The organism is Streptomyces sp. NPDC031064, assembly GCF_055570965.1.
Window position 1 is genome coordinate 1,264,180 of the sequence record NZ_JBVIGF010000001.1, and the last position, 52,100, is coordinate 1,316,279.

Annotated in this window: 48 protein-coding genes and 1 pseudogene (1 of these 49 running past the window's edge); 27 read left to right on the forward strand and 22 right to left on the reverse strand. The window is 73.2% G+C overall.

The genetic code is table 11. The features are described 5' to 3' along the window. The 3 genes in view from ACZ46W_RS05350 to ACZ46W_RS05360 are tightly spaced (at most 49 nt apart) and all read left to right on the forward strand, a layout consistent with a single transcriptional unit that may run on beyond the window. Positions 1-147, forward strand: partial view of a glycosyltransferase gene (locus tag ACZ46W_RS05350; protein WP_468331593.1) — the 3' portion only. 1,263 nt of this gene lie to the left of the window's left edge; the window shows 147 of its 1,410 coding nt (coding positions 1,264-1,410); its start codon lies beyond the left edge, outside the window; the stop codon is at positions 145-147. 49 nt (positions 148-196) lie between these two features. After that, positions 197-1,363 carry a non-hydrolyzing UDP-N-acetylglucosamine 2-epimerase gene (gene wecB, locus ACZ46W_RS05355; protein WP_468331596.1) on the forward strand — a complete coding sequence of 389 codons (1,167 nt, stop codon included), beginning with the start codon at positions 197-199 and terminating at the stop codon, positions 1,361-1,363. A 32-nt stretch (positions 1,364-1,395) separates the two neighbouring features. Next, positions 1,396-2,013 carry a 3-keto-alpha-glucoside-1,2-lyase-like domain-containing protein gene (locus ACZ46W_RS05360; RefSeq protein ID WP_468331599.1) on the forward strand — a complete coding sequence of 206 codons (618 nt, stop codon included), beginning with the start codon at positions 1,396-1,398 and terminating at the stop codon, positions 2,011-2,013. On the opposite strand, the gene ACZ46W_RS05365 is transcribed toward ACZ46W_RS05360, so the two are convergent. From ACZ46W_RS05365 to ACZ46W_RS05390, 6 genes and pseudogenes are all read right to left on the reverse strand, one after another. After that, positions 1,991-2,713, reverse strand: a complete 723-nt coding sequence (locus tag ACZ46W_RS05365) for a GntR family transcriptional regulator (RefSeq protein ID WP_468331602.1) — start codon at positions 2,711-2,713, stop codon at positions 1,991-1,993. The genes ACZ46W_RS05360 and ACZ46W_RS05365 overlap by 23 nt on opposite strands. Next, a pseudogene (locus tag ACZ46W_RS05370) lies at positions 2,686-2,874 on the reverse strand (hypothetical protein); the annotation flags it as partial. The gene ACZ46W_RS05365 and the pseudogene ACZ46W_RS05370, both read right to left, overlap by 28 nt. Before the next feature lie 27 nt (positions 2,875-2,901). After that, positions 2,902-3,798 carry a dihydrodipicolinate synthase family protein gene (locus ACZ46W_RS05375; RefSeq protein WP_468331605.1) on the reverse strand — a complete coding sequence of 299 codons (897 nt, stop codon included), beginning with the start codon at positions 3,796-3,798 and terminating at the stop codon, positions 2,902-2,904. Between the two features lie 341 nt (positions 3,799-4,139). Continuing rightward, on the reverse strand, positions 4,140-6,446 hold the full coding sequence (locus ACZ46W_RS05380) for a collagenase (protein ID WP_468331608.1): 2,307 nt from the start codon (positions 6,444-6,446) through the stop codon (positions 4,140-4,142). A gap of 172 nt (positions 6,447-6,618) precedes the next feature. Further along, positions 6,619-7,017, reverse strand: coding sequence for a RidA family protein (locus ACZ46W_RS05385; protein ID WP_468331611.1), 399 nt, complete (start codon positions 7,015-7,017; stop codon positions 6,619-6,621). Then, positions 7,014-8,126, reverse strand: coding sequence for an acyl-CoA dehydrogenase family protein (locus ACZ46W_RS05390; RefSeq protein WP_468331614.1), 1,113 nt, complete (start codon positions 8,124-8,126; stop codon positions 7,014-7,016). The genes ACZ46W_RS05385 and ACZ46W_RS05390 overlap by 4 nt, the downstream gene beginning before the upstream one ends. Positions 8,127-8,222: 96 nt before the next feature. On the opposite strand from ACZ46W_RS05390, the gene ACZ46W_RS05395 reads away from it, so the two are divergent. Then, positions 8,223-9,854 carry an AMP-binding protein gene (locus ACZ46W_RS05395; protein WP_468331617.1) on the forward strand — a complete coding sequence of 544 codons (1,632 nt, stop codon included), beginning with the start codon at positions 8,223-8,225 and terminating at the stop codon, positions 9,852-9,854. 9 nt (positions 9,855-9,863) lie between these two features. Continuing rightward, positions 9,864-10,691, forward strand: coding sequence for a PaaX family transcriptional regulator (locus tag ACZ46W_RS05400; RefSeq protein WP_468331620.1), 828 nt, complete (start codon positions 9,864-9,866; stop codon positions 10,689-10,691). Here the strand turns inward: ACZ46W_RS05400 and ACZ46W_RS05405 are convergent. Beyond that, the gene (locus ACZ46W_RS05405) at positions 10,660-12,996 is read right to left on the reverse strand and encodes a bifunctional salicylyl-CoA 5-hydroxylase/oxidoreductase (protein WP_468331623.1); all 2,337 of its coding nucleotides are present in this window, start codon (positions 12,994-12,996) and stop codon (positions 10,660-10,662) included. The two genes, ACZ46W_RS05400 and ACZ46W_RS05405, sit on opposite strands and share 32 nt — an antisense overlap. Positions 12,997-13,002: 6 nt before the next feature. Then, complete coding sequence (locus tag ACZ46W_RS05410; RefSeq protein WP_468331626.1) at positions 13,003-13,830, reverse strand: enoyl-CoA hydratase family protein; 828 nt, start codon at positions 13,828-13,830, stop codon at positions 13,003-13,005. A 390-nt stretch (positions 13,831-14,220) separates the two neighbouring features. On the opposite strand from ACZ46W_RS05410, the gene ACZ46W_RS05415 reads away from it, so the two are divergent. Then, complete coding sequence (locus tag ACZ46W_RS05415; protein ID WP_468331629.1) at positions 14,221-14,643, forward strand: ATP-binding protein; 423 nt, start codon at positions 14,221-14,223, stop codon at positions 14,641-14,643. 58 nt (positions 14,644-14,701) lie between these two features. Here the strand turns inward: ACZ46W_RS05415 and argF are convergent, their stop codons facing one another. From argF to ACZ46W_RS05440, 5 genes are all read right to left on the reverse strand, one after another. Beyond that, complete coding sequence (gene argF, locus ACZ46W_RS05420) at positions 14,702-15,718, reverse strand: ornithine carbamoyltransferase (RefSeq protein ID WP_468331632.1); 1,017 nt, start codon at positions 15,716-15,718, stop codon at positions 14,702-14,704. Between the two features lie 101 nt (positions 15,719-15,819). After that, a complete protein-coding gene (locus ACZ46W_RS05425) occupies positions 15,820-17,058 on the reverse strand; it encodes an arginine deiminase (protein WP_366129818.1) in 1,239 nt (412 codons plus the stop codon). 155 nt (positions 17,059-17,213) lie between these two features. Next, the gene (locus ACZ46W_RS05430; RefSeq protein ID WP_468331635.1) at positions 17,214-19,787 is read right to left on the reverse strand and encodes a polynucleotide kinase-phosphatase; all 2,574 of its coding nucleotides are present in this window, start codon (positions 19,785-19,787) and stop codon (positions 17,214-17,216) included. After that, positions 19,784-21,247, reverse strand: a complete 1,464-nt coding sequence (locus ACZ46W_RS05435; protein WP_468331638.1) for a 3' terminal RNA ribose 2'-O-methyltransferase Hen1 — start codon at positions 21,245-21,247, stop codon at positions 19,784-19,786. The genes ACZ46W_RS05430 and ACZ46W_RS05435 overlap by 4 nt, the downstream gene beginning before the upstream one ends. A gap of 63 nt (positions 21,248-21,310) precedes the next feature. Then, the gene (locus tag ACZ46W_RS05440) at positions 21,311-22,234 is read right to left on the reverse strand and encodes an LLM class F420-dependent oxidoreductase (RefSeq protein ID WP_468331641.1); all 924 of its coding nucleotides are present in this window, start codon (positions 22,232-22,234) and stop codon (positions 21,311-21,313) included. Between the two features lie 237 nt (positions 22,235-22,471). Here ACZ46W_RS05440 and ACZ46W_RS05445 point away from each other — a divergent pair, with 237 nt between their 5' ends. Continuing rightward, positions 22,472-22,666 carry a hypothetical protein gene (locus ACZ46W_RS05445; RefSeq protein WP_468331644.1) on the forward strand — a complete coding sequence of 65 codons (195 nt, stop codon included), beginning with the start codon at positions 22,472-22,474 and terminating at the stop codon, positions 22,664-22,666. 177 nt (positions 22,667-22,843) lie between these two features. Here the strand turns inward: ACZ46W_RS05445 and ACZ46W_RS05450 are convergent, their stop codons facing one another. From ACZ46W_RS05450 to ACZ46W_RS05465, 4 genes are all read right to left on the reverse strand, one after another. Next, on the reverse strand, positions 22,844-23,314 hold the full coding sequence (locus ACZ46W_RS05450) for a DUF6099 family protein (RefSeq protein WP_468331647.1): 471 nt from the start codon (positions 23,312-23,314) through the stop codon (positions 22,844-22,846). Positions 23,315-23,439: 125 nt separating this feature from the next. After that, entirely contained in the window at positions 23,440-23,820 is a 381-nt protein-coding gene (locus tag ACZ46W_RS05455) for a nucleotide pyrophosphohydrolase (RefSeq protein WP_468331650.1), read from the reverse strand. Beyond that, complete coding sequence (locus tag ACZ46W_RS05460; RefSeq protein ID WP_468331653.1) at positions 23,817-24,983, reverse strand: AAA family ATPase; 1,167 nt, start codon at positions 24,981-24,983, stop codon at positions 23,817-23,819. Before ACZ46W_RS05460 ends, ACZ46W_RS05455 begins: the two co-directional genes overlap by 4 nt. A gap of 75 nt (positions 24,984-25,058) precedes the next feature. Continuing rightward, entirely contained in the window at positions 25,059-25,457 is a 399-nt protein-coding gene (locus tag ACZ46W_RS05465; protein ID WP_366129810.1) for a cell division protein SepF, read from the reverse strand. Positions 25,458-25,695: 238 nt separating this feature from the next. Between ACZ46W_RS05465 and ACZ46W_RS05470 the strand changes: the two genes are divergently transcribed. Genes ACZ46W_RS05470 through ACZ46W_RS05495 form a run of 6 tightly spaced genes read left to right on the forward strand, consistent with a single transcriptional unit; the run spans position 25,696 to position 31,735 of the window. Beyond that, positions 25,696-26,961, forward strand: coding sequence for an ABC transporter substrate-binding protein (locus ACZ46W_RS05470; RefSeq protein ID WP_468331658.1), 1,266 nt, complete (start codon positions 25,696-25,698; stop codon positions 26,959-26,961). After that, complete coding sequence (locus ACZ46W_RS05475) at positions 26,958-28,325, forward strand: carbohydrate ABC transporter permease (RefSeq protein WP_468331661.1); 1,368 nt, start codon at positions 26,958-26,960, stop codon at positions 28,323-28,325. The genes ACZ46W_RS05470 and ACZ46W_RS05475 overlap by 4 nt, the downstream gene beginning before the upstream one ends. Beyond that, positions 28,325-29,128 (forward strand): carbohydrate ABC transporter permease, encoded by an 804-nt coding sequence (locus tag ACZ46W_RS05480; protein WP_468331664.1) that lies wholly within the window; start codon positions 28,325-28,327, stop codon positions 29,126-29,128. Before ACZ46W_RS05475 ends, ACZ46W_RS05480 begins: the two co-directional genes overlap by 1 nt. Next, complete coding sequence (locus ACZ46W_RS05485) at positions 29,125-29,844, forward strand: amidohydrolase family protein (protein WP_468331667.1); 720 nt, start codon at positions 29,125-29,127, stop codon at positions 29,842-29,844. Before ACZ46W_RS05480 ends, ACZ46W_RS05485 begins: the two co-directional genes overlap by 4 nt. Beyond that, on the forward strand, positions 29,841-30,617 hold the full coding sequence (locus ACZ46W_RS05490) for an amidohydrolase family protein (RefSeq protein WP_468331670.1): 777 nt from the start codon (positions 29,841-29,843) through the stop codon (positions 30,615-30,617). The genes ACZ46W_RS05485 and ACZ46W_RS05490 overlap by 4 nt, the downstream gene beginning before the upstream one ends. Continuing rightward, on the forward strand, positions 30,614-31,735 hold the full coding sequence (locus tag ACZ46W_RS05495; RefSeq protein WP_468331673.1) for a DegT/DnrJ/EryC1/StrS family aminotransferase: 1,122 nt from the start codon (positions 30,614-30,616) through the stop codon (positions 31,733-31,735). The genes ACZ46W_RS05490 and ACZ46W_RS05495 overlap by 4 nt, the downstream gene beginning before the upstream one ends. On the opposite strand, the gene ACZ46W_RS05500 is transcribed toward ACZ46W_RS05495, so the two are convergent. Beyond that, positions 31,725-32,693: an LLM class flavin-dependent oxidoreductase gene (locus ACZ46W_RS05500; RefSeq protein WP_468331676.1), complete on the reverse strand. Its 969-nt coding sequence runs from the start codon at positions 32,691-32,693 to the stop codon at positions 31,725-31,727. The two genes, ACZ46W_RS05495 and ACZ46W_RS05500, sit on opposite strands and share 11 nt — an antisense overlap. Positions 32,694-32,787: 94 nt before the next feature. On the opposite strand from ACZ46W_RS05500, the gene ACZ46W_RS05505 reads away from it, so the two are divergent. Then, positions 32,788-33,777 carry a dihydrodipicolinate synthase family protein gene (locus ACZ46W_RS05505; RefSeq protein ID WP_468331679.1) on the forward strand — a complete coding sequence of 330 codons (990 nt, stop codon included), beginning with the start codon at positions 32,788-32,790 and terminating at the stop codon, positions 33,775-33,777. A 7-nt stretch (positions 33,778-33,784) separates the two neighbouring features. Here the strand turns inward: ACZ46W_RS05505 and ACZ46W_RS05510 are convergent, their stop codons facing one another. From ACZ46W_RS05510 to ACZ46W_RS05525, 4 genes are read right to left on the reverse strand one after another with little or no spacing between them, the layout of a single operon-like run. After that, positions 33,785-35,866, reverse strand: a complete 2,082-nt coding sequence (locus tag ACZ46W_RS05510) for an NHL repeat-containing protein (RefSeq protein ID WP_468331682.1) — start codon at positions 35,864-35,866, stop codon at positions 33,785-33,787. Between the two features lie 37 nt (positions 35,867-35,903). Beyond that, the gene (locus tag ACZ46W_RS05515) at positions 35,904-36,662 is read right to left on the reverse strand and encodes an amidohydrolase family protein (RefSeq protein WP_468331685.1); all 759 of its coding nucleotides are present in this window, start codon (positions 36,660-36,662) and stop codon (positions 35,904-35,906) included. Continuing rightward, positions 36,662-37,420, reverse strand: a complete 759-nt coding sequence (locus tag ACZ46W_RS05520; RefSeq protein WP_468331688.1) for a hypothetical protein — start codon at positions 37,418-37,420, stop codon at positions 36,662-36,664. Before ACZ46W_RS05520 ends, ACZ46W_RS05515 begins: the two co-directional genes overlap by 1 nt. Next, entirely contained in the window at positions 37,417-38,541 is a 1,125-nt protein-coding gene (locus ACZ46W_RS05525; RefSeq protein ID WP_468331691.1) for a DegT/DnrJ/EryC1/StrS family aminotransferase, read from the reverse strand. The genes ACZ46W_RS05520 and ACZ46W_RS05525 overlap by 4 nt, the downstream gene beginning before the upstream one ends. Before the next feature lie 169 nt (positions 38,542-38,710). On the opposite strand from ACZ46W_RS05525, the gene ACZ46W_RS05530 reads away from it, so the two are divergent. The 13 genes from ACZ46W_RS05530 (at position 38,711) to ACZ46W_RS05590 (ending at position 51,977) form a co-directional block, all read left to right on the forward strand. Then, the gene (locus ACZ46W_RS05530; RefSeq protein ID WP_468331694.1) at positions 38,711-39,967 is read left to right on the forward strand and encodes a hypothetical protein; all 1,257 of its coding nucleotides are present in this window, start codon (positions 38,711-38,713) and stop codon (positions 39,965-39,967) included. Positions 39,968-40,061: 94 nt separating this feature from the next. Beyond that, a complete protein-coding gene (locus tag ACZ46W_RS05535; RefSeq protein WP_468331697.1) occupies positions 40,062-41,147 on the forward strand; it encodes a mandelate racemase/muconate lactonizing enzyme family protein in 1,086 nt (361 codons plus the stop codon). 98 nt (positions 41,148-41,245) lie between these two features. Beyond that, on the forward strand, positions 41,246-42,478 hold the full coding sequence (locus ACZ46W_RS05540; protein WP_468331700.1) for a heparan-alpha-glucosaminide N-acetyltransferase domain-containing protein: 1,233 nt from the start codon (positions 41,246-41,248) through the stop codon (positions 42,476-42,478). 145 nt (positions 42,479-42,623) lie between these two features. Continuing rightward, complete coding sequence (gene acpS, locus ACZ46W_RS05545; protein WP_468331703.1) at positions 42,624-43,124, forward strand: holo-ACP synthase; 501 nt, start codon at positions 42,624-42,626, stop codon at positions 43,122-43,124. Beyond that, positions 43,121-43,588 carry a hotdog domain-containing protein gene (locus ACZ46W_RS05550; protein WP_468331706.1) on the forward strand — a complete coding sequence of 156 codons (468 nt, stop codon included), beginning with the start codon at positions 43,121-43,123 and terminating at the stop codon, positions 43,586-43,588. The genes acpS and ACZ46W_RS05550 overlap by 4 nt, the downstream gene beginning before the upstream one ends. Then, a complete protein-coding gene (locus tag ACZ46W_RS05555; protein ID WP_468331709.1) occupies positions 43,585-44,898 on the forward strand; it encodes a beta-ketoacyl-[acyl-carrier-protein] synthase family protein in 1,314 nt (437 codons plus the stop codon). Before ACZ46W_RS05550 ends, ACZ46W_RS05555 begins: the two co-directional genes overlap by 4 nt. Then, positions 44,895-45,287 (forward strand): 3-hydroxyacyl-ACP dehydratase FabZ family protein, encoded by a 393-nt coding sequence (locus ACZ46W_RS05560; RefSeq protein WP_468331712.1) that lies wholly within the window; start codon positions 44,895-44,897, stop codon positions 45,285-45,287. The genes ACZ46W_RS05555 and ACZ46W_RS05560 overlap by 4 nt, the downstream gene beginning before the upstream one ends. Continuing rightward, a complete protein-coding gene (locus ACZ46W_RS05565) occupies positions 45,284-46,573 on the forward strand; it encodes a beta-ketoacyl-[acyl-carrier-protein] synthase family protein (protein WP_468331715.1) in 1,290 nt (429 codons plus the stop codon). Before ACZ46W_RS05560 ends, ACZ46W_RS05565 begins: the two co-directional genes overlap by 4 nt. A gap of 14 nt (positions 46,574-46,587) precedes the next feature. Next, positions 46,588-49,005, forward strand: a complete 2,418-nt coding sequence (locus tag ACZ46W_RS05570) for a beta-ketoacyl synthase N-terminal-like domain-containing protein (protein WP_468331718.1) — start codon at positions 46,588-46,590, stop codon at positions 49,003-49,005. Then, positions 49,002-49,769 (forward strand): 3-oxoacyl-ACP reductase family protein, encoded by a 768-nt coding sequence (locus tag ACZ46W_RS05575; protein ID WP_468331721.1) that lies wholly within the window; start codon positions 49,002-49,004, stop codon positions 49,767-49,769. The genes ACZ46W_RS05570 and ACZ46W_RS05575 overlap by 4 nt, the downstream gene beginning before the upstream one ends. A 157-nt stretch (positions 49,770-49,926) precedes the next feature. Further along, positions 49,927-50,349 (forward strand): acyl carrier protein, encoded by a 423-nt coding sequence (locus ACZ46W_RS05580; protein ID WP_468331724.1) that lies wholly within the window; start codon positions 49,927-49,929, stop codon positions 50,347-50,349. A gap of 11 nt (positions 50,350-50,360) precedes the next feature. Next, positions 50,361-51,452: a 3-oxoacyl-ACP synthase III family protein gene (locus ACZ46W_RS05585; protein WP_468331727.1), complete on the forward strand. Its 1,092-nt coding sequence runs from the start codon at positions 50,361-50,363 to the stop codon at positions 51,450-51,452. Positions 51,453-51,464: 12 nt separating this feature from the next. Continuing rightward, the gene (locus ACZ46W_RS05590) at positions 51,465-51,977 is read left to right on the forward strand and encodes a flavin reductase family protein (RefSeq protein WP_468331730.1); all 513 of its coding nucleotides are present in this window, start codon (positions 51,465-51,467) and stop codon (positions 51,975-51,977) included. Positions 51,978-52,100 lie beyond the last annotated feature (123 nt).

Here is a 52,100-nt window from a genome sequence, read left to right on the forward strand (position 1 = left end):
CTGCTCCGCCGCGGCACATGGGCGAAGACCCGGCGCCTCCCGGAGCCGCCACGATCCGAGCCGCGACGGCCGGCCCGGCGACGGCCGGAGCCGCCACGACGCCCCGTGGAACAGCACGTCGAACCCCAGCGCGAGACCGTCTCGTGACGCGCCGACACTTCCCATATGAGCCAGATGTTCCCAATGCGGTGATCGTATGCTCTCAGCACGCTCCACATCAGACGGCAGGCTGCACGTGGCGGTCGTTCTCGGCACCCGGCCCGAGGCCATCAAACTGGCGCCCGTCCTCCGGGCCCTGGAGGATTCGCCACTGTTCTCACCGGTGCTGGTCAATACCGGCCAGCACCGCGAGATGCTCGGACAGATGCTGCGACGACTCGGGCTCACCGTGGGCCACGACCTCGCCGTGATGCGGGAGCGCCAGCAACTGTCCGCGCTCACCGCCCGTCTGATCAGCGGGCTGGGCGAGCTGATCCGTGAGGAACGGCCCGATCTGGTCATGGTGCAAGGCGACACGAGCAGCACACTGTGCGGGGCCCTCGCGGCCTTCTACGAACACGTCCCGGTGGCCCATGTGGAGGCGGGGCTGCGCAGCGGCGTCACCGACGACCCGTTCCCCGAGGAGCTCAACCGGCGGCTGGTGACCCAAATGGCGCGCTGGCACTTCGCGCCCACCCCGCGCGCTGCCGCCGCGCTGACCGCCGAGGCCGTACCCGCCTCGGCCGTCATGGTGACCGGCAACACGGTCATCGACAACCTGCTGTGGGCCCACCACCGGGCGGACGGGCGGTCAGCCTTCCGCAGCGGACGCCGGGGCCTGCTCGTCACACTGCACCGGCGGGAGAACCAGGGGGCCCGGATGCGGGCGCTCGCGGACACACTGCTGCGGCTCGCCGACCGCCCGGACGTCGAGGTGCTGGTACCGCTCCACAAGAGCCCCGCCGTACGGGAGGTACTCCTGCCCGCGCTGGGCGGCAACCCGAGGATCACCTTGACCGAACCGCTGGACTACTTCGACTTCATCGCCACCCTGGCCGCCTGCACCCTCGTCCTCACCGACTCCGGAGGCGTGCAGGAGGAGGCGCCCAGCTTCGACAAGCCGGTGCTGGTGCTGCGCGACACGACCGAACGCCCGGAGGTGGTCCGGGCGGGCGCTGCCGAGTTGGTCGGCACCGACCCCGGTGCGGTGCACGCGGCGGCCACGGCCCTGCTGGACGACCCGGTGCTCTACCAGCACATGGCGGGAGCGCCCAACCCCTTCGGTGACGGCCACGCCTCCGAGCGGATCCTGGGCGCCCTGGCACACGACTTCGGCCGGATCCCGGCTCCGGCACGGTCCCTCGACGTCGTCACGGCCGGATGAGGGCCCCCTGCGCCCGGTGGGCCGGCGCCACGGTGCTGCTTCTTCTCGCGTCCGTGCTGCTGCCCGGCTGCGGCACCGATCCGGAGGCGGCGCAGTGGCAGGAGGGCAGCGAGCACGGGCCCTGGCGGGTCGTCTACAACGGGCACGGCACGGTCACCGGCGAGGGCGGCACGATCACCCTGTCGCCGCAGCAGTCACGCCGGCCCGACGAGACCCATGCCGCGCTGGTCGTCTCGAAGGCCTCGTACGACGACTTCACCTACCGTCTGCGGATGCGCACGGTGAAGCAACTGCGTGAGCCCGGCCGGCCCAATCCGTGGGAGGCCGCGTGGGCCATCTGGCACCACACCGACGACTCGCACTTCTACTACCTGGTGCTCAAGCCCAACGGGTGGGAGCTGGGCAAGGTCGACCCGGCGTGTCCGGAGAAGCAGTGCTTCCTCGCCACGCACCCCGGCTCGTACCCGATCCACTCGTGGCACGCCGTCGAAGTGCACCAGAGGGGCGCCACGATGACCATCAGCGTCGATGACGAACCGATCGTCAGCCACACCGACCGCCGCAACCCCTACACCCGGGGCTCGGTCGGCCTGTACACCGAGGACGCCACGGTCGAGTTCAAGGACATCAGCGTGCGGGGGAACGGCTGACGCCGTCGTCGCCTCCCGAACCGGACTCGGACTCGGACTCGGACTCGGCCCACAACGTCCGCACGTGCCCCAGGTGCCGGGCCATGCAGGCCTCGGCCGCCGGGGCGTCGCCGGAGAGCATCAGGTCGAGCAGTTCGTGGTGCTCCTGGGCGGAGGCGGCGAGCATGCCGCGCTCGGCGAGGGCGGTCAGGCCGTAGAGGCGGGCGCGCTTGCGGAGGTCGCCGACCGTTTCGACCAGGCGGTCGTTGCCGGAGAGGGACAGCAGGGCGAGGTGGAAGCGGCGGTCGGCGTCGAGGTAGCCGATGAGGTCGTGGTCGCGGGCGCTGGTGACGATCTCCTCGGCGAGCGGACGGAGCTCCTCAAGTTGCTGGCGGTCGGCGGAGCGGGTGATGGCACCGATGGTCGGCACTTCGATCAGCGCGCGCAGTTCCGTGTACTGGTCGAGGTCCCGCTCGCTGACCTCGGTGATCCGGAAGCCCTTGTTGCGTACGGGTTCGACCAGGCCCTCGCGCGCCAGGTCGAGCATCGCCTCGCGCACGGGCGTGGCGGAGATGCCGAAGTCGGCGGCGAGGGCCGGGGCGGAGTAGACCGCGCCGGGTTGCAGCTCGCCGGCGATCAGGGCGGCGCGCAGGGCGTGCGCCACCTGGTCACGCAGGCGTTCCTGGCTGGTGATCAGGCGCTTGAGGTGCTGGCCGGCCATGGTGCTGCCTCCCGGGGTTCATCGAGGATCGTAGAGGATCGGGGGAGGAACCCCACGGGGAAGGGGTCGGCCGGGTCCAGGAAGTACTGGGCGGTGCCGGTGCCGCACGGCGAGCGGTCGAACCAGGCCGGGTGACGGCTCCTCGGTGTGGGAGTCGACGGCGTGGAGGACGTGCCGGGTGAGCATGGCTAGGCGAGTCCTTGCGCGAGCGTCTTCTCGGTGGCGGCGCGGACGACGGCGGCGTGTGCGTCGGTGAGGGGCGTACGGGGCGGCCGGCACGGTCCGCCGTGGTATCCGGCGATGTCCATGGACAGCTTGATCGCCTGGACGAACTCGGGCTTGGAGTCCCAGCGCAGCAGCGGGTGCAGGGCCCGGTAGAGGGGCAGTGCGGTGTCCAGGTCCCGGGCGACGGCGGCCCGGTAGAGGGCGACGGAGGTGGCGGGCAGCGCGTTGGGGTAGCCGGCGATCCAGCCCACGGCGCCGGCGAGGGCGAGTTCGAGGAGTACGTCGTCGGCGCCGATCAGCAGGTCCAGGTCCGGGGCGAGTTCGGCGATCTCGTACGCGCGGCGCACATCGCCGGTGAACTCCTTGACGGCGACGATGGTCCCCTCCTGGTGGAGCCGCGCGAGCAGGCCGGGCGTGAGGTCGACCTTGGTGTCGATGGGGTTGTTGTACGCGACGACCGGCAGGCCCACCTCGGCGACCTCGGCGTAGTGGGCGCGTACGGCGTCCTCGTCGGCGCGGTAGGCGTTGGGCGGCAGCAGCAGCACGGATCCGCAGCCCGCCTGCGCCGCCTGCTCGGCCCACCGGCGGGCCTCGGCGCTGCCGTACGCGGAGACGCCGGGCATCACCCGGGCCCCGTCGCCCGCCGCCTCGACGGCGACCCGCACCACGCGGGCACGCTCCTCGTCGGTCAGGGTCTGGTACTCGCCGAGCGAGCCGTTGGGGACGACGCCGTCGCAGCCGCTCTCGATCAGCCGGGCGACGTGCTCGGCGTACGCGTCGTAGTCGACGGACAGGTCCGCGCGCAGGGGCAGGGCGGTCGCGACCATGACGCCGCGCCAGGGGTGGGGACGCTGGTTCATCATTCGGCTCCTGGGGGGTTGTGCCGGTTGCCGAGCGCCCGGGGGCCTCGGCGGGGCACACGGCGGCGTGCAGGAGCCGGGTGTCGCCGCCGGGTGGCACCGTGACGTCCAGCCCGGGTCCGGCGGCGGTGAACCCGGCGGTGGCCTCCTCGACGAGGCGAACGCCACGGGTCCGGTGAGGGCGGTGAGGGCGGCCTCGTCGGGTGCGACAAGACCGCCCTTGGGCTCGTACTCGGTCTCCGGTGGGAGCACTTCGGTGAGTTCGCGCCACAGTCGGGTGGACAGCGGCACGAGACGGTACGGCGATAACATTTCACATGTTACTGCCGCTGTACAGACCGTCAGGTCCGCAACGGCCCCTCGCACACATAGTCCGAGGTCCCCGCCTGCCGGTCCGCCCAGATCTCCACCTCACCGAACGAGCAGTTCATGTCGGCCAGGTTGGTGGAGGCGGTGGTCGTCCGGTCGAGGAGGAAGGTGTCCACCGCCAGGGACATGTCCTTGAAGACCCGGTCCGCGCTGCCGGCGTCACCGAGGCGGGCGGTGATCCGGCCGGTGCACAGGAACCGCCGCATGCCCGGGTCGCCGTTGTCGGTGCAGACGGGGGTCGCGCCCGTCGCCGCCGCGAAGGACGAACGCACGGCCTCGGCGGTGGTGTCCCGCAGCCGGTCGTTGGGCGTGTAGCGGGTGTTGGGCACGAACAGCTCGTCGACCTTGGCGATCTGCGCGTCCAGGAAGGCGTCGTACGCCCGCTGGACCGCCGCGTCCCGGCCCAGCCGGTCGCGCCAGGCGTCGAAGGCGGCCGGGTCGTTGGCGCGCAGGTGACGGTACATCTCCCGCAGCAGGGCGGGCCGCTCGGTCCACAGGTACGTGAAGAACGTGCCCGCGTAGGAGTAGAACCGGAAGCCGTCGCCCTCGTAGGTGGCGTGCAGCAGTTGGTCCACGGTCATGCGCGGCCCGCCGTTCGCGGTGTCGGCCATGATGCTCTTGACCAGGGACTTGCGGACGGCGACACCGTCGTCGCGGGTGGCGCCGTCGAAGAACTCGGCTGTCCCCTCGTCCATCGCCGTGGTGCGGTCGCCCTGGTACCAGGGGCCCTCGCCGAAGTAACCGGGCACGGCGAACCGCCCGTTGAGGTAGTGCGTGTACTCGTGCCGGAACAGCTCCTCCAGGGTGAGCGAGGAGTCCTGCGGCACGCGGCGCTGGTACGTGTAGAAGGTCGCGCCGCGCTCGATGTAGATGCCGCCGTTGTTGGTGTCCATGCCGGTCAGGAGCGGGTGGTAGTTCTCGTAGTCCGCGCGGGAGGCGTACAGGACGATGTTCAGGGTCGTGTTGGTGTCCCCCTTGAGCGGCTCCGCCGTGCCGAGCACCCGGTGGAACTGCGCCTTGACCTGCTTGCTCGCGTAGTAGAGCTGGTCCACGGTCACGCGGTCGAGGCCGGTGCGGACCTTGATGGCCGCGTTGTCGTAGCGGTAGGTGTGCGGGAAGATCTCCCGCTCGATGTCCTCCTTGCAGACCGCGTACGGCTTGCAGGCCTCGTAGAAGTTGAGCCAGGAGGCCAGCCGTGCCCAGGGCGCGCTGCCCCGGCCGAAGTCGCGGACGACGGGGGCGAGGAGCGCCCCGAGGTCGGGGACGATCGAGGAGGTCAGCGCCGCGATCTGGCCGAAGCGGCCGTACTCGGCGAGGGCGTCGCGCACGACCCACTCGTTGGGCGTGCCCTTGAGGTGGGTGTACGTGGAGAACTTCCGGAAGGCGTCGCGGTAGGCGGCGTTGCGCGTGACGAGCGTGTGGAAGGCGGTGTCCTTGTTGCCCGGGTAGACGCCGAGGTAGTTGACGGAGAGCGCGGCGAGGGCGGCACCGCCCCAGGCGGGGTCCTTGTAGGTGGTGGTGTGGTACCGGTCCATGGTGGCCAGCACCTTGCGGATCAGGTCGAGTTGGGAGTGGCGCAGCCCCTGGGCGCTGCCCGCGTAGAGCGCCTCACGCAGGGACTCGGCGTTGGTCCGCGTCGCGTCGAAGGACCGGCGCGCCGTGCCGAAGGCGTGGATGGCGCGCCGCATGGCCTCGGCGGTGGGCGCGTCGGTGACGTCGATCTCGTCGCGCGAGAAGTCGTGGTACGCCACCGCGTGCAGGTAGGTGAGCATCTCCAGCAGGTGGCTGCCGTTCTTGCCGTCATGGGTGGCGGCGAGGGCGGATATCCGCCGGGACACGGCCTGGACGTGCCCGTCGGACATGACGGGGACGAGCTTGGCGTCCCAGGTCCAGATGAGGTCGCGCAGGCAGCCGTCGGCGGTGACGGCGGGGTCGGCGAGGAAGTCGGCGAACTGCTCGGCTCCCAGGCGGGTGACGTCGTCCAGGGTGCAGGGGACGGCGGTGGCCGCCGCCGCGTGCGCCGGGGTCTGCGGGCCGGGGACGCGGGAGCCGGTCCGCCCGCCGGGGGCGGGGGCGGGTTTCGGCGTGGACCTGGGTGCGGTGGCGAGGCGTTCGACCTCGTCGTGGGGGTGGTCGCCGGCGGCGGGACTCGCGTGCCGGGCGCTCGCCGCTTGGGCGGTGGGGGCGTTCCAGGCCCCGGCACCGATCAGCGTCGCGGTGGCGAGGGCTGCGGCGAGGAGGGCTCTGTGTACGGGACTGCGTGTGGATCGCTGGGACACCTGCGGCTCCTGTGGGAGGTGGGGAGTGGTCGTTCAGCGGTCGCACGGCGGGCTGTCCGCCAGCATTGATGGGTGCATGCCACTACCGTGTGACGTGCAACATAGTAATGTGACATTGCACTGCACAACCCCTTGGGCGCCCCGGAATCGCCAGGGCGCCCCACCGCGAGGCTCAGTCCAGGACCGCGAACCCGTCGAGTTCGACCATCGCCTGCTCGTCCCAGAGCCGGGTGGCCCCGATCACCGCCATCGCCGGATACTCACGGCCCGCCAGGCGGCGCCAGATGCGGCCCAGTTCGGGGGCGCGGGCCCGGTAGTCGGCGACGTCCGTGGCGTACACCGTCACGCGGGCGAGGTCGGCGGGGGTGCCGCCCGCCGCCTTGAGGGCGGCCAGCAGGTTGCCGAGCGCGGTCTCGAACTGCTCCGGGAGACTCTCCCCCACCACCCGCCCCGCCCCGTCGAGCGCGGTCTGCCCGGCGAGGAAGACCAGGCGCGAGCCGGTGGCGGTGACGGCGTGGGAGAAGCCGGTGGGCGGCGACAGTTCGGCGGGGTTGAGGCGTTCGAGGCTCATGAGGCGTACAGCTCCTTGGCGATGATCGTGCGCTGGACCTCGGTCGCGCCCTCGTAGATGCGCGGCGCCCGCACCTCCCGGTACAGGTGCTCCAGCAGGTGGCCGCGTTGCAGGGCGCGGGCGCCGTGGAGCTGGACGGCGGCGTCGACGACGTACTGCGCGGTCTCGGTGGCCAGCAGCTTCGCCATGGCGGCCCGCCTGGGCACGTCGGCGGCGCCCTCGTCGTACGCCGCCGCGGCCGCGTAGACGAGCAGGCGGGCGGCCTCGGTGCGGGTGGCCATCTCGGCGACCTGGTGGGAGACGGCCTGAAGGTCCTTCAGTAGGCCGCCGAAGGCGGTGCGTTCGGCCGTGTGGGCGAGCGTCGCGTCCAGGGCGGCCTGGGCCATGCCGACGGCGAAGGCACCGACGCTGGGCCGGAAGAGGTTGAGGGTGGCCATGGCCACGCGGAAGCCCCGGTCCACCTCGCCGAGGACGTCGTCGGGGCCGACCGGTACGCCGTCGAAGAGCAGGCTGCCGATGGGGTGCGGGGACAGCATGTCGAGCGGGCTGCCGGTGAGGCCGGGGCGGTCGGCGGGGACGAGGAAGGCGGTGACGCCGCGCGCGCCGGCGCCCGGGGTCGTACGGGCGAAGACGGTGTAGAAGTCGGCCTCGGGCGCGTTGGAGATCCACCGCTTCTCGCCGGTCAGCCGCCAGCCGTTCCCCTGCGGCACCGCCTCCAGGGCGAGCGCCGCCGCGTCCGACCCCGCGTCGGGCTCGCTGAGCGCGAAGGCGGCGACCGCCCGGCCCGCACTCACCTCCGGGAGCCAGCGCGCCCGTTGGCCGGGCGTACCGGAGGCGGCGACCGGGTGGGCGCCCAGGCCCTGGAGGGCGAGGGCGGTCTCCGCCTCCGTACAGGCCTGGGCGAGGGACTCGCGCATCAGGCACAGCTCCAAGGCGCCCGCGCCGAAGAGGCGGCCGAGCAGGCCCAGTTCACCGAGCGCGGCGACCAGGGGGCGGTTGACGTGGCCCGGTTCGCCCTTCTCGGCGAGCGGGCGCAGGCGTTCGGCGGCCGTGGCGCGCAGCTCGGCGCACCAGGCGGTTTGGGCCGGATCGAGCGAGAATACGGGCATTCATGCCCCCTCAAAGACTTCTATCGCGGGCCGTTGACTGTCGTCACATGAACGATACGCTCGATGAGCGTTCCCACCACGCCAAGGGGGCGAACCATGGAGCTCACGCCTTCGGCCCACCACGACACCTTCGCCCGGGACCACCTGCCGCCGCGCGAGCAGTGGCCGGAACTCGTCTTCGACCTCCCCGAGCTGCGCTACCCCGACCGGCTCAACTGCGGGGTGGAACTGCTGGACCGCACGGTGGAACGGTTCGGTGCGGACCGGCCGGTCTTCCGGGACGGCACGGGCCGGGTCTGGACGTACGGCGAGCTGCGCGGCCGCGTCGACCGGATCGCCCACGCGCTCACCCGTGACCTGGGCGTGGTGCCCGGCAACCGGGTGCTGCTGCGCGGGCCCACCACGCCGTGGCTGGCGGCCTGCTGGCTGGCGGTGATGAAGGCGGGCGCGGTCGCCGTCACCGTACTGGCGCAACAGCGTGCCCAGGAGCTGGCCGTCATGTGCGAGATGGCCGAGGTGTCCCACGCCCTGTGCGACGTCCGGGCGGTGGACGACCTGGTGAAGGCCGAGGTGCCGGGCTTGCGGATCACGGCGTACGGCGGTGACGCGCCCGACGACCTGCTGGGCCTCGCGGCCCGGCACCCCGGCGTGTACGACGCGGTCGGCACGGCGGCCGACGACGTGGCGCTGATCGCCTTCACGTCCGGGACGACCGGGCGGCCCAAGGGGTGCATGCACTTCCACCGCGATGTGCTGGCCGTCGCCGACACGTTCTCGGCGCACGTGCTGCGGCCGGAGCCGGACGACCTGTTCGCGGGCAGTCCCCCGCTCGGGTTCACCTTCGGGCTGGGCGGGCTGGTGATCTTTCCCATGCGGGCGGGCGCCTCGGCGCTGCTGCTGGAGCAGGCCGGGCCCAAGCAACTCCTGCCCGCCGTCGCCGAGCACCGGGTGACGGTGCTGTTCACCGCGCCGACCGCCTACCGGGTGATGCTGGACGACGTGGACGCCCATGACACCTCCTCGCTGCGGCGCTGCGTCTCGGCGGGCGAGAACCTCCCCGAGGCCACCTGGCGGGCCTGGCACGAGCGGACCGGGCTGCGGCTGATCAACGGCATCGGCGCGACCGAGCTGCTGCACATCTTCGTCTCGGCGGCCGACGACGCCATCCGGCCCGGCACGACGGGCGTACCCGTTCCCGGGTGGCACGCGCGCGTGGTGGACGGTTCCGGCGCCCCGGTCCCGGACGGCCAGGAGGGGTTCCTCGCCGTGCGCGGCCCGGTGGGGTGCCGTTACCTGGCCGATCCGCGCCAGACGGAGTATGTCCGGCACGGCTGGAACCTCACGGGTGACACGTACGTCCGCGAGCCGGACGGCTACCTGCGCTACGTGGCCCGTGCGGACGACATGATCATCTCGGCCGGGTACAACATCGCCGGCCCGCAGGTCGAGGAAGCCCTGCTGGCGCACCCCGACGTGCTGGAGGCTGCCGTGGTGGGCCGTCCGGACGAGGTGCGCGGCCAGGTCGTGGTGGCGTACGCGGTGCTGCGCGACGGCCTGCCGCGCGACGACTCCACCGCCGAGGCGCTGCGCGCCTTCGTGAAGGGCCGTCTCGCCCCCTACAAGTGCCCGCGCCGGATCGTGTTCCTGGACGCGCTCCCCCGCACGGCCACCGGGAAGCTGCAACGGTTCCGGCTGCGCGCCGAGCACACGCCCGGGACACGCCCGTAAAGTGATCACGTGGCCGAGCAGCACACCCCTCGTTCCCTGATCGTCTCCCTGTACGGCGCGTACGGGCGGACGCCCGACAACGCGCCGCTGCCGGTGGCCGAGCTCATCCGGCTGCTGGCGGTGCTGGGCGTGGACGCGCCATCGGTGCGCTCCTCCGTCTCGCGGCTCAAGCGCCGGGGTCTGCTGGAGCCGTGCCGTACGCCGGACGGGGCGGCCGGGTACGCCCTTTCGGACGACGCCCGGCAGCTCCTGGACGACGGCGACCGGCGGATCTACGCGGCGGGCGAGCCGCACGAGGACGACGGCTGGGTCCTCGCCGTCTTCTCGGTGCCCGAGGTGGAACGGCACAAGCGGCACCTGCTGCGCTCGCGCCTGGGCCGCCTCGGCTTCGGCACGGCCGCTCCCGGCGTGTGGATCGCGCCCGCCGCGCTGTACGAGGAGACGCGGCACACCCTCCAGCGGCTCCAGCTCGACCCGTACGTGGACCTCTTCCGCGGCGAGCACCTGGGCTTCGCGCCGACCGCCGAGGCGGTGGGCCGCTGGTGGGACCTGGCCGCGATCGCCAAGCTGTACGAGGAGTTCCTGGACCTCCACGAACCGGTGCTGCGCGCCTGGTCGACCCGCGAACCCTCCCCCGAGGAGGCGTACCGGGACTACCTGCTCGCCCTGGACTCCTGGCGCCGCCTCCCCTACGCCGACCCGGGCCTCCCGGCCGCCCTCCTCCCGGCGGGCTGGCCGGGCGGCCGGGCGGCGGCGGTCTTCGGCGGATTGCACGGGCTGCTGCGGGACACGGGTGAGGAGTTCGTCAGGGGCGGGGAGCCGGCGTCGTCAGGCTGAGGCGCGGCTTGGGCGCGTCCGTGCGGCCCGTGGGGGGTGTGCGGCTGCCCGCGCGGTACGGGGCCGGCCAGGGGGCGGCGGGGCCTTCGTAGCCCTGCTCCGCGGCGGCGTGCAGGGTCCAGTGCGGGTCGTAGAGGTGGGGGCGGGCGAGCGCGCACAGGTCGGCGCGGCCGGCCAGCAGCAGGGAGTTGACGTCGTCCCAGGAGGAGATCGCGCCGACCGCGATGACGGGGACCTTGAGGGCGTTGCGGATCTTGTCGGCGTACGGCGTCTGGTACGAGCGGCCGTACTCGGGGCGCTCGTCGGGGACGACCTGGCCGGTGGAGACGTCGATGGCGTCGGCGCCGTGCTCGGTGAAGGCGCGGGCGATCTCGACGGCCTCCTCGGCGGTGGTGCCGCCGGGCGCCCAGTCGGTGGCGGAGATGCGGACGGTCATGGGCCGCTCGCCGGGCCAGGCGGCCCGTACCGCGTCGAAGACCTCCAGCGGGAAGCGGAGCCGGCCGGCCAGGGAGCCGCCGTAGGCGTCGGTGCGGCGGTTGGTGAGCGGGGAGAGGAAGCCGGACAGCAGGTAACCGTGGGCGCAGTGCAGTTCGAGCAGGTCGAAGCCCGCGCGGGCGGCGCGCCGGGCGGCCGCCGCGAACTGTTCCCTTATGTCGGTGAGCGCGGCCCGGTGCAGCTCGTGCGGCACCTGGTTGACGCCGGGCCGGTAGGGGATCGGGGAGGCGGCGACCAGGGGCCAGTTGCCGGAGTCCAGGGGCTGGTCGATGCCCTCCCACATGAGCTTGGTGGAGCCCTTGCGCCCGGAGTGGCCGAGCTGGACGCCGATGGCGGTGCCCGGTGACTGGTGGTGGACGAAGTCGGTGACGCGGCGCCAGGCGGCGGCCTGGCCGGGGGTCCACAGCCCGGCGCAGCCCGGGGTGATCCGGCCCTCGGGGCTGACGCACACCATCTCGGTCATGACGAGTCCGGCGCCGCCCAGGGCGCGGGCGCCCAGGTGGACGAGGTGGAAGTCGCCGGGCACGCCGTCCACGGCCGAGTACATGTCCATCGGCGAGACGACGACCCGGTTGCGCAGGGTCAGGCCGCGCAGCCGGAACGGGGTGAACATCGGCGGGGTGCCGGGCGGGCAGCCGAAGTCCCGTTCGACGGTGTCGGTGAAGCGCGGGTCGCGCAGCCGCAGGTTGTCGTGCGTGACGCGGCGGCTGCGGGTGAGGAGGTTGAACGCGAACTGCCGGGGCGGCTGGTCCAGGTAGCCGGCGAGGTCCTCGAACCAGCGGAGGCTGGCGGCGGCCGCGCGCTGGGTGGACTCGACGACGGGGCGGCGTTCGGCCTCGTACGCCGCGAGCGCGCTGTCCAGGTCGGGCTGCTCCTGGACGCAGGCGGCGAGCGCGAGGGCGTCCTCGACGGCGAGTTTGGTGCCCGAGCCGATGGAGAAGTGCGCGGTGTGGGCGGCGTCGCCGAGGAGGACGATGTTGCCGTGCGACCAGCGGTCGTTGACGACGGTGCGGAAGGCGGTCCAAGAGCTGGGGGGCCTGGGGGGCGTCCCCCCGGAGGACACAGCGCTGGAGGCGAGCGGCCGGCCCTGGAGGGCGTCGGCGAAGATCTTGGCGCAGCGGGCGATGGACTCCTGCTCGTCCAGCTCGTCGAACCCGGCCGCCCGCCACACCTCCTCGCGCATCTCGACGATGACGGTGGAGGCGTCCGCCGAGAACGGGTAGCCGTGGAGCTGCATCACGCCGTGTTCGGTCTCGGCGATCTCGAAGCGGAACGCGTCGAAGGCGAAGTCGGCGGCGAGCCAGATGTAGCGGCAGCGGTGGGTGGTGAGGTGGGGCCCGAACACGTCGGCGTGCGCCTCGCGGGTCCGACTGTGTACGCCGTCGGCGGCGACGACCAGGTCGTACTCGCAGGCCAGCTCGGCGGCGGGCGGCGCCTCGGTGCGGAAGCGGAGCCGTACGCCGAGTTCGGCGCAGCGCTCGTGGAGGATCTCCAGGAGGCGGCGGCGGCCGAGCGCGGCGAAGCCGTGGCCGCCGGAGGTGAGGGTGCGGCCGCGGTGGACGATGTCGATGTCGTCCCAGCGGACGAACTCCGCCTGGAGGGCGGCGTAGACGGCGGGGTCGGCGTGCTCGATGCCGCCGAGGGTCTCGTCGGAGAGGACGACGCCGAAGCCGAAGGTGTCGTCGGGGGCGTTGCGCTCCCAGACGGTGATGTCACGGGACGGGTCGAGCCGCTTGAGCAGGGCCGCTGCGTACAGCCCGCCGGGCCCGCCGCCGATGACGGCTACGCGCAGCGAACGCGGGGCGCCCATGGCCGGTCACCGCCCCTGCCACTTGGGCGGCCGCTTCTCGGTGAAGGCGGCGTGGAACTCGGCGTAGTCCTCGCCGTTCATGAGCAGGGCCTGGGTGGCGGCGTCCAGTTCGACGGAGGCGGCGAGCGGCATGTCGAGCTCGGCCGTCAGGAGCGCCTTGGTCTGGGCGTACGCGAGGGCGGGGCCGTCGGCGAGGTGCCGGGCGAGCTCGGCGGCGCGGGTGTCGGCGGCGCCCTCCTCGGTCAGCTCGCTGATCAGGCCGATGCGCTCGGCCTCGGGGGCGCGGACGGGGTCGCCGAGCATCAGCAGCCGGGTGGCGTGCCCCAGGCCGACGACGCGCGGGAGCAGGTAGGCGGCGCCCATGTCGCCGCCGGAGAGGCCGACCTTGGTGAAGAGGAACGCGAACCGGGCCGAGGGGTCGGCGATCCGGAAGTCGGCGGCGAGCGCGAGGACGGCACCGGCCCCTGCGGCGACCCCGTGGAGGGCGGCGATCACCGGGAAGGGCGCCTCGCGCAGCGCCCGTACGACCTGGCCGGTCATCCGGTTGAAGTCGAGGAGCTGGGCGGTGTCCATGGCGAGGGTGGCGCCGATGATGTCGTCGACGTCGCCGCCGGAGCAGAAGCCCCGGCCTTCGCCCGCGAGGACGAGGGCGCGCACGGCGCGCTCCCGGGACAGCTCGGCGAGCAGGTCGCGCAGGTCGGCGTAGGCGCCGAAGGTGAGCGCGTTCAGTTTGGCGGGCCGGGCGAGGGTGACGGTGGCGACGCCGTCGTCGATGGCGAGCCGCACGTGCCGCCACTCCTCGGTGCGGGGCGCGGAGCTGGAAAAGGGGCTCATGAGGGTGCGGCCTCCCTGGCGGTCTGCCTGCGTGTGCCGCGTCTGCGCGTGTGCTGCGTTGCCCGCGCAGATGCGTGCCCTTCGAAGCTATCACTTGTACGTGACTTCCGTCACGTAGGCGCGATACGCTGAGCGGTGACCTTGTAACAGCTATCCGTGACCGACCAAGGTCCTGTATCAGTCGCGGCACAGGTCCCCTGTTGGGTGGGCGGGGGCCTCTGGTTCGGCTGAGCCCGCTTCGTATGGTGGACGCCAGACCTCACACGTCTCGTCCGGCTCCTGCGTCACCTCCTTCACTCCCGGCTCTTCCCTGCTCCGGAACGGAACCAGCTCCCCCGACCGGAACCCGCTCCACCGAACGGAACCAGCTCCACCGAACGGACCCCCGCCTTGCCCGACATCTCCGGCCCCTCCTCCTGGCGCATCGCCCTGCCGCACACGACGGCCGCGGTGCCCATCGCGCGCGCCCTGATACGGACGGCGCTCGCGGATCTGGACGCGTCGGCGTACCGGGACACGGCCGAGCTGCTGACGGCCGAGCTCGTGGCGAACGCGGTGGAGCACACCTCCGGCAAGGGCCCGATCGAGCTGGTGGTGCGGCTGCTGCCGAGCGGTTGCCGGGTCGAGGTCCACGACCGCGACCCCGAGCCGCCCGGCGACCTGGCGCCGGAACACGACACCCCACCCGATCCCTGGCAGGAGCACGGGCGCGGCCTGCTGCTGATACGCACGCTCAGCGCGGCGTGCGGTCACCGGCTCACCGACGGCGGCAAGGCCGTCTGGTTCACGCTTCCGGGCCTGGGAGCCCCGTAACCGCGAGGTTCACGCTCCCGGGGCTGGGAGCCCCGTAACCGCGCCGGCACCGACCGCGCTACTCCGTGCCCCCCGGACCGCTCAGCGTGGCGACCATGACGGCCTTGATGGTGTGCATCCGGTTCTCGGCCTCGTCGAAGACCACCGAGTGCTCCGACTCGAAGACCTCGTCGGTGACCTCCAGCTCGGTCAGGCCGTGACGCTCGTGGATCTCCCGGCCGACGGCGGTGCCCAGGTCGTGGAAGGCGGGCAGGCAGTGCAGGAACCTGACCCCCGGGTTCCCGGTCGCCCGCAGCACGTCCATGGTCACCGCGTACGGGGCGAGGGCGGTGATGCGCTCGTCCCAGACCTCCTGGGGCTCGCCCATGGAGACCCACACGTCGGTGGCGACGAAGTCGGCGCCCCGGACGCCTTCGGCGATGTCCTCGGTGAGCGTGACGCGCGCGCCGCTGGTCTCGGCGAGCTCCCGGGCACGGGCGACGACGTCCTCGGCCGGCCAGTACGCCTTGGGCGCCACGATCCGGACGTCCATGCCGAGCAGGGCGCCGGTGACCAGGTAGGAGTTGCCCATGTTGTAGCGGCCGTCGCCGAGGTAGGCGAAGGCGACGCTCTCCAGGGGCTTGTCGGTGTGCTCGGTCATCGTGAGCACGTCGGCGAGCATCTGGGTGGGGTGCCAGTCGTCGGTGAGGCCGTTGTAGACGGGGACGCCCGCGTGGGCGGCGAGCTCCTCGACGGTGGCCTGGGCGTCGCCCCGGAACTCGATCGCGTCGAACATCCGGCCGAGGACCCGGGCGGTGTCCTTGGCGGTCTCCTTCTTGCCGATGTGGGAGCCGGCCGGGTCGATGTAGGTGGTGGACGCCCCCTGGTCGGCCGCCGCGACCTCGAACGCGCAGCGCGTCCGGGTCGACGACTTCTCGAAGATCAGCGCGATGTTCTTGCCACGCAGCCGCTGGACCTCGGTCCCCGCCTTCTTCGCCGCTTTGAGCTCGGCGGCCAGATCGAGCAGGCTGCGGAACTCCTCGGCGGTGAAGTCCAGCTCCTTGAGGAAGTGGCGGCCGGTGAGGTCGGTGGCCATGGGGCGCTCCTGGGTTCCGAAGACGGGGACCATGGAAGTCTATACGAGGTTCCACATTTCTATACGGTCGGGCGGAGGGCGCGTGGCGGCTCGGGCCAGGCCTAGCCGGGGTCCGCGTCCCGTTCGACCGGGCAGCTCATGCAGCGCGGGCCTCCCCTGCCCCGGCCCAGCTCGCTGCCGGGGATCTCGATCACCTCGATGCCCTCCTTGCGCAGGTGCGTGTTGGTGGTGACGTTGCGCTCGTACGCGACGACGACGCCCGGCTCCACCGCCAGGACGTTGCACCCGTCGTCCCACTGCTCGCGCTCCGCCGCGTGCACGTCCTGCGTGGCGGTCAGCACCCGGATCGCGGGCAGGTCCAGCGCCGCGGCGATCGCGCTGTGCATGTGCTGGGGCGGGTGGTCGGTGACCTTCAGCGCGCGGTGGCCGTCGCCCGGCTCGATCGTGTACGAGCGGAGCATGCCGAGCCCGGCGTACTGCGTGAACGTGTCGTGCGCGACCATCGTCATGACCGTGTCCAGGTGCATGAACGCCCGGCTCTTCGGCATGTCCAGCGCCACGATCGTCCGGGCGGAGCCGGCCGCGAACATCCCGCGCGCCAGCATCTCCACCGCCTGGGGGGTGGTGCGCTCGCTCATCCCTATCAGCACGGCGCCGTTGCCGATCACCAGGACGTCACCGCCCTCGATGGTGGACGGGTAGTCGTCCTGGCCCTCCGACCAGTGGTGGAAGGAGCCCGCGTCGGGGCCGGTGAAGAGCGGGTGGTGCTTGTAGATCGCCTCGAAGTGCACCGTCTCGCGCTGCCGGGCGGGCCAGCGCATGGCGTTGATCGAGACGCCGTCGTAGATCCAGGCCGACGTGTCACGGGTGAAGAGGTGGTTCGGCAGCGGCGGCAGCAGGAAGTCGTCCAGGTCCATCACGTGGAAGCGGACGGACGTCGGCTCGGCGTGACCGGCCAGGAAGTCACGTTTCGTCATCCCGCCGATCAGCGCCTCGACGAGCGCGCCGGTCTCCATGCCGTCGAAGACGGCCCTTATGTGGTCCGTGGCGAGCGGACCGTACTCCTTCTCGTCGAAGACCCGGTCCAGGACGAGCTTCCTCGCCGCCGGGATCTCCAGCGCCTCGCGCAGCAGGTCCCCGACGAGGTGCACTTCCACGCCCCGGTCACGCAGCACGTCGGCGAACCCGTCGTGCTCCTGCCGCGCCCGCCGCACCCACAACACGTCGTCGAACAGCAGCGCGTCCTTGTTGCTGGGTGTCAGCCGCTTCAGCTCCAGATCGGGCCGGTGCAGGATGACGCGGCGAAGCCGCCCGGTCTCGGAATCGACATGGAATCCCATGCCTCCATCCTCACCGCGCGGACCCCACTTCACCCAGCTTCCCCGGGAAACCGCCCCCACAACCCGGAGCCCCGCCGGGTCCCCGGCCATATGGGGCCCGGACGGGGACTCGGCCGGGGACTCGGACGGGGCCCCGACCGGGGCTCCCCCGGCGGTCAGAGGCGGGGGTCGACCGGCTCCGACTCCAGGGCCAGGACGGCGAAGACCGCCTCGTGGACGCGCCACAGGGGTTCGCCGTCGGCCATCCGGGCCAGGGCCTCCAGACCGAGGGCGTACTCGCGCAGCGCCAGGGACCGCTTGTGGCCGAGGTGGCGCCCACGCAGCCGGTCCAGGTTCTCCGGACGGGTGTACTCCGGGCCGTAGATGATCCGCAGGTACTCCCGGCCGCGCACCTTGATGCCCGGCTGGACCAGCCGTCCCTTCCCGTCGCGTACGAGCGCCTGGAGCGGCTTGACGACCATGCCCTCGCCGCCCGCGCCGGTCAGTTCCAGCCACCAGTCGGTACCCGCGCGGACCGACGCCTCGTCCGCGGTGTCCACGACGAGCCGGCGCGTGACCTGGAGCAGGCCGGTGGGGTCGTGCTCCACCAGCCGGTCGAGCCACGCGAGCTGCTCGTCGTGCGGGACGCCCGCGAGCGAGCGCCCCTGCCCGGCGAGGATCTGGAACGGCGCGAACCGCACCCCCTCCAGCCCCTCCGTGTCCCAGCAGTAGCGGCGGTACGCCTCGGTGAACGCCGCAGCGTCCGCCGCCCGCTCCCGCTGCCTGCCCAGCAGCCCGGCCACGTCCACGCCCCGGCCCGCCGCGGCCTCCAGGGCCCCCACCGCGCCCGGGAACACCGCGCCGGACGCGGCGCCGACCGCCGCGTACTGGGAGCGCAGCAGACCGGACGCCTTGAGCGACCACGGCATCAGCTCGCCGTCCAGCAGCAGCCAGTCGCCCGCGCCGGAGGCGCTGTCGGACGCTGCCAGCTCGTCCCACAGCCCGGCGGCACCGACGGCCGCGCGCAGCCGGTCGAGAACCTGCTCGGTCATGGCTTCGTCGTTGAAGAACGGCCGCCCGGTACGGGTGTACAGCGCGCCCGTCGGGCCCTCCACCCCGAACCGTTCACGCGCCGCGTCCGCGTCGCGGCACACCAGCACCACCGCCCGCGAACCCATGTGCTTCTCCTCGCACACGACCCGCTCGACGCCGTCGGAGCGGTACTGCGCGAACGCCTCCGCCGGGTGCTCCAGGTAGCCGTCGACGCGCGACGTCGCCGTCGGGGCCATCGTCGGCGGCAGGTACGCCAGCAGCCGCGGGTCGACGGCGAACCGGCTCATGACCTCCAGCGCGGCCGCCGCGTTCTCCTCGCGTACGCCGACGTTGCCCGCGTACCGGGTCTCCACGACCCGCCGCCCGTGCACGTCCGCCAGGTCCAGCGGCCGGCCCTGGTGGCCGCCGGGTGCCTCGGTGGCGAGCGGCTTGACCGGCTCGTACCAGACCTTCTCGGCCGGTACGTCGACCAGTTCGCGCTCCGGCCAGCGCAGCGCGGTCATCCTGCCGCCGAACACCGCGCCCGTGTCGAGGCAGATGGTGTTGTTGATCCATGAGGTGTTGGGCACAGGTGTGTGTCCGTACACCACCGCCGCCCGGCCCCGGTACTCCTCGGCCCACGGGTAGCGCACGGGCAGCCCGAACTCGTCGGTCTCCCCGGTGGTGTCGCCGTACAGCGCGTGCGAGCGCACCCGCCCGGACGTGCGGCCGTGGTACTTCTCCGGCAGCCCGGCGTGGCAGACGACGAGCCTGCCCTCGTCGAGGACGTAGTGGCTGACGAGCCCGTCGATGAACTTCCGCACCTGGATACGGAACTCCTCGCTCTCCCCCTCCAACTGCGCGATCGTCTCGGCGAGCCCGTGCGTCCGCTGCACCTGCCGGCCCTTGAGCCAGCGGCCCAGCTTGTTCTCGTGGTTGCCGGGCACGCACAGCGCGTTGCCCGACGCCACCATGCCCATGACGCGGCGCAGTACGCCGGGGCTGTCCGGGCCCCGGTCGACGAGGTCGCCGACGAAGACGGCCGTACGCCCCTCGGGATGCACACCGCCCTCGTACCCGAGCTTGGCGAGCAGGGTCTCCAGCTCCGAGCTGCACCCGTGGATGTCGCCGATGATGTCGAAGGGCCCGGTGAGGTGACGGAGGTCGTTGAACCGCTTCTCCAGGACGACCTCGGCGGCCTCCGCCTCCTCCACGCTCTTCAGGACGTGCACCTTGCGGAACCCCTCGCGCTCCAGGCCGCGCAGCGAACGGCGCAGCTCGCGGCGGTGGCGCTGGATGACGTGGCGCGGCAGGTGCGCGCGGTCGGGCCGGGCGGCGTTGCGCTCGGCGCAGACGTCCTCGGGCATGTCGAGGACGATGGCGATGGGCAGTACGTCGTGCTCACGGGCCAGCCGCACCAACTGCCGGCGGCTCTCCTGCTGCACGCTGGTCGCGTCCACCACCGTCAGCCGGCCGGCGGCCAGGCGCTTGCCGACGATGTAGTGCAGGACGTCGAAGGCGTCGCCGCTCGCGCTCTGGTCGTTCTCGTCATCGGCGACGAGCCCGCGGCAGAAGTCGGAGGAGACGACCTCGGTGGGCTTGAAGTGCTTGCGGGCGAAGGTCGACTTGCCGGAGCCGGTGGCGCCGATGAGCACGACGAGGGACAGGTCGGTGACCGGCAGCCTGCGGGTGACGCCGGTGGTCGTGGTCTCGGTCATGCGGCCTTCTCTTCCTTCGTGGTCGTCAGGCTGAACACGGCCATCTGCGTGGGCGGCCCGACCTCCGGGTCGTCCGGTCCCACGGGTACGAACTCCACGCCGTACCCGTGCCGTTCGCCCACACCCCGCGCCCAGGCGCGGAACTCCTCACGCGTCCACTCGAACCGGTGGTCGCCGTGGCGGACGTGCCCGGCGGGCAGCGTCTCCCAGCGGACGTTGTACTCGACGTTCGGCGTCGTCACGATCACGGTCGCCGGGCGTGCCGACCCGAACACCGCGTACTCCAGGGCCGGCAGCCGCGGCAGGTCGAGGTGCTCGATGACCTCGCTGAGGACGGCCGCGTCATGGCCCTGGAGCCGCTTGTCGGTGTACGTGAGCGAGCCCTGGATCAGCTTCACGCGGGCGGCCTGCCGCTCCCCCATGCGCTCCAGCCGCAGCCGGCGCGCGGCGACGGTCAGCGCCCTCACCGACACGTCGACGCCCACGACGTCGGTGAACCGCACGTCCTTGAGCAGCGCCTGCACGAGCTGGCCCTGGCCGCAGCCCAGGTCGAGCACCTTGCTCGCACCGGCCGCGCGCAGCGCCGTGAGGATCGCGTCGCGGCGCTGCTCGGCGAGCGGCACCGGCTTGTCCTCGGTGTCGGTGGTCTCGTCGACCGCGTTGTCCACGTCCTCGACGTCCAGGTCGTCGGCCTCGGCGAGCCGTACCAGTTCCAGCCGCTCCATCGCCTGGCGGGTCAGGCCCCAGCGGCGCGACAGGTACCGGCTGGCGATCAGTCGGTGCTCGGGGTGGTCGGCCAGCCAGCCCTCGCCCGCCCGCAGCAGCTTGTCGACCTCGTCGGTCGCCACCCAGTAGTGCTTGGCGTCGTCCAGGACCGGCAGCAGGACGTACAGGTGCCGCAGCGCGTCCGCGAGCCGCAGCTCACCCTCCAGCACGAGCCGTACGTAACGGGAGGCGCCCCACTGCGGGAACCGCTCGTCCAGCGCCACCGGTTCGGCGTCGACCGACGCCCAGCCCAGCGGGCCGAACAGCGCCCGTACGAGATCCGCGCCGCCGCGCGCCGGCAGGGCCGGGATCTCGATCCGCAGCGGCAGCGGCCGGTCCGCCAGCTCGGGCTGCGCGGTGCACACGCCGCGCAGCGCGCTCCGGAAGACGGTGCTCAGCGCCACGGCCAGCAGCGACGAGGCCGCGTACGGCCGGTCGTTGACGTACTGGGCGAGCGCCGCGTCGGGCGCGCCGCTCCGCCCCTTGCCCCTGCCGCGCCGGACCAGCGCGATGGGGTCCACCTCCAGGAGCAGCGCCGCCGTGCAGCGCTCGGCGGACGCCTCCGGGTAGAAGACGTGCGCCTTGCCGTGCGAGGTGGAGAACGCCTGCGCCTTGTCGGGATGCTTGTGCAGCAGGAATCCGAGGTCGGTGGCGGGGCGCTCTGGGGTACCGGTCGTACTGATCGTCAGGAACACGTGTCCGAGTATCGCCCCGCGCGCACCGCCCGACCACGGGTTTTCCCACCCGCCCGGGCGGCCTCAGCTCAACTGGGACATGACCTGGGAGGAGATCAGCTCCAGGTGGTCGAGGTCGTGCAGGTCCAGTACCTGGAGGTAGATCCGGGTGGAGCCGAGCGCCCCGTACCGGCCGATCTTGTCGACGACCTCGGCGGGCGACCCCGCGAGGCCGTTCGCCTTCAGCTCCTCCACCTCCCGTCCGATGGCCGCGGCGCGACGGGCCACCTCGGCGTCGTCCTTGCCCACGCAGGCCACCAGCGCGTTGGAGTACACGAGGTCGTCCGCGCTGCGCCCGGCCTCCTCGGCGGCGGCCCGGACCCGGCCGAACTGCCGCTCGCTGTCCTCCAGGGAGGCGAACGGGATGTTGAACTCGTCGGCGTACCGCGCGGCCAGCCGTGGTGTGCGGGTCGCCCCGTGCCCGCCGATCAGGATGGGCACCTTGGCCTGGGCGGGCTTGGGCAGCGCGGGCGAGTCGGTGAGCTGGTAGTACCTCCCCTCGTACGAGAACCTGCCGCCGGTCTCCGTACCCCACAGGCCGGTGACGATCGCGAGCTGCTCCTCCAGGCGGGCGAACTTCTCCTTGGGGAAGGGGATGCCGTAGGCCTTGTGCTCCTGCTCGAACCAGCCCGCGCCGAGCCCGAGTTCGACCCGGCCGCCGGACATCTGGTCGACCTGCGCGACCTGGATGGCCAGCACGCCCGGCAGCCGGAACGTCCCCGCGGTCATCAGCGTGCCGAGCCGGATGCGCCTGGTCTCCCGGGCGAGCCCGGCCAGCGTGATCCAGGCGTCCGTCGGACCCGGCAGCCCGTCGACCGCTCCCATGTGCAGATAGTGGTCGGACCGGAAGAAGGCGTCGAACCCCAGGTCCTCGGTGGCCTTCGCGACGGTGAGCAGCGTGTCGTAACCAGCGCCCTGCTGGGGCTCGGTGAAGATTCGAAGATCCATGCCTCCATCCTGCTCCATCCCGCACCGTCGAACGACCGTCAACCTCCCCTTCCCCGCCGGGTGAACCTGATCGAACTGGCGCGCCCGGGCGTCCCCGCCAGTGACCCCCGGCCCGTACGCGTCGTTGGCTCGGGCGGAGCCGGACCGCCCGGCCCGCGCGCCGGCGGCGGATGTCGGCGCGTCGTTCTCTCTTGCCGCCCTCCCCCGTCGGGGAGGGCCTGGGCCGAGGAGGCCGCCATGTCCCAGGAAGCCGTGCCCGAGCAGGCCGCGCCGGAGCAGCCGAAGGGTCTGCTGCAGCAGATGGAGGAGTTGATGGCCGCGCTGACCGCCGACCTGTCGCAACTCGACGCCGACCTCCAGTCCTCGGCCGACCGCCTCCCGTCCCCCGACACCGCCCCTCCCACCCCGAACACCGACCCCACCACCCCCTGATCCCACCGCCGCCCGGGCTCCCCGGCCCGGCCCCCGGGCCGGCCGACCCCCGCCCCCGCGCCGGGGCGGGGGGGGGCCAGGCGGGGCCGGGCCGGGTGGGGCCAGGCCGGGACCGGGCCGGGCCCGGGACCGCGCCGAACGGTCGAGACCGTGCCCTGGCACCGGCCCCGGCCGGGGTCAGGCCGGGCCCGCCCAGGAGTCGGCGGGGTCGGGAGGTCTGGCGCGCTCGCGGACGGCGAGGCGGCGGAGCATGACCCGGACGCGGTCGCCCGCCTCGTCCGCGGCGTCGATCGCCTCGACGCACTGCCAGTACAGCCCCTCCTCGTCGGTGGCGCAGGCGACGCCGACGAGCGCGATGCCCACCTCGCCCAGCAGCGCGCCCAGGCTCAGTAACGCCGCACGGACGTCCCCTATCCCCGAGAGCCGCAGCGCCCGTGCCACGTGGTCCGGGCCCGCCCCGCCGCGGCTGCCTATCTCGCTCAGGCCCCGTGCCTCGACTCTCAGCTCCGGCGGGCCCGACAGCGCGAGGTGGCTGCCGATCGCCTGCGCGAGCATTTGTGCCTGCCAGGCCTCCGCCACGATGTCCAGCGCCACCCGGCTGTCCGCCAGGGCGCGCCGACCGGTCGCGATGAGCCGCTCCGCTTCCATGTACGCCGCCCCCGTTCGTACGACTGTCCGCCCATATACTCACTACCCAGAGTGAAGGCGAACGGACCCAAAAGCCAGGGGAATTCGGAAATCTGTGGACAGGAAGCTCAGCGTGAATAAGTTGATCACTCCGTAGAGTGACGATCCGGCTCCCGCGCCGCCCTCGCGGAGCGCCCCGGCGGCCGTCCGACGGGGAACCGCGCCTCGTTGCGGTCGATCTTCGCCGACAGCGCGGCCAGCGGATCGACGCCCAGCACGCCGCAGAACTGGAGCAGGTACGCCAGTACGTCGGCCACCTCGTCCGCCACCCGGTGCGCCGTCTCGGGGTCGTCCATGACCCGGTCGGCCTCCTCGGGGGTCAACCACTGGAAGATCTCGAGCAGTTCGGCCGCCTCGACGCTCAGCGCCGCCGCCAGGTTCTTCGGCGTGTGGTACGGCTGCCACTCCCGCGAGGCCGCGAACTCGGCGAGCCGGCGCTGCAATCCCTGCACATCCAGTTCTGTCACGGGTTCAGGTCTACCACCGTCACTCCGGCGCGCCCGCGGGCGGCCCTCGCCCCCGCCTCGCCGACCGTCCCCACCAGCCGGATGTGCCCCTCGGCGCAGATCTGCGCGGCCAGCCCCGCCAGTTCGCGCGTCTGGCGCCGGTCCAGGGCGCGGTCGAAGCCGTCGGCGAGCACGGTGAGCGTCTGCATCGCGTGGGGCACCTCCGCCGCCGGGTCCATGGCCAGCACGCCCGGCCCGGTGAGCAGCACCAGCGCGAGCGCCAGGTAGCGCAGTTCGCCCTCGCCCAGCCGCCCGACCGGCATGCCGCCCTCCGCGCCACGGCCGAGCACGGCCCGTACCGTTCCGTCGGCGAGCTCCTCGACGCCCAGGTCGCGCACGGGTCCGGCACAGCCCGCGCGGGCGACCGCGGCCAGCCGGGCGTGCCTGCGCGGGCAGCCGGTGCGGGTGCGGTGGAGCACCTCCGCGAGGTTGTCGCAGCCGCGCCGCAGCCGTCCCTCGCCGGCCGGCACGGGGACCCGCATCCGCTGTGGCTGCGGGTCGCACGGGAAGACCGACCGGAGCGCCACGACGACCTGCTCGGCTGCGGCGAGCACCCGGCGCTGCCCCTCGGTCTTGCCCGCCACCCGCAGCGGCAGCAGCGCCGTACCCAGCCGGTCCCCGGGGAGCGGGGCCCGGGTGACCGGCACCGAGCCGGCGGTGTGCCACTCGGCCTGCACGGTGCGGCGGCCAGGGTCGCGCAGCGCCGTCGTGAGCAGCGTCCGCCCGTCACCGCCCGTCAGCCGCTCGCCCACGACCCGTAGTTCCGGCTCCGCCTGGACGGCCAGGTCCAGGCGGACGGGCCCGGCCGGACCGTCCACGGTGCAGCCGATCCGGAAGCCCCGCCGCCCCTCCGCGTCCGCCTCCGCCCGCTCGGGCACGCATCCGACGGGGTCGGGGAAGGCGGCGGCGAGCGTGGCGCCCGCGCCGAGGAGCGCGAGCGCTTCGTACGCTTCTAACGCGCTCGATTTGCCGCTGCCGCTCGCCCCCGCGAAGAGGGTCACCGGCGCGAGCCGGAAGGCGGCGCCGCGGTGCGATTTGAAGGCGGACAGCCGCAGTTCCGTGACGGCGGGGCGGGCGGGCGCGGCGGAGGGCGACGAGGAGGGCGTGGGGCGGGTTGCGTGCATGCTCGGACCGTATGAGGGGCCCCTCATGCTGAACCGTTCCGGCCGAACAGCCTTCCTACGAACGAGGGAACCGCCCTAGGAATGCGGAACCGCCGCCGCGGCGACGCCCTCGACCTCCGTACCGGCGGGTGCCAGGAGGAAGACGTTCCGGTCGACCCGGTGCATTCCGCTGCCGAGGCCGAAGACGACGCCGCTGCTGAAGTCGAGGATCCGCTTGGCGACGTCCGTGTCCGCCGCGGTCAGGTCCAGCAGGACCGGGACCTGCGCGATGAGGTACTCGGCGACCTCGCGCGCGTCGGCGAAGACCTGCACCCGCAGTACGACCATGCGGCGCTGTTCGACGGCCTCGTAGTCCTGCGGGATCGTGCTGTGGTCGACCCTGGACGGCCATTCGTTGCGCCCCCGCAGCGGGACGACCTGGGCCAAGCCCTCCCACTGTTCGTCGGTGACGTCGTACCTCTCGTACCTACTCATACGCCTATCCTCGCCCCCCTCACCCGTTCGGCCCAACTGCGACACGACGGCACCTGTGGCGGCCGGGAAATGACGTGTCGTCCGAACGAGTGGGTGGCTGTCCCCAGGGCCATCGCGGTGGCCTGCCGGGTGGCCACGTTTGGCGCGGCCGCGCAGCATTGACAGTGCAAAACAGCCCAGCTACTTTCGGCCCAGGCCGAAACTGTCCAGGTTTTGACAGGCCTTCCGGAGGCCCAGCATGAAGACAGGGTTCAAGCGCGCCACCGTTCCTCTCGCACTCCTCACCCTCACCGCGCTCACCGCGGCCGGGTGCAACAGCGGTGACAGCGGCTCGGGGTCGAACAAGGTCACCGTCTGGATGTACCCGGTGATCATGGATCCGAAGGCCAACGCCGCGTACTGGGACGGCATCGAGAAGGGCTTCGAAGCCGCTCACAAGAGCCTCGACCTCACCATCGAGCAACTTCCCTGGGAGAACCGCGACCAGAAGCTCGCCACCGCCTTCGGCAGCGGCAAGGGCCCCGACGTGGTGCTGCTCGGCCCCGACCAGATCCCCCAGTTCCAGGCGAACGGCGCGGTCCAGCCCGTGGACCGGGCCATCGAGAAGTCCCGGAACGCCTTCCGGCCGGCCGCCCTCGAAGCCATGACACAGGACGGCAAGGTCTACGCGGCGCCGATCTACCACACCGTCACCAGCACGCTCTACAACAAGAAGCTGCTGGACAAGGCGGGGATAAAGGAACCTCCCGCCACCTGGGACGCCCTGAAGGCCGCCGCGCCGAAGCTGAAGCAGGCCGGGGTCGCCACCCTCGACTACTCCGCCAGCAACGAGGCCTCGCTGAACATGAGCTTCTACCCGCTGCTGTGGCAGGCGGGCGGCAAGGTGTTCGACGAGAGCGGCAAGAAGACCGCGTTCAACAGCCCCGAGGGCGTCGAGGCGCTCACCTTCCTGGTCGACCTGTACAAGAGCGGCGCCGTGCCCCGTTCCGCGCTGACCAACGCCAACCTCTTCACCGACCAGGCGCTCGGCAAGGAGCAGGTGGCGATGGGCTACACCAACACCCCGTCCGACGCCGCCCTCGCCGAGAAGACCTGGGGGAAGGGCAACGTGATCGTCGGCCCGGCGCTCGCCGGGCCCAGGAAGCAGGTCTGCTTCGGCATGCCGGGCGGCCTCGGCATCAACGCCAGGACGAAGAACCTGGCCGGCGCGGAGAAGTTCATCGCCTATATGACCGAGCCCGCGCAGATCGCGTCCATGGGCAAGGCCGGCGGGTTCTTCTCCCCGCGTACGGATGTGACCGTCCCCAACGACAGCTCCTTCGCCAAGGAGTACGAGGCCGCCCTGGCCAACACGTTCCCCGGCGAGCCGCATCCCGCCGCCCGCCAGCTCATGGCGCTCATCACGCCGGAGATCCAGGCCGCGCTCACCGGCAAGAAGACACCTGAGCAGGCGCTGGCGGCAGCGGCCAAGGAGGGCGACGACCTGCTGGCGCGGCAGCGTTGAGCAAAGTCGAGCCCCGCGAGGCCTCCCCCGACGAGCCGGAGCCCCCCGAGCCCGGCGCCCCCGCGAGGCGGGACGCGGCCACGCGCCCCGCTGCCCCGGGCGCCGCGCCCGTGGACGGTACGCCCGTGGACGGCGCCCCTGGGGCGTCCCCGGCCGCCGGAACCCGCACGGACGACGAGGCCGGCCGTGCGGCGACGGACGGCTCGGGCCCGGACGGCGGGCCCGCGCCCGAAGCGGGCGCCCGCAGCCGTGTGGGCGGCACCGGGCCGGGCACCGTCGTCGGTGCGGTCACGGCCGCCTCGCCCGTCGTGGCCGCCGGTGGCGCACCCGGCGCGGCCGGCCCTCCGGGCGCGGCCGCGGGCACCCTGCCAGGTGTCGGCCCCGGCGCCGTGCCGGGTCCCGTCCCGGGGGGCGGACCGGACGGTGCCCCGCCGGGTGGCTCGGGCCTTCCTGGGAAACCGGTACCGGGCAGAGCTCGAAGGGGCGGGCGGGGCAGTCCGGTGCGGCGGCGGGAGGCGTGGATCGGGCTGGCGTTCGTGGCGCCGATGCTCGTGCTGTTCCTGGTCTTCCGGTTCGGGCCGACCCTCGGTGCCGCGTTCCTGTCGCTCACCGACTACCGGCTCAGCGGCGAGTGGGACTTCATCGGCGTCGCCAACTACACCCGGCTCCTCGATGACGACCTGTTCTGGGAGAGCCTCGGCGTCACCGCCGTCTACACCGCCCTCTACGTGCCGATGACCGTGCTGCTGGCGCTCGGCACGGCCGTGCTGCTGCACCGCACGCTCTGGCTGCGCGGCTTCTTCCGGGGGCTGTTCTTCCTGCCCTATGTGACCAGCATCGTGCTGGCCGCGGTCATCTGGAAGTGGATCTACGAGGTGGAGGACGGGCTGCTCAACACGGCCCTCGGCGCCCTCGGCACCGGCCCCGTCGACTTCCTCGGCGACGAGTCGCTCGTCCTGCCCTCCATCGCCGCCGCCTCCGCCTGGAAGGGCTTCGGGTACTCGATGCTCATCCTCCTCGCCGGGCTCCAGTCCATCCCCCGCGAGGTCGCCGAGGCGGCCACCATCGACGGCGCGAGCGCCTGGCAGCGCTTCCGCTGGGTGACCCTGCCCCTCCTGCGGCCGGTGCTGTTCTTCGTCCTCGTCATCGAGGCCATCCAGGCCTTCCAGGTCTTCGACGCGATGTACGTCATGACCGCCGGCGGCCCCGTACGGGCCAGCTACTCGCTCGTGTACTTCCTCTACGACTCGGGCTTCAAGTTCTTCGACTTCGGCTACGCGAGCGCGGTCGGCCTGGTCCTCTTCCTCGTCGTTCTCGTCTTCTCGCTCATTCAGCGCCGGCTCATCGGAAGGGAGGAGGACTGATGGCGCGGCTGAGGCTGCCGGTCCTGCTGGTCCTGGTCGCGTTCGTGACCGTCACCCCCTTCGTCGTCATGGTGCTGGTGGCGTTCGCGCCGCCCGGCGGCCGCACCCTGCCGGGCGCCTTCGACGTCACCCGCGCCACCCTCCACAACTTCACCGAGGTGCTCGGAAGCGCCGACATCACCCGCTGGGCGCTCAACTCGCTCATCTACTCGCTGGTGTCGGTGCTGCTCATCCTGCTGTTCGCGTCGATGGCCGGGTACGCGTTCGCCAAGAAGCGCTTCCCGGGGCGCGAGGTGCTGTTCTGGTCGTTCCTGGCGACCCTGATGGTGCCGTTCCAGGCGACCCTCATCCCCTACTACATCCTCGTCTCCGAGATGGGCGGCGTGGACACGTACTGGGGCCTGATCGTGCCGACCCTCGCAAACTCGCAGGCCGTGTTCCTGATGCGGCAGTTCATCGTGCAGTTGCCCGACGAGCTGTTCGAAGCCGCGAAGATCGACGGCGCCTCGGAGTGGCGGGTCTTCACGACCGTCGTGCTGCCGCTGATCCGTCCGGTCCTCGCCACCCTCGGGGTGTTCGTCTTCCTCTGGCACTGGAACGACTTCCTGTGGCCGCTGGTCATCGGCCAGTCGGAGGCCATGCGCACGCTCACGGTCGGGCTCGCCACGCTGGAGGGCGAGAACGTGACGATCAACCAGATCATGGCCGGAGCCACCATCACCGTCATCCCGTGCCTGCTGGTCTTCGGCCTCCTCCAGCGGTACCTCACCGACTCCATCGCCACCAGCGGCCTGAAGTCATGACCTCGGTCATCACCCCGGTCATCGACATCAACCGCACCCTGGGCCCCCTCCCCCACGACGACGTCCCCAGCCGGGACGAGACCGGCCTCGTCGGCGAGCTGGAGCGGCTGCGCATCGACACGGCGTGCGTCGTCCACGCGTACGCCGTCCATGGCGACCCGCGCGACGGAAACGACGAGCTGCGCCACCTCACCGACCCACGACTGCTCCCCGTACCGGTCCTGGTGCCGGGGCCGCTCGGCACCGGGCCGGGGAGGGGCGAGACCCCGCTCGTGCGCCTGTGCCCCCGGCAGCACGGCTGGTCCGTCACGGGACCGCACGCCCGGGAGCTGGTCGCCGAGCTGGCGACGAGCGGTACGACCCTGCTGCTGGCGTGGGACGAGGTGACGGCCGACGAGGTGCACCGGCTGGCCGCCACGCTGCCCGTCCCGCGCGTCGTCCTCACCGGCACGGGCTACCGCGCCCTGCGCGAGCTGGCCGAGCTGCTGGAGAGCCACCCCTCGCTGTACGTGGACACCTCGACGCTCTGCGGCCACCGCCAGGTCGAGTGGATCGCCGGGCGGTACGGCGCTCACCGGGTGCTGTTCGGGACGGGCGCCCCGGTCACGGACGACGCCGGGCCCCGCTACCTGCTGGACACCCTGGACCTGCCGGCGCACGACGCCGCGCTCATCGCGGGCGGCAACGCGCTGCGGCTGCTGGGCGGTGAGCCGTGAGCACGGCGGGGCGCCCGGCCATGGACGTCATCGACGCGCACGGGCACATCGGACGGTGGCCGGCGTTCGCCGTTCCGGACGGTTCGGCCGAGAGCCTGGTCGCCATGATGGACCGCTGCGGTGTCGCCACCGCGTGCGTGTCGCACCTGCTGGCGGTGGGCCCCGACGCCCGCGCCGGCAACGCCCTGCTGGTCGAGGCGCTCCAGGCGCACCCCGGCCGGCTGCTCGGCTGGGCGGTGTACCAGCCGCATGACCCGCAGGCCCCCGACCGGCTGCGGGACCTGCTGGAGGTGCCCGGCGTCATCGGCGTCAAGCTCCACCCCGAGACGCACGAGACGGCGCTCGACGACCCCGCGTACACGCCCGCGTTCGAGGCAGCCGCCGAGCACAGGAGACTCGTCCTGGCACACAGCCAGCATGGCAGCCCCTGGTCCGACGCCCGCCATTTCGCGGCCGTCTCGCCCCGCCATCCCGGCGTACCGCTGCTGATGGGCCACGCGGGCCTGTTCCCGCAGGGCTTTCGCCCCGCCGTTCAGGCCGCGGCGCGCTGCCCCGACCTGGTGCTGGAGACCTGCGGGTCCCGGATGACGGCACGTCACCTCACCCGGATGGTCGCCGAGGCAGGGGCGGACCGGGTGGTGTTCGGCTCGGACGCCGTCTTCCTGGACCTGCGCACCGGACTGGGCCGGGTGCTGCTCGCCGACCTGCCGGAGGCGGACCGGGAGCAGGTCCTGCACGGCACGATGGACCGGCTGCTCAAGGGCGCCGCATGAGAGCGCCGGAGTGGCCCGCCTGGCCGCCGCCCCCGACCGACGAGCAGCGCCGGGCCCTGCTGCGGGTGCTGGACAGCGGCCGGTGGGGGGCCACGAGCGGCACGGCGACGGAGGAGTTCGCGGCGGCGTTCGCCCGGCGCGTCGGAGCGGCGCACGGGGTGTGCACCGTCAACGGCACGGTCGCGCTGTTCCTGGCGCTGCGGGCGCTCGGCGTCGGCCCCGGCGACGAGGTGGTGGTGCCCGCGTACACGTTCGTGGCGAGCGCGACGGCCGTGGTGCTGGCCGGTGCGGTCCCGGTCGTCGCCGATGTCACCGAGGACACCCTGCACCTCGATCCGGCGGCCGTACGGGCGCTCATCGGGCCGCGTACGAAGGCGGTCATGGCGGTGCATCTGGCGGGGGCGCCCGCCGACACGGAGTCGCTGGGCGCGCCGGGGCTCCCGGTGGTGGAGGACGCGGCGCAGGCGCACGGGGCGGCGCGCCACGGCCGGGCGGCGGGCTCGCTCGGGGACGTGGCCTGCTTCAGCTTCCAGTCGAGCAAGGCGATGACGGCCGGCGAGGGCGGCATCGTGGTGACGGGTGACCGCGCCCTGTACGAGCGCGTGTGGTCGCTGCACAACGTGGGCCGCAGCCCGGACGGCGACTGGTACGACCACCCCGGGCTGGGCTGGAACCTGCGGATGACCGAGTTCCAGGCGGCGCTCCTGCACCCGCAGCTCGGCCTCCTCGACGGCTGGATCGACCGTCGTGCGCGCGCCGCCGCCGCGCTCGCCGAGGCCCTCGACGGCGTACCGGGCCTGGACCTCGTCCCTCCGCCGCCCGGGACCACGCGTCACACCTGGCACCTGGCGATGCTGCGGTACGACTCCGGGGCCTTCGGCGGCCGCTCCAAGGCGGAGTTCCTGGCCGCGATGGCCGCCGAGGGGGTGCCGCTGGACGCCGGTTACCGGTCGCTGAGCCGTATGCCGTACGTATCGACGAGGGCGCCGTGTCCCGTCGCGGAGGCGGCGGAGGACGGTGTGGTGTGGGTGCGTCAGCCGGTGCTGATGGCCGGTGAGGCGGCGATGGCGTACGTCGCGGACACCGCCCGGGCGGTCCGGCGCGCCTTCAGGCGGTGAGCGCGCCGAACGCCTCGATCGCCCGCAGCGCGTCCGCCTGCGGCATGCCGGGCGGCTGGACGCGCAGGATGATCCCGTCGGCGCCCATCTCCTCGTACCGCCCGATCCGTTCGGCGCACTCGGCGGCCGAGCCGATGACCGACCGGGCGGCGATGTCCTCCCACGGCTGGGCGTAGCGGGCGGCGTCGGCGGAGGTGCGCTTCCAGTCGCCGTACGCGTCGTAGAGCCCGCGCAGCGGACCCTCCAGGGCGGTGCGGGCCTCGGCGCTGGTGCGGGCGGCGTACCCCTCGCGGCAGACGATGACCTCGGCGCCGAGGGAGCGCGGGCCGCGCGGGCAGGAGCGGTAGAGGGCGATCTTCTTCGGCAGTTCCTCGTCGGTCTCGTTGAAGGAGGTCGTCCAGCCGTCGCACGACCAGGCGGTGCGCTCCAGGGCGGCGGGCACGCGGCCGCCGTTCCAGATGCGGGGCCGGGGGGCCTGGACGGGCCGGGGCGAGAGGAAGGCGTCCTCGACGCGGTACCGGCGGCCCTCGTGGGTGACCTTGTCCTCGGTCCACAGCCGGGTGATGAGCTCCAGGCACTCCTCGAAGCGCGACACGCGCTCCTGGGGCCGGGTGCCGTACAGCGCGAACTCCTCGGGCCGGTAGCCGAGGACGAAACCGGCGGTGAGCCGGCCGCCGGAGAGGACGTCGATGTGGGCGAGCGTCTCGGCCAGCATGACCGGGTGGTGGACGGGCGCGATGAGGCCGGCGGTCGCGAGGCCGATCCGGTCGGTGTGGGCGGCGAGGTACGCGAGCGAGGTGACGGCCTCGTGGTAGCCGGGCCGGTGCAGGTGCCGTTCGCCGAGGACGGCCCAGGCGAACCCGGCCTGTTCGGCGAGGCGTACCTGTTCGACGGCGTCGGCGAGGCGCGGGCGGTCGGCCCGGTCGGCGTAGAGGTTGACGTACAGGCCGAGTCGCATGTGGAGCGCCGCCCCTTCCGTTACGGACTTCCTTTACGGTCCGGACCGTAAAGGCTAGCGTGTCGACGACCACCGCGACAGACGGGAGCGCCCCATGTCGGCTTCTGAGGACCTGGTACGGCGGTTGCGCGGCACCGTCCTTCCGGCGGTCGCGACCCCGATGGACGCGGCCGGGGTTGTGAACTTCCGGGCGTTGCGCGGGTACGCGGAGCGGATCGCGGCCGAGCGGATCGGCGGGGTCGCGGTGTGGGCCCATACGGGGCGCGGGCTGTACCTGTCGGAGGAGGACCGGCGCCGGGTCCTCGCCGTGTGGCGGGAGGCCGTCGACAGGCCGCTGGTGGCGGGGGTGGGCGTGCCGCGCGCGGCCGGGGCGGTGGGTCTCGGTGACGCGGTGGACGCGACGGTGGCGATGGCGGTGGCGGCGGCCGAGGGCGGCGCGGACGCGGTGATGGTGTATCCGCTGGCGCAGTTGGACGGTGACGACGACGCGGCGGTGGAGCTGCACGAGCGGGTGGCGGCGGCGAGCGGTCTGCCGGTGGTGGGGTTCTTCCTGCACGGGGAGGCGGGCGGGTACCCGTATCCGCCGGGGCTGGTGGAGCGGCTGCTGGCGCTGCCGTCGGCGGTGGGCATCAAGCTGGCCACCCTGGACAGGGCGATGGCCTGTCAGGACGCCATCGGCGCTGCACGACGCAGCGGCCGCCTGGTCATCACGGGTGAGGACCGGATGTTCGGGCCGTCGCTGATGTGGGGCGCGGATGCGGCGCTGGTGGGGATCGCGGCGGCCCGGGTGCCTTTGACGCGTGCGGTGCTCGAGAGCTGGCGGGCCGGGGATCACGGGCGGTTCGTGCGGGCCTCGGCGCGGCTGGACCGGTTCGCGGAGGCGACGTTCCTCGCGCCGATCGAGGGCTATGTGCAGCGGATGCTGTGGGCGGCGGTGTGGGAGGGCCTGATTCCGGAGGAGGCCGCGCACGACCCGTACGGGCCGGATCTGCCCGCGGCGGAGCGGCGGGCCGTCGTCGACTGCCTGGAGGCCCTCGCCAAGGAGGACGTCCGGGAGGGGGACGACGAGCCCGCCGGCCGGTGAGTCCGCGTCAGTTCGCGAGGAGGCCCTTGAGGATGGCCTCGTACTGCGAGGTGATCTCGGACGGGGTGCCCGACGGGCAGAGCGGGTCGAGCCGCAGCCGGGCGAGGGCGCGGGTGGCCACGCCCCAGGCGTGCCAGGTGGCGCGTTCCCAGGCCAACTGCGGCGGGTTGTACCAGCCGTCGCCGAGTCCGCCGAGGACGAGCTCGGCCTCGTCCTCCAGGGTTTCGAGCGGGCCGAGCCGGTAGACGGAGCCGCCGAACACCGAGGCGTACACCTGGCCGAAGTGGACGCTGATCTCGCCGTAGCTGGGGAGCTTGCCGGTCCGGAGGACGGTCCGGGACTCGATGTCCATGGCGAACCAGTTGCCCGACTGCCGTTTGTAGACGCCGTACAGGATGCCGTTGTGCACTTCGATGTGCTGGAGGCTGGCGTTGCCCGCGACGGGGGTGACCTCCCACAGCACGGTGCGGCGGCGCAGGTCGTAGGCGACGACCGTGGCGTTGGGCCGGGTCGGGGGGACGCTGCCGCCGCCCCAGGTGTCACCGGCGAGGTAGGCGGTGCGGTGGCCGACCCGGTCGTCGAGGGCGACGGACATCACGCTCTGGTCGGTGATGACGTCCTTGTGGACGGTGAGCCGGCCGCGTGAGCGCTCCACCAGGGTGAGGGCGCCCTTGAGGCCGCCGGCCGGGGGCGCGCTCGCCACCAGCAGGAGGTCCTGTTCCGGTACGTACGCCATGTCGGTGGGGCGCTGCTGGTCGTTCTCGATGAAGCCCATCGAGCGGACCTTGCCGCGGCGCGGGTCGATCTCCAGGAACTCGGTGCTCGGGTACATCGCCGCGTACACCTTGCCGCCGATGGCCCGGAGGGTCTTGGGCTCGCCGGGGATGCGGATGCGTTTCGACGTGCCGTGCGAGGGCCGGTGGGTGGTCAGGGAGTAGTGGCCGCCGACGTGTACGGTCCCGCCGGACTCGTAGGCGATGGACTGGACGGGGTCGGGGCCGGACAGGCCGATGTCGATGAGTTCGACGAGCTCGGACTTCCGGGTGGCCAGGTCGAGCCACCACAGCCGGCCGCTGCCCACGGCGCCCAGCATCTTCCCGCCCGGGAGGGGGACGAGGGCGCGGTGTTCGTCACCGGTGGCGGGCGCGGCGACCGCGACGAGCTTGTCACCGTCGCGCCGGTAGACGGTGCCGGTGGGGCGGCCGACGCAGTAGAGGGTGCCGTCGGCGGTGACCGTCATGGCGTCGGCGATGCGCTCGGGGGCGGGAATGGGGATGACGTGGGCGTCGCTGCCGTCGGGGGCCAGGTCGACGATGGACTTGCCGAAGGAGCCGAGGACCCGGCCGCCGCGTGCGAGGAGCGCGGAAGCGCCGCCGTACGGGGTCGGGGTGATGCTCCGTTTGGCGCCGGTGGTCCGGTCGTAGGCGACGATGAAGCCGCGCGGCAGGGTGCCGGCGTAGACGTACCGGTCGTCGGCGGCGATGGCGCGGACGTACTGTTCGCCGGCCATGGCGTTGCCGAGGTTGCGCAGTGTGCCGGTCTGGGGCTTGTACTCCCACACCTCGCCGCGCGGGCTGGTGCCCGCGTACACCGTGCCGTCGGGGGCGGTGGTGAGGCACCAGACGAAACCGCCGGCCGGACCGATGGTGCCGATGCGGGTGACGGTGCCGGTGGCCGGGTCGATGCGGTGGATGTCGGGGAAGGGGTAGGTGCCGATGTAGACCTGGCCGCCGGAGACGGTGGCCGCCCAGCCGCCGTCGCCGCGGTCGAGCCGGAAGGTTCTGGCGAGTCTTCTCGTCGTCAGGTCGATCTCGCCGACGAGCGTCGGGTTCTGGCCGCGGGCGACGACGTAGGCGTGGTCGCCCAGGACGGTCGTGCCGACGATGGCCGCCGTCAGGGACGCGACGCCGAACGTGGAGACCGGCGTGCCGTCGCAGCGGTGCCCGGCCGTCGTGGCCCCGCCGTCCGTCGGTGTGGTGGTGGCCGCTGGTGTCGTGGCGGCGTGCGCCGCGTTCGGGGTGATGGTCTGTCCCGCCACTGCCGCCAGGGTGAACCCGGCTCCGGCGTTGAGCAGTCGCCTGCGTTCCATGCGTCCCTCTCCTGTTCCGGTGGTGGTTCGGATCGCCTCACACGACCGGCGGCAGCGCGGTGCCGACCTTCAGGCCGAACAGCTCCGCCGCGTTGCGCCACAGCACTCGTTCCAGCTCTTCCTCCGTGAACCGCGCGTCCCGGACCACGCCCAGGGACACGCAGGGGTCGATCAGTGTCGCGTCGGTGCCGAACAGCATCCGTTCGACGGGGACGCCGGCCTCGCGGGCGTACGCGATGCGGCCCGCGTCCGTGGCCGTGCGGCAGTGCTCCAGGTAGAGGCGGTCGCAGGCGGCCGCGGCGTGGGCCGCCTCGCGCCAGGCGTCGCCGCCCGCGTGGCCCATGATCACGCGCAGTCCCGGCCGGGCCTCGACGAGTTCGGGGAGCAGGGTGACCTCACGCCCCCAGGTGTGCAGGAGCAGTGGTACGCCGGCCTCGGCGACCACGTCGAAGGCCTCGGCCATCTCGCGGCATCCGGGCAGCCTGCCCGGGTAGTGGGTGTGGATCTTCGCGCCGACGAACCGGCCGGTGTCCAGGCAGCGGGCGAGGTCGGCGGCGCTCTCCTCGATACGGTTGGGGTTGACGACGGCGTACCCGTACAGCCTGGGCCGGGTCTCCAGCGCCTCGCGGAGGGCGGCGTTGCCGGCGACCGCGTCGTACACGACCGCTTCCGAGGCGGACACGATCTGGAGGTCGATGCCGTAGCGGTCCATCTGGGCGAGGTTCATGTCGGCGTCGCCGGTCGTCAGGTGGAACTGCCAGCGGCCCACGTGGGCGTGCACATCGATGATCGGCATCAGGCGAGCAGCTCCTCGACGTTCTTGGTGGCGATGGCGGCACGGTCGTCGGGCGAGATGTCGGCGTAGCGCAGCTTCAGCGTCTGCGGGGAGATGTCCATGAAGGGCGTGCGGGAGCCGAAGACGAGGTGGCGCGGGCCGACGGCGTCGATGGCCCGTTCGATGGAGTCGGGGCCGGACAGCATGCGGGTGGTGGCCTTGAAGCCGGGTTCGTCGCGGGCCATGAGCAGGAAGTCGGCCAGCAGGTAGGCGTGCAGGTCGAGGAAGATCACGTCGGCGCCGCGCTCCATCAGGGGCGGTCCGAACCGGCGCGGATCGCCGTCGTGGAGCAGGACCATGCCACGGTCGATGGCCAGTTTCACCACGCGCCGGTAGCCGGGGAAGCCGGGCTCGGCGGCCTGTTCCAGGGTGAACAGTCGGAGGAAGCGGACCCCGGCGGCGGCCAGTTCGTCGAGCCGGTCCTCGGCGGTCAGCGCGTCGCGTACGTCGACGGTGCCGACGGGGAGGAGTTCGGGGCAGTCGGCGAGGTCGCGGAGCGTCTCGGCGTTGCCGGCCTCGTCGTCGAAGAGCGGGCCGCGCGTGGACAGCGCGAGGGCACCGGCGACGGGCGAGTCGCGAAGCCGGGCGCGGACCTCGTCGAGGCCGGTGTCGCGGTGGTGGCGGGGCCACGGCCCGTACATGACGTCGACGTCCCAGCCGACGTGCTCCTCCGGGGCGGGCCGGAGCCATTCGTAGGTATTGTGCGGTGTCTCGCTCATGATGCGGCGACCTTCCCCAGCGCCTGCGCGATCCGGTCCACGTCGTCCTCGCTGTAGGCCTCGTTCCACGGCAGAACCAGCAACGTACGGTCGATGAGCCGCTCGGCGCGAGGACACAGGCCCGGCGGGTACCCCGACAGTGCCGGATTGGCGTACAGCGGCCGCTCCAGATAGCCGGGCAGGGCCGGCACCCCGAGCTCGCCCAGGGCGGTGGCCCAGCGTGTGTTGTCGTCGACGAGCAGCGGGACGACCCACCAGGCGTGGCCGGCGGTCCGCTGAGGCATCGTCACCCCGGGGATGGCGGCGACCGCTTCGGCGAGGCGGGCGGCGCTCGCGCGGCGGCGGGCGACGACGTCGGCGACCCGGGTGAGCTGCGCGCGGGCGACGGCGGCGACGAGCTCGGTCATGCGGTAGTTCAGGCCCATGGTGCGGTGGATGCGGCCCTCGGCGCGGTCCCAGCCCTTGTCCATGAACAGCTTCATCCGGGTGGCGAGGGCCGGGTCGTCGGTGATGGTCAGGCCGCCGTCGCCGGCCGTGATGTGCTTGTACTGCTGGAGGCTGAAACAGGCGATGTCGCCCACCGTGCCGAGCAGCCGGCCGTCGCCGTCCTCGCCGAGCCAGGCCTGGGCGCAGTCCTCGATGAGCAGCAGCCCGTGCCGGTCGCAGATCTCCCGCAGCCGTACGGTGTCGGCGGCGCCGCCGAAGAGGTGAACGGCGATGACGGCCTTGGTGCGCGGGGTGAGCGCCGCCTCGACCGCGTCGGGGTCGAGGTTCCCGTCGTCCTCGCGCACGTCGGCGAAGACGACCCGTCCGCCCTGGGCGAGGACCGGGGCGACCGTGCCGAAGTCGGAGATCGGCGTGGTGACGACCTCGTCGCCGGGGCCGACTGCGGCGGCGGCGACGGCGAGGTGCAGCGCGGCGGTGCCGGAGCTGCACGAGACGGCCTCGGCGCGCCCGTACAGCCGGGCCATCTCGGTCTCCAGCGCCCGTGCCTCCTGGCCGAACGCCCCGCACAGGATGCCCGAGTCGAGGACCCGGAGCACCGCCGCGCGCTCCTCCTCGCCGAACGTCCTTCCCCGGGGATCCAGAACAGTGGGCAGCGGCATTTCCCGTTGCGGCATCGGGGGATTATCCTCTCGGCAGCACGCGATTATGGCCTGGGCCGAAAGTAGAACTCCCACCGACGGCCGTCAATCAGGCGTCACCGGGCACGTCGCACGGGCCAGTCCACCCGTACGTCCCACCCGCACCTCCCACCCCTATGTCCCCCGGCAGAACGGAGACCGGACCATGCCGCTCACCGTCGGCGTGATAGGTCCCGAGGACCTGGTCCACAAGGTGGTCGCGGTCGGTGGCCGGGCCGGATCGGCCCTGCTGCTGCCGCTGCCGTACCGTCACGAGGACGAGACCACCGAGGTGGTGGCACACGCGCGGTCGCGGGCGGACGCGCTGCTGTTCACCGGGGTCGTACCGCACTCGCTGGCCGAGGCGGCGGGCGCGCTGGACCGGCCGGCGATGTACGTGCCGTACAACGGCGCCACCCTGCTGCGGGCGCTGGTGGAGCTGCTGCGGCTCGGGCACGACGTGTCGCGGGTGTCCATCGACACGCTGCGCCGTGACGAGGTGCTGGAGACGATGACCGAGGCCAAGCTGCCCACGGACCGGGTTCGGGTGCTGCCGTACCGGCCGGGGCTGACCTCCGAGGACATCGTCGACTTCCACCTGGAGGCGCGGGACGCCAAGAAGACCCGGGTGGCCCTCACCTGTCTCGGCTCGGCGTTCCACGTGCTGGAGCAGCACACACACGCGGTACGCCTGGCCCCCTCCCGGCACTCGATACTGGCGACCCTTCAGGCGCTGGTCCTGGCGACGGCGGGGCAGCACAGCGGGGACGCGCAGGTGGTGCTCGGCATCGTCGACCTGCCGAGCACCGGCACGGGTGCGAGCGCGGACGCGGACGCGCGGCTGTCGGAGGACATACGGGTGCTCGGCGGCAGCCTGGCCGAGCTGCCGGACGGGCGGCGGCTGGTGGTGACGACGCGCGGGGTGCTGGAGACGGTGACGGAGCAGTTCACCCGCATCCCGTTCCTGGAGGGCCTGGCGGCCCGGCACGGCACCGCGCACCTGGGCTTCGGTCTGGGGCGTACGGCGGCGGAGGCGGAGGCGCTGGCCCGACGGGCCGTCAACCGGGCCCGCTCGGTGGGTGCGGCCGCCGGGGTGGTGTCGATGGCGGACGACGTCGACATCGTCATCACCCCGGACCCGTCGGTGGAAGCCGACCTCGCCGGGCCGCCGGAGAGCCCGGCGCTGCTGGCCCGCCGGGTCGGCCTGCACCCGCAGACCCTGGACCGGCTGCGGGAGCTGGCGGCGAAGGAGGGCGACGCGGGCATCACCGCCCACCGTGTCGCCGAGCACCTGTCCGTGCAGCAGCGCACGGCCCGCCGCATCCTCAAGCGTCTGGAGCGCGCGGGCATCGCCGTACCGGCCGGCAGCCGTCAGGAAGGGCAGACCGGCCGCCCCCCGATCGTCTACCGCGTCCACCTGTAACCCGGCCCCCGCCGATTACGGCCCGGGCCGAAACCCCCCACATGGCAGCCGCCGCGGCGGGAGCGCCGTTCGGCGGAGACGAAGGAGCTCGCGCGTGAGAATCGCCTCGTTCCACACCCGTGTCGTCCGTGCCCGCTACCGCCGCCCGTTCGCCATCAGCAGCGGCACCAGCCCCGACCTCGTCAGCCTCCTCGTGGAGGTGCGGACGACCGACGGGGCGTCGGGTTTCGGCGAGGCGTCGCCGATGACCGCGTACACCGGTGAGACGTTGGCCGGGCTGACCGCCGCCGTCGAGGAACACGTCGGGCCGGCGCTCGTCGGGCGTGACCCGCGCGACCTGGCGGGCGCCCATGCCGCGATGGACGCGGCCATCCGGGGCCAGCACCTGGCCAAGGCGGCGCTGGACCTGGCGTTGCACGACCTGGCGGCGCGGGCCGCGGGGTGGCCGGCGCACCTGCTGCTGGGCGGCGGACGGGTGGGCGGGCCGGTGCCGACGACGTGGGTGGTGGGGCTGGGCACGCTCGACGAGATGGCCGAGGAGGCGGCCCGGTACGCGGCGGCCGGGTTCCGGCACGTCAAGCTCAAGGGCGGGGAGGACCCGTCGCTCGACGTGGAGCTGGTGGCCGCCGTGCGCAAGGCGGTGCCCGAGTCGGTGGAGCTGTCGCTGGACGCCAACGAGGGGTACGCCCCGGGTGAGGCGGCCCGTACCGTGGCCAGGCTGGCGGACGCCGGGCTGGACCTGGTGGAGCAGCCGCTGCCGCGCTGGGACCTGGAGGGGCTGGCGGCGCTGCGGGCGCGGGGCGGGGTGCGCGTGATGGCCGACGAGTCGGTGCAGTCGGCGCACGACGCGCTGGAGGTGGTGCGGCGGGGCGCCGCCGACGTCCTGAACATCAAGATCCTGAAGGTGGGCGGGCTGTACCGGGCGCGGCAGGTGGCGGCGCTGGCCCGGACGGCGGGCCTCGCGGTGAAGGTGGGCACGATGCCGGAGCTGGGGGTGGCCACGCTGGCGGCCGCGCACCTGTCGGCGGCGCTGCCGCACGCCACGGTTCCGCCGGACCTGGTGGGCCCGCTGCTGGTGGAGGAGGAGCCGCTGGCACCGGCGGCGTTCGCGGGGACGCCCGGGACGGGGCTGGTGGACCTGCCGGTGACGCCGGGGCTCGGGCACGGGCTGGGTGGGTGACGGGGGCGTCGGCGGTACCCCCGGCTGCCGGCGCGCCTCCCCATGCGTATACAAATAAACCGACAATAGGACGAAGAGCACGGGGGCGGATCAGCACGGTGACGCACACATCCACGGCAAGCACGGCGAGCACGGCGCCACCGGCCACGAAGGGCGAGGCGGCCCGGGCACGTCTGGTCAGCGTGGACGTGGCCCGCGCCATCGCGGTCTTCGCCATGTTCGCCGCGCACATCGGTCCGCCCGCGAAACCCGAAGGGGCGGGCCACCTGCTGGTGGCGTTCGACGGGCGCGCGCCCGCCATCTTCACGCTCATCGCCGGGCTCTCCCTGACCCTCTCGCGCGGCGGCACCCGGTCGCGCCCCCAGCCGGCCGGCGCATGGCGCTCCACCCTCGTCCGGTGCGTGGTGCTCGCGGCGCTGGGACTCGCGCTGACGGAGCTGCGGTCGGGGATCGCCGTCATCCTCACCTTCTTCGCGCTGTACTTCCTGGCCGCCGAGCCGCTCGCCCGGCTGGGCACCCGCGCCCTGACCGTGGTCGCCGCCGCCTCGGTGGTCGCCGGCCCCGTGCTGTCGTACGTGCTGGGGCCGTACTTCGGCTACCGGGTCACCGGCCGCGGGCGTTACCCCGGCTTCGAGGCCGTCACGAGCTGGTCCGGGTTCACCGACGCCCTGGACACGCTGCTGCTGTCCGGCGCGTACCCGTGGCTCACGTACTTCCCGTACGTCGTGGTCGGCATGGCCCTGGGGCGCCTGGTGGACCTGCGCCGCACCGGCGCCGCCCGCCGCCTGATCGGCTGGGGAGCGCTCACCACGCTCGCCGGCCACGGCCTGTCCGCGCTGGCCCTGGGCCCGGGCGGCGGACGCGAGGCGCTGCTGCGGGCGATCGCCGAGAGCCACGCGTACGCGGTCAACGCCCCCGACCCCGTCCAGGCCGTGCTCGCCCGGCAGGCGGGGGCCATCCCCAGCACCTCGTGGGCCTGGCTGCTGGTCGACGGGCCCTACAGCCAGACCCCGTTCGAGACCGTCGCCAACATCGGCGCGAGCCTGCTGCTGCTCGGGTTCGCCGTCGCCGCCTGCCGCGGCAAGGCGGCCGAAACGCTGCTGCGCCCGCTGGCCGTCGTCGGCACGATGGGCCTGTCGGTGTACGCCGTCCACGTCATCGCCCGCGCCGAACTGCACCCCCACCACGGGTGGCCGGCGCTGGGCGCCTTCTGCGGGGTCTCGCTCGTGGCGTGTGCCGTCTGGGCGTTCGTCTTCCGCGCCACGCCGCTGCGGCGCGGGCCGCTGGAGTGGGCCCTGCACGCGATGATGCCGAAGGCCACAAAGGGCTGACGCCTCACCGCATCGGCTTGCCGATCGCCCCGTCCACCACGGTGGGCGGGGCGATTTCTCGTTTTCCGGTCCCGCTCTCCCTGTATCCACCGCGCCTCGACCGGGATCTGAGCTGGCAGTGCTGGAACGAAGGACGGAGGAGCCGGTGGCGACACGCATGGCCGTGGGAGTGGATCTCGTGTCGGTGTCCCGGGTGGACCGGCTGCTGGCCGACAACCCCGCCGCGGAGCAGGACATCTTCACCCCGCGCGAGATCGGCTACTGCGACGGGAAGCGCAACCGCACGGCCCACCTGGCGGCCCGGTTCGCGGCCAAGGAAGCCGTGCTGAAGGCGCTGGGAACCGGACTCGGGCCGGGGACGCGGTGGACGGACGTGGAGGTGGTGAACACCCCCCTCGGAGCGCCCCGGGTGCGGCTGAGCGGCGGGGCCGCCGAGCGGGCGGCCCGCGTGGGTGCCTCCTGCACCGAGATCTCGCTGTCCCACAGCGGGGACTACGCCATCGCCCACGCCGTGATGCTCCTGCGGACCACCACAGGCCCGGACGACGCCGCCACGGACGGCACGTCCGCCGACGACACGCCCGCCACGGACGACACGTCCGCCGACGGCGCCTGGACGGATCACGCCTCCACGGACGAAGGATGACGATGCGTTTCCACCTGATCGACCGAATCGACGCCTGGGAGGCGGGGCGCACGATCAGTGCCCGCAAGCTGACCTCCCTGCTGGAGGACCACTGGCGGGACGAGGGCGCCGGGCCGCAGATGCCCGCGCCCCTGGTGCTGGAGGCCCTGTGCCAGGCCGGCACCTGGCTCATCATCGCCACCACGGGGGTGCGGCGGCGCGCCGCGCTGCTGTCCGTGGACGGCATCTCCTTCCACGGACCGGTGCGCCCCGGGGACGTGCTGGTGCTGGAGGGCACGGTCGAGTCCCTGAGCGAGGAGACCGCCGTCCTGTCCGGTGTCGCCTCGGTGGACGGCCGGACCGTGATGGAGGCCGAGGCCGTGATGTGCGCGCTGCTGCCGGCGGAGGACCTTCAGGAGCCCGGGGACACCCGGCGCATGCTCGACCGGCTCCTGCGGGTCCCGGTGACGGGCGGCCGCCGATGAGGAGGGTCGCCATCACCGGGGTGGGCGCGGTCACGCCGCTGGGCACCAACGCGGCGGACACCTGGCGGGGCCTGGCCGAGGGCCGCAGCGGGGTGAGCCGGCTGGAGACCTTCGACGCCTCCACCTTCCCGGTCCGTATCGCCGGTCAGGTCAAGGGCTTCGACCCGGCGTCGGCCGGCACGGCCCGGCAGCGGCGCCACCTGTCCCGGGCGGCGCAGTTCGCCCTCGCCGCCGCCCGCGAGGCGCTCGCGGACGCGGGCGGCGGCTGGGAGGAGCTCGACCCGTACGACCGGGGCGCTGCCGTGGCCGGTACGGTCGGCAGGCCCGAGTTGCAGGAACTGGTCGACATGTCGCACCAGTTGAGCGTCAGCGACTTCCACGACCTGTACCGGCAGGCACCCGGTGACGTGCTGCTGCGCAACCAGAACGTCGGGGTCACCGCCGTGGCCCGGGCGGGCGGCTGCCAGGGACCGGTGATCAGCGTCAGCACCGCGTGCGCGGGCGCGGCGCACGCCATCGGCGAGGCGTACCGGCGCATCCAGGACGGTGAGTGCGCCCTGATGCTCGCGGGCGGGTTCGACGCCCTGACGACCTGGATGGACGTCCTGGGCTTCTCGCTGCTCGGCGCGGTCACCGACCGCTGGAACGACGACCCCGAGCGGGCCTCCCGCCCGTTCGACGCGGAACGTTCCGGTTTCGTGCTGGGCGAGGGCGCGGTGATCGCCGTGCTGGAGGACTGGGACTCCGCGGTGGCCCGGGGCGCCCGTATCCACGCCGAACTGGTGGGCTACGGCTCGACGTTGAACGCGTACCGGATCACCGACTCGCCGCCGGACGGCGGGGGCGCCATCTCGGCGATGCGCGACGCGCTGGCGGAGTCGGGGCTCGGGGCGGACGGCATCGACTACATCGCCGCGCACGGGACGGGCACGCCGGGCAACGACGCCAGCGAGACGGTCGCCATCAAGGAGGTCTTCGGCCCGCACGCCCGCACGCTGTGCACCAGCTCGCCCAAGTCCATGACGGGCCACCTGACCTCGGCCGCCGCGGGCGTCAACCTCATCGCCGCGCTGGGCGCGATCCGCGAGGGGCTCGTGCCGCCGACCATCAACCTCGACCACCCCGATCCGAAGCTCGACCTCGACTACGTACCGAACACGGCGGTACGCCGGCCGGTACGCGCGGCCATGGTCAACGCGTTCGCGTTCGGTGGTACCAACGCCTGCTTCGTCGTCCGGTCCGCGTCCCAGGACGCGACCGGCGACACCTCCGCCGACGCCGCCGAGGCCGCCGAAAGAAGGGCAGCATGACCGCTCTCGACAAGATCCTGCACCTGACGCCGGGCAAGCGTGCCGTGGCCGTCCGCAATGTCACCGGCACCCTGCCGGTGTTCGACACCCACTTCCCCCGGTTCCCCGTGCTGCCCGGCGTCCTGATCCTCGACGACATCGTCAGGACGGCCCGGCTCGCCGCTCCCGGCGCGCCCTCCGGCACGGTCTGGGCGCTGGCGGACGTCCGGCGCGTGCGCTACCGGCACTTCGCCGAGCCGGGTGACCAACTGGAGATCACCGTGGACGTCACGGAGGCCACCGAATCCTCCGTCACCGCCAGGGCCAGTGTCAGCGTGGCGGGGCGGGACATCACCACCGTACGGCAGTTGCGGCTGGAGCCGGCCGGTGGCGGCCGGGGGGCGTCATGAGGCGGGTCGCCGTCACCGGCATCGGTGTGCTGACCGCGCTGGGCGAGGGCCGGGACGAGACGTGGAAGGGGCTGCTGGAGGGCCGCACCGGCATCGGCCCGATCCGTGCGTACGACGCGTCCTCGCTGCGTACGCGGATCGCCGCCGAGCTGCCGGACTTCCGCGCCACGCGCTACGCGCACCGCAGGTCGCTGCGGATGACGACCCGCAACGACCAGCTCGCCATCGCGGGCGCCGCGCTGGCCGTCGAGGACGCCGGGCTGGACCTGGACGGCGCGGGCCACGACCCGGAGCGGGCGGCGGTGTTCGTGGGCGGCAACAAGGAGATATCCAACCCCGAGCACCTGCTGACCGGCAGCCTGGCGGCCCGCCGCGAGGACGGCACCGCGGACGTGCGGCAACTCGGCGAGCGGGCGTCCTCCGCGTTCTACCCGCTGTACTTCGTGGAGGGCCTCCAGTCCGGGTCGCTGTTCCACCTGAGCCACGCCCATGGGTTCAAGGGGGCCAACTCCTACTTCCACGGCACCGCCGACGCCGGTGCGACGGCGATCGCGCGCGGCTTCCGCTCGATCCGCTCCGGCGAGTCGGACGTGGTGATCGCCGGGGGCTTCGACGACGCCTCGTCGTGGTGGGTGATGTCGAAGATGGACGGCCTCGGGGTGCTCACCACCGACAACGACCGGGAGGCCGGGGCCTTCCGCCCGTACGACCGGGAGCGCGGCGGGTCCGTGCTCGGCGAGGGTGCCGCCTTCCTCGTCCTGGAGGAGTGGGAGTCGGCGCGGCGCCGGGGGGCGCGGGTGTACGCGGAGATCCGCGGCGCCGGCACGACCCAGGACCCCGACCTGGTCTCCCCCAGCGAGGACGGCGAGCCGCTGGCGGCCGCCGTGCGGCGGGCGCTGCGCGAGGCGTCCGTGGCGGCGGGCGAGGTCGACTACGTGGCCACGCACGGCTGTGCCACGCGGCTCGGTGACCTGACCGAGGCGCGGGCGCTGACCTCGGTGTTCGGCCGGGAGTCGGGCGTGGTGGCGAGCAGCGTGAAGCCGGCGACCGGGCACCTGGTCGCGGGGGCGGGCGCGCTGAACGCGGCCGTATGCGCGATGGCGATCGACGGTTCCGCCGTGCCGCCGACGCTGCACCTGGAGCGGACCGATCCCGGCTGCGAGGGCATCGACTGGGTGCCGGGCCAGGCACGGGAGTTGCGGGTGCGCACCGGTGTGGCGCTGGCCCGCGGGCTGGAGGGCCAGCAGGTGGCGCTGGTGCTGAGCGCGCCGACGGTTGAGGCGTAGAGGGGGACATGATCATGGACAGGGAACGAGGAACGGCCGAGGGCGTGACCGTGGTGGGTGTCGGCGCGATCACCGCGCTGGGCCCCACGGCCGGGCACCTGTGGGAGGGCGCGCGCGAGGGCCGGGTCGCCATCGAACCGGTACAGGCGCTGTCGATGGAGGGGCTCTCCACCAAGCTGGGCGGCGAGGTCACCGAACCGGTGGAGCCGAGGCGTGCGTACCGCAGGCCGGAGGGCTTCCGGGAGAGGGCGATCGACCTGGCGCTGGTGGCGGCCGAGGAGGCGATGGCGGCCCTGCCCGAGGGGCTGGTGGCGGCGGAACGGTTCGGCGTCGTGCTGGGCACGTGCAACGCCGGTCTGCTGTCGGGCCGGGAGTGGCTGCGGGCCGGGCGGGACGGGGAGGTCCCGGCGCCCGAACTGCCGTCGCTGGTCACGCCACAGGCGCTGGCCGAGTCGGTGGGCGCGGCGTTCCGGCTGCGCGGCCCGGTGCTCGCGGTCAACACGGCGTGCGCGTCGGGTGCCAACGCGATCGGGCTCGCCGCCGACCTGTTGCGCCGGGGGCGGGTGGACGCGGTGCTGGCCGGTGGCAGCGATGCCTTCTCCGACGTCGTCTTCGCCGGCTTCCACGCCTTGCAGTCGCTGTCGCCGGAGCCGGCGGCGCCGTACTGCGCGACGCGGCAGGGCCTGTCGCTGGGCGAGGGCAGCGGCATGGTGGTGCTGGTACGCGCCGGGTTCGCCCGGGAGCACGGGCTGACGGGGCTCGCCGACATCGCGGGCTACGGGCTGTCCGCCGACGGGTTCCACGCCACGGCACCGCACCCGGAGGGCAAGGGCGCCGCCCGGGCCATCGAGGCGGCGCTGCGGCACTCGGGCGTGGCCGCCGAACGGATCGGGTACGTCAACGGGCACGGTACGGGCACGCCGAAGAACGACCCGGCCGAGTCCCGCGCCATCACCCTGGCGCTGGGCGCGGAGCAGGCCGCCCGTACGGCGGTCTCCAGCACCAAGTCGATGGTCGGCCACCTGCTGGGCGCCGCCGGGGCCGCGGAGGCCATCGTGACGGCGTACGCGCTGGCCGAGCGCACCGCGCCGCCCACCGCGTCCTTCACCACGCCCGATCCGGACTGTCCGCTGGACTACGTCCCGGGCGTGGCGCGGCCGCTGTCCACGGGCGCGGCCCTGTCCAACAACTTCGCCTTCGGCGGGGCCAACGCGGCGCTCGTGCTGACCCGCGGCGAGGACGGTCACCGTCCGCCGCTGCCGGAGACCGACCGCGTGGTGGTCACCGGTATCGGGCTGCTCAGCCCGGCGGGCGGGTCGGTGGCCGAGGTGTGGTCCGCGTACGAGCGGGGCGAGAGCCCCGTCGAGTGGGCGGCCGGGATGCCGCTGGGCCGGGTGGACTTCGACCCGGAACCGTACCTGACGAAGCGTCAGCGGAGGCGGATGGACCGGCTCGGGCAGCTCGGCGTGGCCGCCACCGTGAAGGCGCTCACGGACGCGGGCATCGCGCCGGGCAGCGCGGAGGCGGAAGCGGTCGGCATCGTCTTCGGCACCGGGACCGGGCCCATGGAGGCCATGGAGCGGTTCACCAGGCCGCTGCTCGCCGAGGGGCCGGCCGCCGCCGACCCGGCGGTGTTCCCCAACACGGTCTACAACCAGGCGGCCGGCCAGATCGCCATCCACCTGGGCCTGCGCGGCCCCACGTCCACCCTGTCGGTGGGCCACGCCACCGGCGCGGCCGCGCTCGCCTACACCGCCGACCTGCTGGCGGCCGGGCACGGCGACACGCTGGTGTGCACCGTCACGGACGCCCTCACCGAGCAGGTGGCCCGGGCGTACGCCGCCGTGGGCGCCGCATCCACCCGGGCGCCGGGCGCACCGGCCGACGGCCGGTTCATCCTCGCCGAGGGCAGCGTCGCGGTCGTCCTGGAGCGCCGCTCCCACGCGGTGGCGCGGGGCGCCCGCATCCTGGGCGAGGTGCTGGGGCAGGGCATGGCGTCGGACGCGAGCCGGGCCCGGCTGTGGGACCCGCGCGGCCGGGGCCTGGAGCGCGCCATGCGGGCGGCCCTGGACGACGCGGCGCTGACCCCGGAGGGTCTCGGCGCGGTCTGGCTCGCCTCGGCCGGGCTGCGGGCGGCCGACGCCGCCGAGGCGGAGGCGGTGGGGCGGCTGTTCGGCGCCTGCCCGGTACCGCCGGCCCTGCACGCTCCGAAGACCGTGCTCGGTGAGCCCATGGGCGCGGGCGGGGCGCTGAGCCTGGCGCTGGCCCTGCACGACGGCGGCTCCGGTGACCACGGCGGTGCCGGGGACCGGCCGGTGCTGCTCAACAGCTCCTCCCTGGGCGGCAGTCATGTGTCGCTGGCGGTGCGCCGCGCCGCCGCCGAGGAGGGCCCTCGTACATCCCACGTCACCCCGACAGGAGAGACCCGATGACGCTCGAAGGACAGGTAGCCCTGGTGACCGGCGGTTCCCGGGGCATCGGTGCCGCAGTGTGCCGCCGCCTGGCCGCCGACGGTGCCGCCGTCGCCATCAACTACCGCAGCTCGGAAGGGGCGGCCAAGGAACTGGCCCACGAGATCGAGGCGGCCGGCGGCCGGGCCCTGGCCGTGCCCGGTGACGTCGCCGACGCGGCACAGGCCGAGCAGATGGTGCGCCTGGTCACCGAGGGCCTCGGCGGGCTGGACATCCTGGTCAACAACGCCGGGGTGGCCCAGGACGCGCTGATCTACAACATGGGCATGGACGACTGGCTGGACGTCATGCGCGTCAACTTCGGCGGGGTGTTCCACTGCACCAAGGCCGTCATGCCGCACTTCATGGCCAAGGGCAGCGGTGTCATCGTCAACGTCTCGTCGGTGATGGGCGAGCGCGGCTGGATCGGCGAGTCCAACTACGCCGCCTCCAAGGGTGCCGTCAACGCCTTCACCCGCTGCTGCGCCATGGAGTCGGCGCGGTTCGGCATCCGGGTCAACGCCGTCCTGCCGGGCTTCGCGCCCACCGACCTGGTGGCGGGCCTCACGGAGGGCGAGACGGGCCGCTCGATCAAGAAGCAGATCCCCATGCGGCGGTTCGGAAACGTCGACCAGATCGCCGAGGTGGTGCGCTTCCTGAGCGGCCCCGAGTCCTCGTACATGACCGGCTCCCTGGTCAACGTGGACGGCGGCGCGATGACCGCGCTGGGGCTCGGCCGCCCATGACGGAACGACCGTGACGGTACGCCGTCGGGCGCGGGGTGTATCCGCGGCCCGCTCCGGCGGATCTCAACCATGACAGCGGGCCGGCGCCGCCCGCGTATCCCCCACAGCACTTCTCTTGCCACCGGCTTCGTGCCCGGCTCAATCTGGAGGACATTCCATGGACCGCACCACCATCGTCGACGCCGTGAACGACGCCGTCATCGACGCCCTCGGCGTGGAGCCGGAGGAGGTCACGCCGGACGCCACCCTGCTGGACGACCTGGGGGCCGAGTCGATCGACCTGCTCGACATCCTCTTCCGGCTGGAGCGCTCGCTCGGCATCAAGATCCAGGCGGCGGAGCTGGCCGCGTACGTCCAGGGCGGCATCCCGGACGAGGAGTTCGGCGACGAGAACGAGATCGTGTCGGCCGTGGGCCTCGCACAGCTCAAGAAGGTCATGCCGCAGATCGACGTCGACGCCCTGACCGGCACGCTGCGGGCGACGAAGGTCATGGGCCTGTTCACGGTGGACAACCTGGTCGCCCTCGTCGCGCACCGCGCGGGTCTCGGTGCCGCCGAGACCGCCGGCGCGGCCGCGTGAGGACGGCGCCCGTGACCGCGATACACATCATCGGCACCGGTGGCTACCAGCCCGGTGACCCGATCTCCACCGAGGAGATCGCGCGCCTCGTCGGCCCGCTGCCCGACGAGGTGCGCGAGGGCCTCTCCATCGAGCGCCGCTTCTGGATGATCGACCCCAAGACGGGCGAGCACCGGGAGAACAACTCGGACATGGCCTACAAGGCGGCCGTCCGCGCCCTGGACTCGGCGGGGCTGGAGCCGGGTGACGTGGACCTGCTCGTCCTGGCCACCGGCACCCCGGACTTCCCGCTGCCGCCGCTGGTGAACCTGGTCCAGGAGCGGCTGGGCCTGGTGCGGTGCGCCACGCTGGAGCTGCGCTCCGGTGGGGCGGGGGTCGTCCAGGGCATGGACATCGCCCGGATGTACCTGGCGTCGGGCGTCCACCGGACGGCGCTGGTGATCGGCAGCGAGGCCATTTCGCCCGTGCTGGCACCGGTGTTCCTCGGCAAGGACCCGGACAAGATCCGGATGCGGGACCGCATGCCGGTGTACATGTTCGGCGACGGCGCCGGGGCGATCGTGCTGCGGGCCGAGGAGGGCGCCACGTCCGGCGGGCTGCTGGGCGCCTCGATGGAGGCGATCGGCGGGGACCGCAAGCCGGGCATCCACTCGGTGGGCGGCGGTACGCACGCGCCGATCCACGAGCAGCTCAAGGCCAAGCGGCTGGTCGACCTCAAGGTCGACGTGGTCGGCGCGGGCGACTTCACCCCGGTGATGGTCACCGAGGCGATCAGCAGCACGCTGCGGCGCAGCGGCGTGGCCGTCGACACCGTCGACCTGTGCCTGGTCCCGGAGGGCAACGTCGGCTGGATGCTGGACTCCCTCCAGGAGCTGGGCCTGGACACCGCCGACTGGAAGGCCCTGGACGGCAAGATCATCGACAGCCTCTCCACCATGGGCGCCGTCGGCTGCGCCGCGGTTCCGCTGTTCCTCGACGACGCCTGGCGCAGCGGCCGCGTCCGGCCGGGCGACCGGCTGATGCTGGTGGGTGTCGAGTCCACCAAGTGGATCTACGCCGGCGCGGTCGTGGACTGGACCGCGCCCACTCCGACCGGCGTGTAGGGAGATACGGCCATGACGTCCCATCAGCCGGCTCCGGTCGCGGAAGTCGGTACCGGGCGGTTCCGGCAGGCCATGGGGCGCTTCCTCACCGGCGTCGCGGTGGTCACCTCGTCGGGCCCGCACGGACCGCACGGCACCACGGTCAGCTCACTGGCCTCCGTCTCGCTCGACCCGCCCATGCTGTTGGTGTGCCTGAGCCGGCACTCGTACGGGGCCGAAGTGATCCGCGCCGCCGGGACGTTCACCGTGAACGTCCTGGGGCGGGACCAGTCGGAGCTGGCGGGCTGGTTCGCCACGCCGGGCCGGCCGCGCGGCGCCGCCGGTTTCGCGGGGGTCGCGCACCGGACGGGCAGCACGGGGGCGCCGGTGCTCGCCGGGGCGGTGTCACACCTGGACTGCCGGGTGGCCCAGCGGGTGCCGGCGGGCGACCACACCATCTTCATCGGCGAGGTGGCGGAGGTCGGCCTCGCCGACAGCGCGGACCCCCTCGCCTACCACCAAGGGCAGTTCCTGCACCTGCCGTGAGTCCCTCCGGGGCGCGGGGGGGGGGGGGGGGGGGGGGGGGGGGGGGGGGGGGGGGGGGGGGGGGGGGGGGGGGGGGGGAGAGGGGGGGGGGAGGGGGGGGGGGGGGGAGGGGGGGGGGGGTTG

Excerpts from the sequence above, each read along its gene's own strand:
- ACZ46W_RS05450 (WP_468331647.1), bottom strand. The coding sequence starts at position 23,314 with ATGGAAGCGGAGCGGCTCATCGCGACCGGTCGGCGCGCCCTGGCGGAC.
- wecB (WP_468331596.1), top strand. The coding sequence starts at position 197 with ATGCTCTCAGCACGCTCCACATCAGACGGCAGGCTGCACGTGGCGGTC.
- ACZ46W_RS05510 (WP_468331682.1), bottom strand. The coding sequence starts at position 35,866 with ATGGAACGCAGGCGACTGCTCAACGCCGGAGCCGGGTTCACCCTGGCG.
- ACZ46W_RS05575 (WP_468331721.1), top strand. The coding sequence starts at position 49,002 with ATGACGCTCGAAGGACAGGTAGCCCTGGTGACCGGCGGTTCCCGGGGC.
- ACZ46W_RS05580 (WP_468331724.1), top strand. The coding sequence starts at position 49,927 with ATGGACCGCACCACCATCGTCGACGCCGTGAACGACGCCGTCATCGAC.
- ACZ46W_RS05485 (WP_468331667.1), top strand. The coding sequence starts at position 29,125 with ATGACCTCGGTCATCACCCCGGTCATCGACATCAACCGCACCCTGGGC.
- ACZ46W_RS05405 (WP_468331623.1), bottom strand. The coding sequence starts at position 12,996 with ATGGGCGCCCCGCGTTCGCTGCGCGTAGCCGTCATCGGCGGCGGGCCC.
- ACZ46W_RS05550 (WP_468331706.1), top strand. The coding sequence starts at position 43,121 with ATGACGATGCGTTTCCACCTGATCGACCGAATCGACGCCTGGGAGGCG.
- ACZ46W_RS05520 (WP_468331688.1), bottom strand. The coding sequence starts at position 37,420 with ATGAGCGAGACACCGCACAATACCTACGAATGGCTCCGGCCCGCCCCG.
- ACZ46W_RS05470 (WP_468331658.1), top strand. The coding sequence starts at position 25,696 with ATGAAGACAGGGTTCAAGCGCGCCACCGTTCCTCTCGCACTCCTCACC.
- ACZ46W_RS05480 (WP_468331664.1), top strand. The coding sequence starts at position 28,325 with ATGGCGCGGCTGAGGCTGCCGGTCCTGCTGGTCCTGGTCGCGTTCGTG.
- ACZ46W_RS05410 (WP_468331626.1), bottom strand. The coding sequence starts at position 13,830 with ATGAGCCCCTTTTCCAGCTCCGCGCCCCGCACCGAGGAGTGGCGGCAC.
- ACZ46W_RS05375 (WP_468331605.1), bottom strand. The coding sequence starts at position 3,798 with ATGAACCAGCGTCCCCACCCCTGGCGCGGCGTCATGGTCGCGACCGCC.
- ACZ46W_RS05440 (WP_468331641.1), bottom strand. The coding sequence starts at position 22,234 with ATGGATCTTCGAATCTTCACCGAGCCCCAGCAGGGCGCTGGTTACGAC.
- ACZ46W_RS05505 (WP_468331679.1), top strand. The coding sequence starts at position 32,788 with ATGTCGGCTTCTGAGGACCTGGTACGGCGGTTGCGCGGCACCGTCCTT.
- ACZ46W_RS05445 (WP_468331644.1), top strand. The coding sequence starts at position 22,472 with ATGTCCCAGGAAGCCGTGCCCGAGCAGGCCGCGCCGGAGCAGCCGAAG.
- ACZ46W_RS05530 (WP_468331694.1), top strand. The coding sequence starts at position 38,711 with ATGCCGCTCACCGTCGGCGTGATAGGTCCCGAGGACCTGGTCCACAAG.
- ACZ46W_RS05515 (WP_468331685.1), bottom strand. The coding sequence starts at position 36,662 with ATGCCGATCATCGATGTGCACGCCCACGTGGGCCGCTGGCAGTTCCAC.
- ACZ46W_RS05560 (WP_468331712.1), top strand. The coding sequence starts at position 44,895 with ATGACCGCTCTCGACAAGATCCTGCACCTGACGCCGGGCAAGCGTGCC.
- ACZ46W_RS05460 (WP_468331653.1), bottom strand. The coding sequence starts at position 24,983 with ATGCACGCAACCCGCCCCACGCCCTCCTCGTCGCCCTCCGCCGCGCCC.
- ACZ46W_RS05465 (WP_366129810.1), bottom strand. The coding sequence starts at position 25,457 with ATGAGTAGGTACGAGAGGTACGACGTCACCGACGAACAGTGGGAGGGC.
- ACZ46W_RS05430 (WP_468331635.1), bottom strand. The coding sequence starts at position 19,787 with ATGACCGAGACCACGACCACCGGCGTCACCCGCAGGCTGCCGGTCACC.
- ACZ46W_RS05590 (WP_468331730.1), top strand. The coding sequence starts at position 51,465 with ATGACGTCCCATCAGCCGGCTCCGGTCGCGGAAGTCGGTACCGGGCGG.
- ACZ46W_RS05495 (WP_468331673.1), top strand. The coding sequence starts at position 30,614 with ATGAGAGCGCCGGAGTGGCCCGCCTGGCCGCCGCCCCCGACCGACGAG.
- ACZ46W_RS05425 (WP_366129818.1), bottom strand. The coding sequence starts at position 17,058 with ATGGGATTCCATGTCGATTCCGAGACCGGGCGGCTTCGCCGCGTCATC.
- ACZ46W_RS05395 (WP_468331617.1), top strand. The coding sequence starts at position 8,223 with ATGGAGCTCACGCCTTCGGCCCACCACGACACCTTCGCCCGGGACCAC.
- ACZ46W_RS05390 (WP_468331614.1), bottom strand. The coding sequence starts at position 8,126 with ATGCCCGTATTCTCGCTCGATCCGGCCCAAACCGCCTGGTGCGCCGAG.
- ACZ46W_RS05555 (WP_468331709.1), top strand. The coding sequence starts at position 43,585 with ATGAGGAGGGTCGCCATCACCGGGGTGGGCGCGGTCACGCCGCTGGGC.
- ACZ46W_RS05500 (WP_468331676.1), bottom strand. The coding sequence starts at position 32,693 with ATGCGACTCGGCCTGTACGTCAACCTCTACGCCGACCGGGCCGACCGC.
- ACZ46W_RS05385 (WP_468331611.1), bottom strand. The coding sequence starts at position 7,017 with ATGAGCCTCGAACGCCTCAACCCCGCCGAACTGTCGCCGCCCACCGGC.
- ACZ46W_RS05525 (WP_468331691.1), bottom strand. The coding sequence starts at position 38,541 with ATGCCGCAACGGGAAATGCCGCTGCCCACTGTTCTGGATCCCCGGGGA.
- argF (WP_468331632.1), bottom strand. The coding sequence starts at position 15,718 with ATGGCCACCGACCTCACCGGCCGCCACTTCCTCAAGGAGCTGGACTTC.
- ACZ46W_RS05570 (WP_468331718.1), top strand. The coding sequence starts at position 46,588 with ATGGACAGGGAACGAGGAACGGCCGAGGGCGTGACCGTGGTGGGTGTC.
- ACZ46W_RS05365 (WP_468331602.1), bottom strand. The coding sequence starts at position 2,713 with ATGGCCGGCCAGCACCTCAAGCGCCTGATCACCAGCCAGGAACGCCTG.
- ACZ46W_RS05565 (WP_468331715.1), top strand. The coding sequence starts at position 45,284 with ATGAGGCGGGTCGCCGTCACCGGCATCGGTGTGCTGACCGCGCTGGGC.